The organism is Nocardia speluncae NBRC 108251 (assembly GCF_001613245.1).
GTDB lineage: Bacteria > Actinomycetota > Actinomycetes > Mycobacteriales > Mycobacteriaceae > Nocardia > Nocardia speluncae.
Genome location: NZ_BDBZ01000048.1, coordinates 1 through 57,671 on the forward strand (window position 1 = coordinate 1; position 57,671 = coordinate 57,671).

A 57,671-nucleotide genomic window follows, 5' to 3' on the forward strand; every position below is an offset into this window, starting at 1 on the left:
AGTCCGATTCCTCTCGTACCGAAGGTATTACGGAATCCGACGAGAAGAATTCGGGTCGCGGGGTTTCTTTTCACGATCCGCTTGACAGCGGCCCGGGTATCGAGCGTCCATAGGAGCGGCGCCCACGCCGAAACCCCGGGGGATTTCGGCCCCGATCCGGTGTGGTTGCCGTCCCGGCCGGGACATGACCCGTATTCACCCGAACCACATTGTTGGAGGGATCTGTCATGTCCACACATAAGAAAAACACCACCGCGCGCCCAGCATCGGGCACACCCGACCCGGCCCCTGACACCGCAGCTGCCGCACCGGACAACGGATCGGCCGCCGGTGTGCCCGTGCTGCGCAACGACACCGACACGGTGTTGTGGGCCGTGCTGGGCACCCACCCCGGTTCCACCACGGCCGCACTGGCCGACGTGGCCGGGGTCGGGCTGTCGACCGCCCGCCGCGTGCTGTTGAACTGGGAAACCGCCGGGGCTGCCCGTTCCCACAGTGACCCAGAATCGCCCCGCGCGGCCAAAACATGGACCACTGTCGAACCCGCTACCGCGCCCGAACCAGCGGACCCCGAACTGGCGGACCCCGAACCGGCGGACCCCGAACCGGCGGACTCCCAACCGGCCGCTCCCGAACCAGCGGCTCCCGAACCAGCGGCTCCCGAACCAGCGGCTCCCGAACCAGCGGCTCCCGAACCGGCCGTACCCGCCGAGATGGACACGACAAACGCCGATTCCTGCGCGCCCGATGACCCCGCACCCGCCGATCCCGGGCGGGCAGCCACGGCTGTAGCGGGTCCCACGGGCGACGTTGACACCGACCCGGTCCCGGCCAACCCGGACGGGGGCGATGATGCGGCAGCGGCGCAGCCGGAGTCGGCCCCTCGGCTGCGTTCGGGTGCGTTGCGGGGGCAGGTCGAGGATTTCCTGCGGGATAACCCGGGCAAGGATTTCAGCCCGCACCAGATCGGTAAGGCCCTCAACCGTTCCAGTGGCGCGGTCCACAACGCGCTGGTCACCCTCACCAAGGGCGGCACCGCTCACCAGACCAGCACGGCCCCCAAGCGATTCGCGCTCGCCTCCGCCTGACATGCGTGGCGGAGCCGGGTCCCCCGGAGCACCTATCTCCGGGGAACCCGTCACCGCACTCCAATTTATCTCGTCTGAAAGGGTTTCCCCGATCATGTACAACGTCTCTGTTCCCGCCGATGTCGCAGCGGCCCTGCACCGCGTGTTCGCCTGCTCCCCGCACGCGGCCGACAGCCTGGAATTGTGGCTGGCAGTCACGGCTGAGGCCGTCCGCCACCTCACCGCCCCGTCCGAATCGGCGGGCCCGGCCGCCTGGTTGCCGGTGTTCGTCTCCTACCGCCGGATGCGTACTGACGCCGTGTATCACACCGGGACCGCCGCTGTGCGGATCACCACGGGGCCGCTGGCCGGGATCACCTACACCGACCCCGACAGCGCCGCCCGCGCGGTCGCTACCGTGGCCCCGCTCCCGGCCACCGACAGCGCTATGGACGGGGAGGGGGACGATGCGGTCGAGGTGCTGAGCTTGGTGCCGACGTGGCGGTTGCCGATCACCGCTGACCCGGCCGCGCAAACACCGCCTGCGGTATCGCCGCTGATCTCCTAGCCCGCCTACACTCCGAAACGGCCGGTGGGCCGAGCATCTGCTCGGCCCACCGGCCGTTTCGTTGTCTGGATGGCGGTGTGCGGGTCTAGGTTGTGGCGTCGATCATCTGAGTGAGCCAGTTCGCCAGCAGCGCGGCAGCGGCGGTGTCGTGGCCGGTGGATACGGCCGTGTCGCCATCCTGATGGGCAGGATCACCCGTGCCCGTGCCCGTGGTGGCAGTGTAGGTCTGGGCGAGCGAGGGGAACTGGGTGCCGGTGAACGCTGAAGCGGTAGCGGCAAGCAGGTCGGCGGCGATCGGCGCCAGCCCCGACAGCGCCAGCACTGCGCCGACGGGATCCCCGGCGATCAGTATCTCGGCCGCGTTCCATGCGATCTCCTGGGCGCGGCCAATGGTGGTGGCGATGCGGGCGATATCGAGACCGGCGAGGACCCCGACGACCTCGGAGGCGATGGCTGCTATGCCGGTGGTGTCTAGTGGCGCGGCCAGTGCCAGCGCATGAGCCACGAGCCGCAGGTCGATACCGTCGGCCATCGCGACCAGCGGGGCGAACTGGTTGTTCAGGTCCCCGGCGACCCGGTGCAGCCTAGGAACATCACCTCTACCAAGCAGGGCGGGTAGTTCAGCGAGATCGGCGACAATGGCGGGCACGTTCGCGGCGAACATGGATAGCCCGTTCACCACGGTAACCACCTGTGCGAGAACTCGAGAGACGGTCAGCTCTCCCGTCGAGGGCCATGCCGTGGCTGGAGCTGTCGTAGTGGGGGCCTGTCCCGGAGGCGCGGTGAGGGCGCGTACGACGGCGTCGAGCGCGGGTGATTCTTGAGAGAAGGTCGAGCAGTAGCGGTCTTTCTCGGGGCACAGGGTGCGGATTCGGTCGGTGAGCTCACCGAAGTCTTGCGGGCGAGGGCCCGCGACCCCCGAGCCGGCAACGGGGCCGCCCAACTGGGGTGTGCTCGGGTCGCGATGAGGGTCGGAGACGAGCCCTACTGCCACCACCTGTGAGGCCGACAGCGGGCCGTGGTTGTTCCCGATTGCCGCGGCGAGGTCACCGACGACTGCGGCGCCTTCGGCATTACCGGCCAGGACTACTCGCGTCTGCGAGCACAATGTCGACAGCGCCGCGGCGAGAGCTTGCTCGCTGGTGGCCTCGGTGGTGCGGAGGAGAGTACGGACGCCGATGTCGCTGCGGTAGCGGGTGGTCAGCGATTCGGCGACCGTGGTGAGCACGCCCACCGGCGGTGCCTGATCAGTTGGCGGGGCTGTTTCGAACGTGCCTGGTACCAGCAGCGCGGTCCAGCGTGGGCAGTCCGCGGCGGCGGGCCCGGGTGGCGGGTCTGCGGTGGCGGCACCGGCCCCGCAGACCGTGGTGGCGGCGATGGCGGCACACAGTGCCGTGTGGGCGGCGCGGCGGCGGGCGCGGGCAGGTCGGTGGTGGGTCGGGTGGGGGCGCATGGGCGATCTCCTTGTCGGGTGGCGGGCGGCGGGGTTGGTGACGGTCGAGTCGGTTTCAGCCACGCGAGTTCGAAGGGCGAGTGGTGCACGGGTAGCGAGTTCCGTTGCGCTGGGTCAGGGCGCGGCGCGGGAGTCGGCGTGGGTGGGCGAGCCGCTGGCCGGGCGAGTGGCCGTGTAGTAGTCGGGCCACCGGTAGGGCGAGATCTGGACGGGCTGATCGAAGGTGGGTGCGTGGATCATTTCCCCGCCGCCGAGGTAGATGCCGACGTGGTGGACGTCGGCGGCGGTGCCATAGAAGAGGAGGTCACCGGGCGCGAGTTCACCCTCGGAGACGGTGGTACCGGTGTGGACTTGGTCGTAGGTGGTGCGGGGAAGGGAGATTCCGGCGGAGCGGTAGGCGGCTTGGGTGAGTCCGGAGCAGTCCCAGCCGCCGTTGACGTCGGGCCCGTTGCCGCCCCACACATACGGTTGGCCGAGCTGGGCGCAGGCGAACAAAATCACCTGCGCGGCAGCGTGGTTCGTGGCCAGCCGAGGGTCGCAGTCGCCGCCGTCGGGGGGCTCGGGGGCGCGGTAGCGGGCGGCTTGGTCGAGGACTTGGTCGACGTACCAGTCGGCGTGGTTGTAGGCAAAGATCGCCGCGCGCAGGTCGCCGGGTGCGCCGGAGTCGCACAGGTAGAACGCGGCGGCGTGGATCGCGTCGGAGGGGTTGTAGCGCGAGGGTGGGCTCGCGCCACCGGCGGGCAGCCGATGCCGGGCGATGACGGAGTCGAAGGTCGGTGCGAGGAACTGCATCGGCCCGCCGGCGCCGGAAACGTTCTCGCCCGAGGTCACTCCGGGCAGGGGTGAGCGGCCGTGGTCGGTTTCGATCTTGCCGATCGCGGCGAGCACCGACCAGTCCAGCCCCGAACAAATTTCGGCCGCAGCCTGATACAGCACCAGCATCTCCGCCGGGATATCCTGGCGAGCTTCTGGACTCGGGGCAGAACCGGTGCCGGTCGAGGTCGGCGGGGCAGTAGCAGACAGCGACTGGTCGAACACGGCGACCGTGGTGACCACGGCCGCGATCACGACCACGAAGAACACGACCGCCGCGCAGCCCGCGCCGAGTGCCTTGACCAGCATCGGTGCCTCACCAGAATTCGGAGCGCGGTGGTATCGGTGGTGGTGGGTCGAGGATGATCAGCCCGCCCGCCGGTGCCCAGGTCTGCCCGCTATGAGCATCGACGACGGCGGGTGGGGTGCATGCGGGCCACACGGTCGTGAGTTCGTGTAGCCGCAGGCGCTCGGCGTCGCTGTCCAGTGGTAGCCACACCTGGTCGGCGGGACTGGCTTCGGGGCTGGAGGAGAGGAGTTCAGCGGCAGCGGTGGCCACGGGAACGGCGTCGGGGTCGGGCAGCCGGTGCCAGGTACGTCGCAGGGCCTCACGGGCGTTTGCTTCCCGCAGCGTGGTCGGTACCCATAGCAGGACCGGGGTGGTGACTCCGGTGGTGCGGGCCAGTTCGCTGTAGCCGTGCAGTTTGGCCGCGACCCGGGTCAAGGTCGTGGAGGCGAGGTCGTATTCGAGGAAGAAATCGAGGGTTGCCGTGGGGTGGGTGTAGCGGCCGTAGGCGTCGGGTCGTGCGAGGTCGCCCCATAGGCGCTGGCAGCGGGTCTGTGACCACCACGCCTGTAGGCGGGCTTGTTGGCCGCGGTCGTCATGGGGTGCGTGGGCGGTGAGTGCGGTGAACCAGTCGCTGACGCCGAGGGTGTGGGTCAATTGCAGGCTGTGGGCGATGGCGAGGGTGCGCTGGTGGCTGTAGCCGAGCTCGCGCACGCTGATGCCGGCTTCGGCGGCGAGCACGGTCGCGCCGACTGGTGCCAGCACCCAGTGCATCGGTGCGCTGCCCCGGGTGCGTAGGGGCCGGAACCGTTCCAGGACGCCGTAGCGGTGCAGGCGGTTCAGGCGACGCAACGCGATGATGGCGCTGGGGAAGGCGAGCGCGGCGAGCTGATTGGTGGTCAGGACACGGTGCTCGTGCAGCATCCGCAGGATCCAGCGGTCGCGCTCGGTCAGCCGTGCCACCAGGGCGGTGGTGTCGACGGCCCTGGGCCGCGCGGGGCGGAGCTCGGGCCGCGGCTTGCGTTGATCTGCTTGCCGGTCGGGTCGGGAGAGCATGAGTGCAGCAACCTTTCTCGGAGGATTCGGGTCGCGTGGCTAGGGCTGGCGAGGGTCGCGCCGTGCGGGGTCCGGCCGCTGGCCACGGTCGAGGACCGGCCCGGGACCGGGCTCGGGGAGTGCCGGTGTGGTCAGGTGGGCGCGGGCTGCGGCGGCGATCTCCCGGGCACGCCCCGGGATCGGCGGGTCCAGCGGGCGGGTAGTGAGGGTGAACGGGCGGGCATTGCGGCCGTCGACCAGCAGACGGGCGGCGGCATGGAAAGCGTCGAGGTGGGACAGGTCGTGCTCGGACAACCAGGGCTCGGTATGGCGGGCGAGGTCGCGGGCGTCGTCGGGGCTGACGGCGAACACGATCTTGTTGCGGGCATTGGCCGAGATCCCGTCACGCAGCTCCCGCGACAACTGACTCAAGTTCTGATGCGCCAGCAGCAGCGACAGCCGAAGGCCGCGGGCTTCGGCGAGCATGTCCTCGATCGGCGTCGACAGGTTGAGGAAGTTCTGTGCCTCATCGAGCACCAGGGCGGCGTCGGGCCGGTCGGCGGAAGGGATACGGGCGCGGGCGGTGACGGCCTGCCAGGTGCGGGCCACGAGCAGGGACCCGACCAGGCGGCTGGTCTCCTCCCCGAGCGAGCCTTTCGGTAGTCTCGCCAGGCAGATCCCGCCCTCATCGAGGATGTCGGCGAACTCGACCGTGGACGGTCCACCCGCGATGGCCGCGCGGACGAACGGCCGCAACAGGAACGCGCGCAGCTTGTTCAACAAGGGGCCGGTGAGCTGGGCGCGGCCGGTGTCGGACAGTTGTTCGTAGCTATCCCAGAACCCACGCAGGACTGGGTCCTTGGTGGTGCGGGTGACACGGGCACGGAAGGCCGGCTCGATGAGCAGGCGGGGCAGATCGGCCAGGGTGGCGGTGCCGGGCTGGGCACACAGGGTCAGCAGGCTCGCCCGCATGATGTCGTCGCTGCGTGGCCCCCACCACTGGTGGAAGATCCGGTGGAACACGGTGACAAGGTTGTCGACCGCCAGATCCATACCCGCCCGCCCGATCCTCCCGATATCGAGGGGATTCACGCACGGTGGCGGAGCCGTCGAGTCGGCATCGAAGAGCACCACCCGCTCACCCAGGCGCGCCGGCAACCGCGACAACACATCGGTGACGAGGTCGCCCTTGGGGTCGACAACGATCACCCCGCGCCCGGCCTCGGCATCATCGAGGATCGTGCGCGCCAGCAGAGTCGATTTGCCGACACCGGTCGGCCCGAGGATATGCAGGTGGTGGCGAGCATCGGAGATCTTCACCGCAACCGGACGACGAGTGCCGGTATCAGCCAGGCCCAGCGGTTTCGTGTACTCCCCACCGACCGGAATCTCCGGGGCGGGAGACAGGGCGCGGGCTCCGGCGCGTTGCAGGCCCGGAAGCCCGGTCTCGGTGGGCAGATGCGCGATCGTCGCCAGCTCGGGCACCGACAACACATCCCCGCGTCCCAGCCGCCTCTGCTGGATCAGCGTCGCGACGCGGAGGCGGTGCCGCCGCCGGTAGTAGTTGTGATCGGTGCACGCCCCGAACACTGTGGCCAGGGCGTCGGCGCGCCCGCGCGCCGCCGCCCGCGCCTGCGCCCTCGGGTTCGTGTCGTCGGGCTCATCGGAGACCGGAATCGAGGCTGCGTAGCGGACAACGGTTTCCCAGTGCGCTCCCCGGGCCTTGGCTGCTGCTGCGCGGGCGGCAGCGGAGTACTCCATCACCATCTGTCGATCGCCGCCCGGCCTCTCACTTCCGGCTCCGGCCCGAGAGGCCCGAGTGGTGACCGGGCCGGGAGTCAGCAGGTTCAGCACCTCACGCATCAACCCGGCCAGCACGCTCGGCCGGGCACCGGTACTCGCGGCGGCATGCATCGCGCGAGCAACGCGGCGGCCGGTGACCGGGCGCGCGAGGATCTGCACACACGCGGCCTGGCCGGGGCCGAGATCGTCGGCGGCAGTGATCAGGTTGCGTACGAGATCGCCGTCGTAGTCGGTGCGCAGCGGCAGCCCTTCGCGGCGGCCCAACCGCAACTCGCCTCCGGCCACGACCCGAGTACTGCCTCCGATCGGGTTCGGCAGCGGGGGTCGGGCGGGCTGGTGGGTGTCGGTGTGCGCGCCGGGCCAGGCCGACGCGACCGCGCGTTCGACCAACCCCGGCGGGACCGCCCCGGGGACCCAGACCCGGATCGCGGCCCCCTCCTCCGGGGTCACGGTGTACTCGAACCCGAGATGCGGCTGCCCGAACAGCATCCGCGCCCAGGACGGGCGCAGTTGGCCGATCAGATGAGCCCAGAAGGCCAGCGCGCCTTTGGCGTCGACTTCAGGTGGAGTGAGCACGGTGATCTGGCGAGCACGCGCGCCTAGCCGGCGCCGCCGCCCCCGCCGCAGAACTCCCACCGCGGCGAGCGCGCCCAGAACGCTCAATACCGAAATGGTCCCGGCCGCCGATCCGAGCCCATGTTCGACCATCTCGGCCAGATCACGCAGTGTCGTGCCGGGCGCGAGCAGCGCCCGGCCCAGCCACCCCTGCTCAGGGCTCGCGATGGTGGCGCTCACGCCGCCGCCGATCCCGGCTCGGCATTACCGCTCGCTCCCGGGACCGGGGTAGTATTGGAGAGGAATCGTGGACGCGCCCTGCGGTTTTCGGCCGAGGTGGCAGCGGCGTCCGGTTTGCGCAGAACCACCACATCCTCATGCGCTATGAGGTGGATCGGCAGCCCGGCGGTCCTCTGCTTGACGACGAAATCCCTCTGGAAGAAGCTGCTGCGCGCGACGAGTTCACCGTCGGACAGCCGCCCCAGCAGCGCGACGCACCGTTCGACCGGGACGAGCCCGGCCAGCTCGCCGCAGGTGAACAAATGGGCGGGCAGGTTCACCAACTCCGCGTGCTGGCGCCACGGCCGCGCGGTGATCACGACATGCCCGCCCGGGGCGAGGTATTCGGCAGCACCGGCGAGGATTTTCGTGAATCCGGACAGCAGCCGGCCGATTCCGACGTTGGCGAGGTTGCCGCGGTCGAGCACCGCGCCGTAGCGGTGGTTCGATTTGACCACGGGGGCTTTGCCGTTGGCGCGGACGTGGCCGTGCAGGGAGTCACCGTAGGGCGGGGAGGTGATCACCAGATCCACCTGCCCCCGCGACTCCTGCGGGATCAGCGTGGTGAGTTTGCGGGCATCGCCGTGGTAGACCTCGCCGTCGAGATCGATGCCCGCCTCGCGTGCCAGACCGATGTTGGTGCACGCCAGCTGCGCCCATCGGGCTTCGTACTCCACACCCACCGCACGACGGCCCAGGTGCAGCGATTCGACGAGGGTGGTGCCGATCCCGCACATGGGGTCCAGGACGAGCCCGCCGGGGCGGGTGTAGGTTTCGACGGCGTGTTGCACGATCGCGGGGAACATCTTCGCCGGGTGCGCAGTGCTGTCGGGGTGATAACGGCCCCGCCGCTGCGCGGCGGGCGCGTTCTGAGCCGTCGCCCACACCGACACCGGCGCATCGACGGAGCTGGCGGGTGCGGTGGTGGCATCGGTGTAGGCGGGGGTGGTCGGTTCCGGAGTCATCGAGTAGCCCTTCACTGATCGAGTGGTCTGCGAGATGTCGAGCCGGGCGGGGGTCAGCCGTGTTCGGGCTGGAGGAAAACGAGCACGTCGGTATGGGCGACGGTGTGCCGCGGAATGCCGGACCCGTCCCCCTCGGCGGGCGCGGTGATGGTGTGGCCGGTGACCGGGGCGGCGATGATGTGCTGGAGGTAGAGCAGATCGGCGGCCTGGGCAGCGGCCACGACCGAGCCAACCGGATCGAGCAGGACTCCGCTGTTGCTGTGACGGCAGCGGCTGAACACCACCAGCAGCGCACCCATCGCCATCACCTCGGTCGCGAGCGCGGTGACGTGCTCGGCGGCCCTCGCCGAATCGATGTGGTCGGCCAGCAGGCTGGCGATAACGAGGTCGACCGGCTCACCGGTGCCGGTGGTGTGGTCGGGGGCGTCGGTGCTGTGCCGGTCCAGGTTTCGAATCGCTGCGAGCGCCGCTGCGGTGTCCGGCTCGAATATCCGGAGGGCGCCTCGGGTGGTGGGGGCGGGCCAGCCGATCAACATCACCCGCGAACCAGGGGAAGAAAACTCCCCGATCGCCCGGGACAACACCGGCCTGGGCCAGCGATCCTCTAGATCGAGGGGGCCTGTGCCGAGCGCCCACAAGGTCGAGGGAACCCGGACCCTGCCGGTCGTGGGCGAGGTGGCCGACCGGGGGCGGCGGGACTGGGGGGAATTCGCGGTCATCGCGTCTCCTGACGGTGAGAGAGAACTGTCTACTTATCTACTGCCGTCAAAGAGCCCCTATCGGGACACCGATCAACCAATTGAGAAAAACTATCGACAGGCGAGATCGTCGACCGTTCACCCTTTTCGGAAAGGCCGCAGAAAATATTTCTGAAAGAATTTTCGGCTGTTCGCCAGGACGGTTTCCGGTGACATCCGGAAGACACCCAAACCACCCCCAAACCACACCCGCTCATACACATGTGCTGGTAGAAGCGATGTATGCCGATGTGAAACGAGGAGGGTTCCGGCGGATGCCTGAGGTTCGCTGATCGGTCCCGGATAGGAGTCGGGTGTGGTCCGGGTGTTGTTTGGGGGTGGTTTGGATGTGGTTTCGGTGCGATTTGGATGTGGTCGTTCTGTGTCCTTGTGAGGTCGGAATTGATTTCCACCGAGCAGGAGTTGATCGTGACGAATTCAGGATTGATCGAATACCCGGGATCGGGCGGTCCGGGTCCTTCACCGCTGGCGGTGGTGCGGTCGAGTTTCGATCGGATTGCCGCACAGCCGGTGCCCGACGATCTGCGACTGGAGGTCACTGGGAGTCCGGTCGAGTCGTGGGGCGGGTTGCGGGAGCGGTTGCGGGACCCGGCCGTGCCGATCGCCGAGGTCGACGCGATCTGGGTGTGGCTGGTCGAGCGCTCCCGCGCGCACGGAGGCGACGCGACGCTGGTGTGCGCGTGCCTGGCCGAACCGATGCTGGCCAAGACAGCGAGCGTGTTCGCCCCGCCCCACAGCTCCCGCCGCCATGACATCGAGTCCGAGATCCTGGCCGGGTTCTTCGGCTACCTGAGTCGGGTCGAGCTGGCGCGGCCGTGGGTGTTGCTCCGGTTGCGGTGGGCCGCCTACCGCGCCGCCGCCGCGGCAGACCAGCAGGAGCCGGTCGTAGTGCCGCTCGCCGACCTCGGCCGTGACCTCGGCCCGGTCGGGGAGCAGGCGCGGGTGATGGTGTCGCAGCCCGGCCACCCCGAGACCGTCCTCGCCGCGGCCGTCGCCGCCGGGGTGATCAGCGAGTCAGCGGCGCAGTTGATCGCGGTCTCGCGGTGGGAACGCCGCTCGCTGACATCGCTGGCCGCCGAACGCGAACAGTCGGTGTGGGCCCTGCGCAAACGACGCCGCCGCGCCGAACACGCACTACTGGCCTGGCTCACCGAACACACCCACGACGACCCCGGACCCACCAGCATCTCGGAAACCCATGCGCCGCCACGCCGCATCGGGACCGCGCCGCAGCAAGATCGCCGGTCGCGGTTGACCTCGTCGGCACCCCGACGCTCCACCACCGGGCACGGGGAGGTGGCCGCATGAATCGGCTCCCCGACCTCGAGGCATCACCGGCTCGCCCCACAGAACACCCACACGTGCGGAAGTGGCTGACGGTCCTGGTAACCCTGTGCACGGCGGCGGTGCTACTGGTGATGGTGGCCGGGTCTGCATCGGCCGCACCGCCAGAGCCACAGGTGCTGGCGATCGCGTCGTCGCTGGATCAGGTGCTCGACAACATCCGCACCTGGTTGATCGGCATCCTCGCCGCGCTGGCAACGGTGTGTTTGACCGTGGCCGGCGCCCGCTATCTGATCGGCGCGGGTGATCCCGCCGAGACTGAGAAGGCCAAGACCGCCTTCCGTGCCGCGTGCCTGGGCTACGCGCTGGCGATGCTGGCACCGGTGATCGTCACCGTCCTCAAATCCATCGTCGGGGCCTGACAATGAACGCCCCATCCCAGAAACGACCTGCGCCGAGGCCATCACAAGCCCTGGACGCCGCGGCGGCTATCGCAGCCGCCGCGTTCGTGGCGGTACTGATCACCTTCGCCGGCACAGTCGATGCCGCCGCGCAGCCAGCGACACCGACCGTCCCGGTGACCCCTACTCCCAGCACGCCCGCACCGACCACTACCCCGCCGCGGACGAGGTGGGTGGAGCCACCCCCGTCCACGACCACCGTCCCGACAAGCCCGACCTCACCCGTGCCGGGCGATCCAGGCTCGCCGGGTTCGGAGCCCGATGCTGCCGAGTGCGGGGTCAGCAACATCTCCGGATGCGTGGACAACGCGATAGACGGGTTCTTCCAGCGGCTGGTCGAATCCGCGCTCAACCCGCTTCTGGATCTGCTCTCCCAAACCCTGCTGACGACTCCGGAACCGGGGGATCTCCCTCGGGTCGGTGAATTATGGGATTCGTCGTGGCAGGCAATGCTCGCGATCTACGGGCTGCTGGTGATGGCAGCCGGGATCTTGCTGATGGTCCGCGAAACCCTGCAAACCCGATACTCGATACAGGATCTCGCGCCGCGGATCGTGGCCGGGTTCCTCGCAGGGGCAACGAGCCTGCTCATCGCCTCTCAGGCGATCCACTTCGCCAACGCCCTCGCCACCGGCCTCGCCGGAGACGGCCTCAACCCCGGTTCCGCCGGCGCCGCGCTGCGGGAACTCGCCACCATCACCGCAGTCCGGGGCCTGGTGAGCCCGGCGGCGGGGCCCGGGATATTCATGCTGCTCCTCGAACTCGCGCTCGTGGTTCTGCTGGTGCTGCTGCTGATCACCTACGTGGTGCGGGTGGCGATCACCATCATCTTGGTCGTCGCCGCCCCGCTGGCGTTGATGTGCCACGTCCTACCGGGCCTGGATGCGGTGGCGCGGTGGTGGTGGCGCTCGTTCGCCGCGTGCCTGGCCATCCAGGTGGTGCAGTCCCTGGTGCTGATCACCTCGCTGCGGGTGTTCCTCACCCCTGGCGGCTGGGAGTTCTTCGGCCCCAACGCCGACGGACTGGTCAGCTTGATCATCGGGCTCGCGTTGATCGCCGTGCTGATCAAGGTCCCGTTCTGGCTCCTGTCGAGCATGCGCATCGGCCCCAGCGGCGGACGCAGCATGATCGGCTCGCTGGCCCGCGGCTTCATCGCCTACAAAACCTACGGCCTGCTCAAAGGCGGCTCGTCCGGTAGCGGGCGCGGCACTGCGGCCACTCCGGCCCGGCTGTCCCAGCCCCGGTTGTGGCAGGGACGGCCCGCTGCTCCGTCGGCGCCCCCGGACCCGTATGCGCGGGTGCGCTCGACACGCGACGGGCAACTCATGCTCCCCCTCGACGGTGTGCGTCGAGGGCAGCGGCAACCAAGCCCGGCCCCACCCGCCTCCACCACGACGGCTCCGCCCCGCCCGGCCCGCTCACCGCGTGGGCGGCAACTCGCGTTCGACTTCACCGAGCCCGACCCGTATCGGGGAATCCGACCCGGGCGCGGCGGCCAGTACCCGCTGCCGATCCCGGTACGCCGAGTACGGCCCTCACCACCAATACCGCCGCAACCTCCAGCGGCGCGAGCGGCTCCTCGGCGTCGACCCGAACAGCTCACCTTCGATTTCGCCGAACCGGCTCCGGTTGATCCTTACGCACGGGACCGTCCCGGGCGTGGCGGTCAGTACCCGCTGCCGTTCCCGGTGATCCGAGTCAAACCCGCGCCACCGCCACCTGTCACACCCCAACCACCCGCGCCGGTGCGTTCGACCGGACGGCAACTGCATCTGCCGATGCCCGACCTGCCCGTGCGCCGCCGCGCGCCGCGCGCTCCCCGAGGAGGAACACGTCGATGAGTAGCAGTATCGTCCGAATACCCGCTGACGTCGACCGCAGCGACCGCATCGTCGGACCATTCACCGCCCGCCAGATCGCTGTTCTCGCCACCACCACCCTGTTGATGTATTCGGCGTGGATCGCTACGCGGGCCGTCCTCGCACCTGCGGTGTTCCTGGTCGCCGTTACTCCGATCGCGGTCGTGGTCACCGTCGTCATCTCGACCCGCCGCGACGGGCTGTCGGCCGACCTGCTGCTGGTCGCCGCGATCCGGCACCGCCTCCTATCCCGCCACCTCGTGACCGGCACTGAGGCAACAGGGCTCGCGGCGCCGAGGTGGATCACCGACCGCGCCAAGCGGGCCCGGCCCCGTCCGCCGCGCCCGGCGGCGCTATCGACTCAGGGGCAGCGGCTACCGGAGACGGTGACCCCCGGCAGTACTGGCGTCGGGGTAGTCGATCTCGGATCCGATGGGCTGGTTGTCGTCGCGGTCGCGGGCACCCTGAACCTGTCGTTGCGGACCCCGGCCGAGCAGGACAGCCTCGTCGGGCAGCTCGCGGGCTGGCTGCACACCCTGCGCCAGCCCGTCCAGATCCTGATCCGCTCGGCCCGCCTCGACCTCACCACCCACCTCACCGGCCTGCACGCCGCCGCCCGCGACATGTCGCCGGAGCTCGCCGCCGCCGCGGCCGACCACGCCGCGCATCTGAGTGACCTCGCCGCGGGGGAGTACCTGGCCCGCCGCCAAGTGCTGCTCGTCTGGCGCGAACCACTCAACCAGCCCGCCACCACCTCGCCGCGGGCCAGCCTGCTCAGGCGAAACCGGTCCCGGCGTGCCGTGTCGGCCGCCGCGCGTCGCGGCGCGGAGTCGCGGCTGCTGCGTCGGCTCAACGAGGCCGCCGATGTCCTGTCTCCGCTGGGCGTGACCGTCACCGCCCTTGATGAACTCCAGGCCAGCGCGGTCCTGCGCAGTTGCTGCAATCCCGAGGGCCTCGTATCCGCTGCCATTGACGTCTCGGCTGCGGCAGCCGTCGTCACCGCCGCCGGATCGGGCGATGCCGGGGTGCCGGACCCGTTCGCCGGGCCGGAGGCGGTCGGGTTCGCGCCCGAGTCGTTGACGATCGGCACCCGGCACCTGGAGATCGGCGGGGACTGGGCCGCCACCCTCGCGGTCACCGGATATCCGAGGGAAGTTGCGGCCGGCTGGCTCGCGCCGCTGCTGACCCATCCCGGTCGGGTCGAGGTTGCTGTGCACATCGACCCTGTCGATCCTGTGACTGCCGCTACCCGGTTGCGTCGTCAGCTCGCGCGTCTGGAGTCTTCCCGCATGCATGATGCGGGCCGGGGCCGGCTGTCGGATCCGCAGGTCGATGTCGCGGTCGAGGACGCCGCCGAGCTGTCGGCGCGTGTGGCACGCGCTGAAGCACGGTTGTTCCGGGTGGGGATCTACCTCACTGTCCACGCCGACACCGAAGCCGAACTCGCCGACGAACTCGCCGCGGTCCGCGCGCTGGCGGCGAGCCTGCTCGTGGACACCTGCACGCTGGCCTACCGCGCCGCTCAAGCCTGGGTCACCACTTTGCCCCTGGGCCTGGACCTGATCCGGGTGCGGCGCACCTTCGACACCACAGCCCTCGCCGCGGCGTTCCCCTTCGACTCCCCACAACTACCCGCCCCCGACCCATCACAAGCCGAGCGGCCCCAGGGCGTGTTCTACGGCCGCGACGCCGCATCGGGGCTGCTTTTCGTGGACCGCTTCGCCCCCGAGGCCCACAACCACAACCTGGTCGTCCTGGGCCGCAGCGGCGCAGGCAAGTCGTATCTGGTCAAGACCGAGATCCTGCGTTCGCTCTATCGCGGGATCGAACAAATCGTCATCGACCCCGAAGACGAATACCGCCGCCTCGCCCACGCGGTCGGCGGCACCCACCTGCGCCTCGGCGCCGAAGGGCAGCGACTCAACCCCTTCGACCTGGAAATCCACACCCGCCCCGAAGGCAGCCGCAGCGCCCCCGCCGACGCTCTCACCCGCCGCAAACTGTTCCTGCACACCCTCATCACGGTCCTGCTCGGCGACCAGAACCCCGCCCAGCGAGCAGTCCTCGACATCGCCCTGACGGCCACCTACACCGACGCCGGAATCACCGACGACCCCGCCACCTGGGCCCACCCCGCCCCGACCCTGAGCGGCCTGCGCGAGCACCTGGCCCGCCTCGATACACCAGTGGCCGGCGAGATCGCCGATGGACTCGCGCCCTACGCCGGCGCCGGAGCCTATGCCGGGCTGCTCGACGGACCCACCACCACCAATCCCGAAGGCGGGCTGGTGGTGTTCTCACTGCGGGAGCTTCCCGAGGAACTCAAAACCATCGGCACTCTGCTTGTCCTCGACGTGACCTGGCGGCGGGTCTCCAACCCGGCCGACCGGCGGCCCCGCATGATCACCGTCGACGAAGCATGGCTGCTCATGCGCCAACCCGCCGGAGCCCAGTTCCTGTTCAAGGCGGCGAAGAGCTTCCGCAAACACTGGGCCGGGCTCACCATCGCCACCCAGGACAGCGCCGATGTCCTGTCCACCGAACTCGGACGCGCGATCGTCTCCAACGCCGCCACCCAGATCCTGCTCCGCCAAGCACCCCAAGCCATCAACGAGGTAGCCGCGGCGTTCCGGCTCTCCGAGGGCGAGCAACAGTTTCTGCTCTCCGCCGCCCGCGGCAGCGGACTGCTCGCGGTCGGCGGCACCGACCGCGCGGTATTCGCATCGCTGGCCTCACCGACCGAGAACGCTCTGATCACCACCGATCCCAGCGAACTCGCCATGAACGGCCATGAGACGGATTCCGACGTCGATCTCGGCGCGGCAGCGGTCCCGATGCCTCCGAGCCCTGGCATGAAGGCAACTGAGCAGCGAAAGGCCCCTCAGCGATGACCCCCGCACGCAAGTCGGCCGGCGACCCGGCCGCGTCGAAAGCAGCGGCGGGCGGGTCGATCCAGGCGGGCGGAGCGGTCGTTCCACGCCGGGCAAAACACCCGGACGATACCGTGCGCAAATTCGGAAACAGTGGAAATAGCCGCAGATCTAAAAGAAACTCAATGGCACCGCTTGACCCAGCGGCGATATCGAGCGTGAATATAGACCCGTCGCCGGAAAACGGAAATATTCAGAATTCGGCGGCGGACTACTGGCTCAGCACGGAGGAAGTGTCTCGGCGACTTAAAATCCCTGAGAAAACCCTCGCGAACTGGGCCTCACTCGGAAAAGGTCCTCGCTTTGCTCGAATGGGCAGATATCGGAGATACCGATTCAGTGACCTCCTCGCCTGGGAGGAAGCGCAGCTCGAACTCGGGGAAAGTGCGTGAACCCGACCGGATTCGGATCGTAGATAGACAGAATGGGAAAGGTGCTAGAGATATGCCTCGGCAAGCGTTGGCAATAGGAACATACGGCAATATCACCTGCACGAAACTGGGGCTACGGCAATTCCGGGCACGGGCCCGATACCGCGCCTACAGTGGAGAAACCGTCCGGGTCGAAGGATGGGGAACCAGCAAAACCGGCGCAGAGAACCGCCTCAAAGAAGTCGTTCAGGAACGGATCAAGTCGGAGGGGCGTCAGCGAAACGGTACCGTCACCCGGAACACGCTGATTCCTGAACTGGCAGACCTCTGGCTCGAGGAAATGGCACTCGACGAGACAACGCTCCCGCAAACCCTGCAATGGTATCGGGAAGAGATAGAACCCTCCGATGACCCGCGTGCCCGAAAAGACACCGTGAAGATCAAAACGGCGATGAGCGGCGTGCGGCTGTTCGAGGCCGACACCTCCTACCTGGACGCTCACCTGAAGATGATCCAGAAGAACGGGCACACCCGCAAAGCCCAATCCCACAAGATCATCCTGACCGGCATGATGAGCCTGGCCGTCCGTCACGGAGCGATTCGCGAGAACCCCATGCGCGAAGTCGGCAAAATCAAACGCAAGAAGACGAAACCCAAAGCGATGGACGAGACCACCCGCAACGGTCTACGCGCCCAGCTCGAAACCTGGCTCGCCGGTGAAGCGATCCCCGGCACGCCCGCCTACACAAGCGGCCCGGCACGCGATCCCGACATCCTCAACGCCGCCGACATACTCCTGGGAACCGGGGCGCGCCCGGGAGAATGCCTCGCGTTCCGTCGCTGCGACATCGACAGATCCGCGACCCCGTGGGAGATGACCATCAGCGGCACCATCGTCCGTGTGACCGGAGTCGGGCTGTACCGGCAGGAGTGGACCAAGACCGATGCCGGGTACCGCACCGTCGTGCTGCCGAGATTCACGATCGAGACCCTGCGGGCACTCGGTGCCGATGACTGGGATCCCGACGACGAAGCTCCACTCTTTCCGTCGCGGCGCGGCGGCTGGCGCGACCCTCATAATTTCGGCCGCACCTGGCGCGCAGCACGCGGCACGACCTACGCCTGGATCACCCCGAAGACCTACCGCAAGACGAATCTGACCGCTGTGGCCGAACAGTTCGGAGCCGAACAGGCCAAGCGGCAGGCCGGACACCGCAACAGTTCCACCACCGAACAGCACTACATCGACCAACCCGCGCTGGCCCCCGATTCCACCGCCGTTCTCAACCGGCTAGCACCAGCCGTCTCCGGCACCGCCCAGGACAACCCTGGGAACCAGGATTGGTAGGACACCCGCACGATGCCCCAACGCCCGGCATGCAGCGCGGCAGGGGCCCCACAGCGCCGCGGGGCCCAGGACACACGTCGCCAGGGACCGTGCAAACTTGACTGCCCCCGCACTAACCCCCCGCTTTGAACGGGAAACCATGGGAACCAACGGGAAGCGACGGGACGGACTGCCGACGCGTTTCCGCAGTTCACGGGGTGTTTCGGGAAGCGATGGGAACCACGAGGCGTTTGGAACCCCTGCGTGGGGGTCAGGGGTTCGAGTCCCCTTAGCTCCACCATAGGGTCACTACTAGAACCCGGGGCTGAATGAACGCCCTGGAGTAGGACCCCTACTCCTCCCTTCATTCGGGAGTTGCCTGATTCAGGAGCATCCCGGCTTGTCTTGTGCCGGGTTGCGCCGCATGTTCCTGCTTGTGCCCGTTGGGCGGCGTGTAGCTGTCCGAAGGGTTCGTGCAGGCGGTGGCCGTTGATCTGCTCGTCGTCGATGTAGAGCTGTTGGAAGATTGCCTGATTGAACAGGCGGCGCTGGTGTTCGTTGCAGCGGCGATACAGTTCTTGGGGGTTCTCCAGCAGTGTGAGCGCGGCGTCGATGAGTCGGGCGCTGGATGACAGGTCTTCGGTCGTTGTTGCCAGGCGTTCGGTCAGTCGTCGCCGTTGGTGGGCGATGTCGCGGAGTTTGGCTTTGATCTTGGGCTGCGGAAGGGTGGCGTCGGCTGCCAGGTCGATGAGGTTCTCTTCCTGGGCGTCGAGTGCCTGCAGTTCGGTGGTCAGTTGTTTCTGGAGGAGTCGGTCGGCGGTCTCTTGAGCGTTGATGGCTTCGGCGATCTGGTTGCGGATGCTGGTGATGAAGTCGCTGCGGAATCGGATCGTCGCGTAGTGCGCCTCGACGGCGTCTTCGACAAGGGCGACGTTGATGTGTGGCGCGTTGCAGGTGCCCTTCTGTTTGTTGCGGCAGAAGAAGTAGAGGTATTCGTTGCCGTGTCGGTTGGTTGTTCGCTGGATGATCATCCGCCCGACGGTCCCGGTCCGCTGGCAGCGTCCGCAGAACAGTGACCCTTTGAGGTAGTGGTGGTGGACGCGTCGGCGTTCGTGGGCGTTGGTCCGGGATTCGAGGATCTCTTGGACGTTGTCGAAGAGGTTCTCGTCGATCAGCGGCTCGTGTCGGCCCTGCATCTCCTCGCCCTTGTAGATGACGTAGCCGAGGTAGTAGCGGTCGCGCAGCATCGTCGAGAGCTTGTTTTTGGATACTCGTTGGGCGGGGTGGCGGTGGGTCGGTCGGGTGCGCAGTCCGCGGTCGTAGAGTTCCTCGGATAGTTCGTCGAGGGTGTAGTCGCCGGTGGCGTACAGCTGGAACGCGAGCTGGACGAGCGGTGCGCGTTCGGGGTCGACGCCGATGGTGCGGATCTCGCGGCCGTCGAATCGGTCGAAGATGTTGAGGTACCCGAGCCGGGCGCGGCCGAGTGTGCCGCCGTTGCGGGCTTTCTGGCCCATCTTGTAGGAGATGTCGGCGCCGGACTCGCGGGACTGGTACTCGTTGAAGGTGGCGAGGATGCCGTGCATGAGCTGGCCGACCGGCGAGTCGTCGATGGATTCAGTGGCGGAGACCAGGGTGACGTTTCGCTTGCGGAGGTCGGCCATGACGATGGCGTCGTCGAACCGGTTTCGGGCCATACGAGACAGTTTGTAGACGATGACGTAGTCGACGTCTTGATGGTTTCGAATTCGAGCGAGCAGTTTTTGGAACTCGACTCGTTTCGACATTTCGGTCGCACTCCGGCCAGGCTCGATGTATTCGTCGACGATGGTCAGGCCGAGTTGATTTGCCTTGTTCTGGCAGGCGACACGTTGAGCGGGAATCGATATGCCTTCCGGGTCGTAGTCTGTCTTGAACTGCCCCGGCGATGAGACACGTAGGTAGATGACAGCACGGTCGCCCGCCTTCAAAGGTGCTGGCAGTGATGGGAGTTCGGATGCCAAGTCGTCATCCGCATCGTTCCCCGGGCCTACGTACGCGCTCACCATGGAGATTCCTTATTCTCGACGTCACGGTATTTTCGCGATCGATATTATTATGATTCGACAGAGGGTGTTATATTCCTTGTGGTCCTTAATTCTGTGGTCGTTAATTCGAGATCTATCAAATTTGTGAATCGGGGGATTTCAGGCGGCCTTTTTGTTGGAGTTGAATTCTGTAGTTTCATCCAGGATTGATGAATTCTTCGGAGGTTGTGCCGCGTCTTCATTGCGTGACTCTTCTGCCGTGGTCAAGAGGCTGGACAGCAGGCGGGCAAGCTTGCGGGTATCGGGCGGGTCTCGGCGGGTGTCACGTACAGAAACGCGCTGCGCCCGTGGCTTCGCCTGGCTATCCCGATGTTCGACCCGACCGGCCGGATGCTTATCCGGGCGTGGCTCATCGGTTTCCGCAGGCACGGGCTCGACAGCGGCTTCGGTCGACGAGTCGATCGGGTCGTGCCCCGATGGCAGGTTCACTCCGATATGGGGGTCGGGTCGGTTCACGGTGGTCCTCCAGTGTCCAGATCTGTCCACCGGCACCAAGGCGGTGCCGAGGCGGCCTCTACGGGTAACTCCTCGTTTTCGGCCCCGGATTGGACACACCAACCCCCGTAAACCACTCCACCGACGGCCGGTGGAACGGCCGGATTCGACGTAGTGGCATGCCCGGAGGCCCTGCGTCGCGGCGATCGAAGCACACCTCGGCGCGGGTCCGCAGGGCTGTGTGATGGTTGCGGCCTTGAGCGGCAACCGTAGGCGTGGCCAGGCTCGAGGCGCTCGATATCAGCCCGGCGCCTCGCATCGGGCAATCGGCTTCTCCGGCTGGCTAGTTGTCTTCTCGCCCCGATTCCGGGGCTGGCGGCTTCACATGTTGATGGTCATGGCCCACATGGTGGGCCTGGCACCTACTGGTAGATGGAAGCTTTCAGTGGTCGCGAACCCCAGTCGCTGGTAGTAGGGGGTGTTGTCTTCCCGGGTGCATACGAGGTAGGCAGGGGTGGCGGGAGCCGATGTCAGGCGATCGGTGATCAGGCGTGTCGCGTAGCCGTGCCCTTGGTGTGCGGGTGAGGTTCCGATGTTGGCTAGGTACCAATGTTCGGGCTGGTGGGGGTGGTGTCGATCGAGGGTGCGCCGGACGGTGATCGCAGCGAATGTGCGGCTGGTGAGGGCGGGCAGAAGGTCGGGTGCGGCACGCAGGGTGGTGCTGACGGGTTGGTCCCATCGGGCGGGTGGGTCCCAGACGGCGACTGAGCGGATGACTCCGTCGGGGTCGGTGGCGACGCGAACTCCTCCGCCGGGGAGGTGGAAGTGGCGCAGGGAGGCGGTGAAGTACCTGGGCAGGGCGCGGTGGCGCTGCTGCGGGTTGGGCCAGATCGCGCTCATGAGCGGGTCGTCGCGGAAGGCGTCGGCGAGTACCTGGGCGCAGTCGGTGATGTCCGCGGTGGTGGCGGCACGGGTGGTGATCGGCACGGCGGACTCCTGATGGGTTGGCACACTGATGGGTATGAAGATGGGGCGGTGCCCGTTCACGGCGGGAATTCATGCGGTCGACGAACTTCACGAGGATCTCAGAACCAGTGAACCCGGTGTGCACGAGGCCGAGCTACCGGACGGGTCACCGGTGTGGGTGGTCACCGGATGGGACGCGGTGACCACACTACTGGCCGATCCCCGGATGTCGGCGGCCAAGGCCGACTCCACCACCGGCTTCCGAGGCCAGAACCTGCCCGCGGCATTGGAGGCGAACCTGCTCAATATCGATGGGGAGCAGCATCGACGTGTACGGAAACTGGCGGCCGAGGCGTTCGCGCCCGCACATCACGCCTCACAGGAACAGGTGGTGCGGGCTGCCGTGACGGAGTTGGTCGACGCATTGCCGGCGACTGGCGATATCGACTTGATGGGCGGGCTGTGCGAGCCGTTGCCGCCGCAGGTGATCGGCACCTTGCTCGGGTTGCCCGCCGACAAGCTCGATGCCTTCCGTGCAGCGGCCCGGCCTCTGTTCTTGATCGACACATCGACGCACGGCGCGGCGGTGCAGGGTGCGATGGGGACGATGTTGATGCTGGTGGCCGGGGTGATCGACGACAAGAGGCGCGATCCTGGCGATGATCTGCTCTCGCGCTGGCTCTCAGCCCGCGACGGGCAGGACCGTCTCAGTGAGGACGAGTTGATCAGTTTGGCGTTTGCCGTGATCATCGGCGGATTCGAGAACGTCACCTCGCTGACGTCTGCGGTGCTGGATGAACTGGTCCGGTACCGCTGCGAGGAGGCGCGCGAGTTACTGGGGTCACCGCCGGAGTTCGCCCGGCTGGTGCGCAAGGTGATGGGTGCCGTGGCGCCGGTGAACTATGCGCTGCGCCGGTTCCCGCTGACCGACATCGATGTCAACGGAATCCGAATCCCCCGAGGACACACCGTGATCTTGTCCCTGCGGTCGGCTCATCTCGACCCCGCCCGGCGGGAACGTCACGACCTGGTATTCGGACACGGTCGACATTTCTGTATCGGTGCCGCCTTGGCGGAGATGCAAGCCGTCCATGTCGCCCGCGCGGTCTTGGAGAAGTACCCGGTACTGAAACCGGTCAAGCCGCGCGAGCAGTATCTGTTGCGGCCGTCGTGGCTCACCTATGCCCTCGCGGAACTTTCCGTATCCACCGCGTGACCTGCGGTTCGAGCACCGTTGCGGCGCGCTGTTCTAAGATCGTTGAAAGATTCAACCAGGAAGGATCAGCGACCTCGGAGATCGACGCGATGCCGAAAAGCGGATGGACGCTCATCGAAACCTTGGAGCCGGGTCGGCTCACCGTCGTTGCGCGCGATCACGAAGCCCGAGATCGAACCTCCTTCGAGCGAGCCGTCACCGACCAGCTGGGAATCGGCAAAGCCCCAGGGCACGAGGCTGCACAATGGCTGGAAGCGCTGATCGCCGACATGCGGTCGCATCCCGAAGCGGCGGCCACGCATCGCGTCCTGCGCAACGGTCACACGGTCAGCGCCCGTCTCGTGCCGGTGATCGGGCCGGACAATGCGCTCCACGGCGCGCATGTGTGGTTGGGTCCCGATGGGACCCAACCACAGCAGCGGCCGGTGTCGGCCTTCGCGTTCACCTGGGACTCCCACCTGCGGCTCGCGGAATTTCCGGCGGCGCTGACCGGCGGGACGCCGCGCTCGCAACTCACGGCACCAGAAATCTTCCGCTTCGTCGAACCAGCAGACGGGCTTTCACTGATCAGGGCGCTGCTGTCGTCACAACCGGGTGACAGCTGGAGCGGTGCGGTCACCGTAACAGTCGGCAAGAACAACAGGCCGGGTCATGTCGTCATGGCCGCTGGCACGCCCCCACAGCCTCCAGCGAAGTGGCGTGGACTGCTGTTCGAAACCTCGACTCCGATGGCCGGGATGAGCTTGGAGGCAGCGGCACTGGCCGCGATACCGCGCATATCGCAGGTCCATATGGTGCTGGTCGACATCGCCAAGATGCGGTTGATCCGCTGGATCACCGATCCGCTACCCGACGTCCAGTGGAAAGGGCAGGTCGACCAACGCGACACCCCACACCCTGACGACGTGAAACGCATCTTCGCCGCCGCCGCCGACGTGTTCACCGGCAAAGCCGAATCCGCTGAAGTGCACGATGTGCGGTTGAGGCGCCGCGGGGGTGGATGGGTTGTCGTTGACGGCTCCGGTGCCATAGTCGGAACCTCTGACGCGGGTCCCGCGCTTGCCGTGCTGCAACTGCGGGTGACAGGGCACTCCGACGAACCCGACCCGGTGGCCCCCACAGATGCAGGGCATCCCGGGCTTGACGATCCAGAACAGCCGGACCCGCTCCCGAGCTGACGGAATGTGAACACCTACCACCTCGGATAGGCGTTTGTTATGATGGCGAAGTTCTGATTCCCGGTACCAGTCTCTGACGGACGCCGGATGAGCGCTCGAGTCCTGCGGACCGAGCGTGGTCTCATCCAGGCAACCAGGGAGGGTACCGATGAAAAGCTCGCCCATTGATCAACGGCAGTCAGCCACAATGGCCGACGAGATCATCGAGTTGCCGACGAGGGTGAACCGGCTGTTCAGCACGTTCCACCCTCGCACGGAACCCGAGCAAGACCCGGCAGATGTCGCTCGCAGTGTCAGCGCCATCGTCGGCGAGACCATACTTGCCGAGGAAATCATCGCGCTGCGGACCGGCAGCACGAGCGGTGGAGTCGACCCCACGGTGCTGCAGGCCATTGCCCAGCACTTCCACGTCCTGCCGGTGTATCTCACCGGTACCTCTGACGAGGCTCGCCCCGTCGACCGCCAGTTGCGGTTGCTATCGGCGGCACGCGATGCCGGCGTCAGGCATATGGCGTTGCGCGGCAACGACATCGATATCACCGCTTTGACTCGCGAGCTGTCCAGGCTCGCGCCTCCAGACCACAGCGCAGCCTGACCAGAGGGACCGGGCCGTGCTTTACCGACACAACGCCGAATGCGAAGGAGATCGCCGCACACGCGACGCCACCGGGAGGGATGAATAGCAATGAACGACACGGCAGTACATGTCCAGGAGACCGCACGGATCGTGCCGGTGCCATGGCCGTGGGATCCGAACGAGTACGTGAAGCGGGTCGCGGAGTATCGGCAACGGCCGATCACGGTGTGCCCCATCGACGCGAATGCGTTGTCGGGAGCCGGGTGCGGGACCGGTAGCGGGTTGTGGATCGCTCGGGAGTACGACGACATCATCATGGTCGGGGCCGAAACCGAATGGCACGCTGGACACATCATCGCCCACGAGATCGGGCACATGCTCCTGGGACATGGCTCGTCCACTCCGGAGCCCGACGGTGATGTACTGCCGTTGCAGACATTGATGCCCTTACTGGATCCGGCGTCGATCCGCAGCGTTCTCTGGCGCCGGGACTATGGGACCGCCCGCGAACAGGCTGCCGAATCATTCGCCGGGTTGGTGATGGTCGAGGCGACCTTGCCGCGGCGACGACCCTCGCCGTTCCGATCCACCTTCTTCCTCGGGCGGCACCGATGACCTCGCCGATTCCCGGCCTACTGGCCTGGCCCGTGCTGTTCGCTGTCACCGCGATCACCGCCGGACGGTGGTGGCTGCTGGGCGACAAGGTCGTCGATCGGCTGATCAACCGGGCTCTGCTGGCAGCGATTGCGGGACTACTGATGCGGGAAGCGTGGGCCGAAGACCTGGCCGCGCGCCTCGTGTGGTTCGTCGGTGATGCCGAGATGGTGCAGCTGTGCCGCCAAGCTTCGTTCGGGGCAATCCTGGTATCGGTCTCCTATATCTATGGCATTGCGAAATTGTGGGACGGAGCGGACCCTGCAGATACCTGGCGTCGACAGCGCGTTTATGACCTCGTCGCCCTCTCGGCGTCCGCGGTGATCCTGATCGCCGGCACCCCCGCGCGCCGTGCCGATCAGCTGATCGACGAGGCATTGGGCTGGCCGGCGGTGATCGCGTGGGTGGCGTTCTATCTGCCGCTCGGAATCACCGCATGGGTAATCGCCCGCATCAGCTTCCGCGAGTTGCGCAGCGACGCGTTCCTGCGCGAGCGTGTGCTGTACCTGGGTGTACTTGTTCTCGCCGCCGGACTCGGGCTCAGTTCGCTCGCAATTCCATTCCAGACCGGGTTCGCCGTCGTGCAGAACCAACCGTCTGCGGACCCGGATATGAGCAGCAAAGGCTGGACCTTTTTCTTGGCCAATGTTGTCGCGTCTGCTGCAGTAGCAGTGCCGTTGGTGAGCACAATCCTCATAAGAACCGGACACGACCGGACCAGCCGCTATTGCCGCCGCCTGCAGCCCGTGTGGCGCGACCTGACCGCCAGTGTCCCCGAGATCGTGCTCGCCCCACCAGGAGATGGCGGCGGGGTGGAACCGGCGCTGCGGCTTCACCGGATGATCGTCGAGATCCGCGACGCTCTCCTGCACCTCAAGCCTTACACCACAGCCAGATACCCGGCCGGCCCTGACCGTGAGGGCATGCTGTCCTATGCAGTGGCAATTCTCGCGGCGATCGACCAGAAGAACGCCGGGCGAGCACCGCAGGACGAGCCCAGCCCCGGGCTCCAACCGGTTCGGCTCGGTCCGCGAGACTTGACCACCGACCTGAACGAACTGCTGGACCTGGCCGGTGTGTGGCCGACAGCCCGACATATCGCCTCGATCGAAACGCCCTTGAGCACTCGGTGCGCGACACCTTCGACCAGTAGGAGCACGATGTGATGGCGATGAGTCCGCCCCGGACCGGCAGGGACGAGGCGGCAGTATTGCCGCATCCGAGGTGGAGGCTGCCTGTCGTCGGTGACCTGTTCACCATGAACGTGGCCAAACCCACCCAGACATCGCGGCGGGATGCCCGAAGGCTGGGGCCGATCTTCGAGCGGCGCATCACCAATTGGCCGATGATCGTGGTCTCCGGCGCCGACCTCATCGCGGAAATCAACGACGAACACCACTGGACCAAGCACCTCGGAGTGCCCCTGCGCAAGCTGCGCCGAGTCGCCCGGGACGGACTGTTCACCGCCCGCAACGACGAACCGGCCTGGTCGGCAGCACACAACATCCTCGCGCCAGCCTTCACCCAAACAGCAATGCGTTCCTACCACCAGACGATGGCCGCCACCATCGGTGAATTGCTCGACACCTGGGGCGACACGCACCACATCGCCGACATCGCGGAGGAAATGAACCGGCTCACCCTGGAAATCATCGCCCGCACCGGGTTCGGCTACTCGTTCGATTCGTTCTCCTACACCCCCGGCCAAGCGCACCCCTTCGTCGAAGCCATGCTGCGCGGCCTGACTTACATCAACCGCAACGCCAACCTCCCCCCGCTGTTGCAGAACACCCTGGGACGGCGCGCCGCCGGGCAGCATCGCCGCGACATCGCCTTTATGCACCGAACCGTCGACGACGTGATCGCCGCACGCCGGACCAGTGGCACCGTCGGCCAGCACGACGATTTGCTCGACCGCATGCTCACCACCACCGACCCTGACACCGGCGAGCATCTCGATGCCACCAATATCCGCAACCAGATCCTGACGTTCCTGGTCGCTGGCCACGAGACCAGCGCGGGCGCACTGGCCTTCGCGCTCTACGAGCTGGCGAAGAATCCCGAGGTCGCGGCACGAGCGCGCGCCGAGGTCGACGACCATTTCCCGGGGCGCGACCGGCCGATAACCAGCTACGAGGACGTCGCGAAGCTGCGGTATCTGCGGCGGGTGGTCGATGAAACGTTGCGGTTGTGGCCGGTCGCGCCCGGTTATTTCCGCGAGGCGCGCCATGAGGTCACGATCGGTGACGGCAAATACCGCTTCCAGCAAGGCGATTGGGTATTCGTGCTCACCTGGTATGCGCACCGCGACCCGGAAACCTGGGGTCCGGACGCAGAACGTTTCGACCCGGACCGATGGGCCCCTCAGCGGCAGCGTGAGCTGGACCGCCGTCGCGTATACAGGCCGTTCGGGGTCGGGCACCGCGCCTGCATCGGCCGCCAATTCGCCAATCACGAAGTCCTGCTCACTCTCGCCCACGTCCTCCACCAGTACGAGATCCACATCGACGGTGACTACACCCTCGACGTCGCAGAGCAGATCACCCTCAAACCAGCCGGACTGCGGGTACGAGTCGACCGCCGCACGGATCTGACGACGCATTAACCGGCCGACCCTGCGATCAAGCGTGCCCGCCGTCCAGGCCACCTGTCTCAGCAAGTAGATATCGCCGGATTCAGTTTCGAGTCCGGGAGGCCGTCGATGTCGGGTGTCGGGTCGACGGGCCCTCCTTTCGTGCACCGTTGGGAGAGGCCGACCGATGGTCGGTCACATGTTCTGAGTGCAGAGCGGGTGGGACGGCGACGCCGGCTGCGTCGAGCTCGCCGAACATGGTGAACATTCGGTCGAGCACGTCCTGCTGGTGCTGGTCCAGCTTGGCGAGAGCAGCGTGTACTTGATTTCGCAGCTTGGCCCCGGTCGCCAGGGTTTCGCGCGCGTCTTGGACGATCCGCTGCAGGTGGGCGAAGAACCCGCCCCGGTCGACGTATTCGAGCAACCGGTCGGCACGCCCACGACGGGCCTTGCCCGCAATCGCGTGACGTTTGTTGTCGATCACCGCCTGCCGCAACGGAATGGACATGTACGTTGCCAGGTCGGCGGCACACAGGAGGATGCCGTCGCGGATTGCCACACCATCCACCGTGGCCGGCATCGACGCGCTCACGAGCACTCCGAGACCGGCGTGATCACGATCAACATCACGGACAAGCTTAGGAATCCACGCCGAGCTGAAGTGCTTGGTTCTCTTGCACTCCCACAAAATAGATCCCCAGCTTCGGCCGTCGACACGCACGATCTGGAGGACATCACCGCCCTTCTGACCGTTCCGAATCACCGAAATCTCATCTTCGGGGTAGCGGCGCTGCAGTTCCTCAGCGAATGCGTGCTGGTAGGCGACTCCCGTCGGCTGTGGTGGTGGCCCCGGCGAAATCTTGCTCTCAGCCAGAGCAAGCTGGTCCAGCGCCCGCTTCTCCCGGTTCTGGTACTCCAGAATCACCGGACGATACTTCCGTTCGGCCTCCTGCTGCGCCCGTTTGCGTTCACTGCGAGCGATCTGATCTCGCATCCGCGACTGCTCGGCCTGCATCTGCTCGAGTTGTTCCTGAGCCTCGGCCAGAGCGACCGTCGCGGCCTGAGCCCGCTGCTTCTCCGTTGCCGCGGTTTCGCTACTTCGCTGCGCTTGGTTCCGCAGCCGATTGACCTCGTTTCGCATCCCGGCGCGGACCCGTGTCAGGACGTCGTTCTCCATGGCTTTCTCTCGGGCAGCGAAATCCTGTTCCAGTTCGAGGCGCACTCTGGCGACCTGCGGTGCTGCGAGCTGTTCGATAAAGGCAGAGCCGAGCTCTGCGCCGCACCGTGGACAGATTGCTGCCGGCTGGAAGCAACCAAGACACTCGAACGGGCCCAAGTCCGGCCCCTGGTGGTAGGCGAGTTCAGCGGCCTCGACGATCACCTGCCGCCGCACATCCCACGCCACGTCCATCTCGAGCTCCTCCCCGCTCGTGCTCGCGCTGCACCTCGTGGTAGCCGAGCCCGTCCACCAGGATGGCAGCTCCGGATCGACCGCTGAGCGGTTATCGACGCGGTTGTGAGGCGGTGAACAGGGTGACGTCTCCGATGTCGGTCAGGTGATACTCGCCGAAGGCCGCGTCGAGTGCTGCGGCGAGGTCCGCCCGGGTGTCGTGGCGGTTGTTGAAGGCGCCGACGCGCCGGTAGGTGGTGGTGAGAAGCCGGCCGAACCCGGTGTGCGGTGTGTGGTCTCCGAGGATGGTGGAGCCGAACAGCGTGCCGTCATCCGCGAGCACCCGGGCAAGGTGGCTGAACGCAATACCCTTCGCGGTGAAATCGCCAGGGACACAGTGTAAAACGAAGTTGATGCCGATCGAGTCGTAACCCGCTCCGGCCGGGGCGGGCACTGGCTCGAGAACACTGGCGACGGTTTCGTGCACGGTGTGTCCTGCCTTGCGCAGTCGACGGGCGGCGTAGGCGAGGGAGGTTCGGTTCAGATCCGTCAGCGTGATCTCGGCGTCGTCGGGGAATCGGGTGTGGGCTGGATACCAGCCTGAACCGGGTCCGACTTCGAGGTGGCGGCGGCCGGCGTGGCGGTGATATGGGGCGAGCATGGTGTCCGCGGGGCACCGCCACCCGAATCGGTTGCTCAGCCGGATCACCCAGATGTCGTAGATGGCCAGAAACGGCAGGCAGTACGGTGCCGCCGCCCTGCGGACTGCATCGCCGGACACCGGCGACCCGGTGTCATTGTGGGAACCGCCCATCACCACCCCGTATTGTCTGCTCGTTGTCAGTCCCGGGACACAGCTTTGCACACGCCTACCCCGGTGCCCAGGGTGTTGTGGATTTCGCCAGAACCGCAGCCATTTCGGGCCTATCAGGGTGAGGCCCGGCGTTCAGTTCGGAGCGACCGCGCGAGATGTGGTCGCAGCGTCCTGGTTGCGTTTCTGGAAGCGCTGTTCGAATGCTTGCTGCAGGGCATCGTCGAGATCTTCCGCCCGTCCGATGAGCCAGCGCCGGTACAGCTTTTCCGTGGCGTCGGGGTCATCTGGGGAAACCGGCGCGGCGAGAGATTCGCCGAAGGCGATCTCGACGAGCGGATGGACTTGGGTGCCACGGTTGGCTTCGAGGACGCTCGTGACGAACGGGCCGACAATGCCGCTGATGGCATCATCGAGCTTGCCGATCGCGTTCGGCAGCTCGGCGATGGGGGCGGTTCGGAGAAACCGTTGGGCATCCAGTAGTGGCAGGAGCTGTTCGAGGCTGAGGCTGATGCTGGATGCGCCTGGCTCGAACGCGGGAGTGTCGGACTCGACCGGCACCGGTGGCCGACGGTCGTAGTAGGCGGCCCGCGCTGAGCCCTCCTGCCATCCGAGGCCGGTGTCGAACTTGGCGAAGGTACTCGGCCGCACATTGGCCGACAGCTCGCAACGGTCGGCCCGCTGCTGGGCAGGGACCGCTGGTCCGCCGCGCTGGTGCACCTCCGGCATCGTCAGATTGCCCAGCTGCTGACGCCGCTCGCGCACCATCCGGGCGAAGAACTCGTCGTGGGCTCCCATGAGCAGAACTGTACCCGTAAAGTTCGGAAAAGTCGCCATCAGGAGCCAAATCCCTCGGCATCCAGAGAAAAGTTACTGTTTTATTCTTGAAAAGTTCGAGATACGTGCATAGTTTGGGTGGTGTATCTCACGACTTGGTGGGAGGAGGGGCCGCCCCGGGGTCGTGACCGACGCAGAGAGCGAGGTAAGTCATGACTACATCGATGAACAGCCGTTCGGATGCTGCGGTGTCCGGCGCGGCGGTGGTGGCGGCAGCGCGTGCTGCCGGAGGGGGCCGTAGCTCCTCCGTGGGGATCTGGGTGATCTGGATGCGCGGCAGGCGAGTGGTGAGTTGCGAGGCGGTGTTCCGGCTCGACCAGGACATTCCAGCGTGCCGACCGGACGGGGTCGACGCTGCGGTGGTGGTTGTCGTCGCGCCGTCGCGGTTGGCCGACCCGGTGATCGGCCGTGCTGAGGTCATTGTCGACTACCTCGACGGGCAAGGCGTCGATGTTCGTGTGGTACACGCCTGCGCCTTGCATCCAGGGGCGTTGTGGACCTCGTTGCGCGGTCCTGCGGTCGGTGGGGTCATCGGGGCGACCGGACCGGTGGTGCACTCGTCTCGGAGGCATCGGTGGCTACCTGGATTCGGAGCCTGTGCAGGGCATCGTCTAGCGATGGCCGCGCTTGTCCCGTTGGCGGCGGCGGTGTTCGCAGCACCGGTTGCGCATGCGGGTCCAGTGGGTCAGCCGGGAGTGATCTCGGACCCCCGGCCAGGACAAGCGGGCGTCGTAGGCCCCGTGGTTCCGGAACCGCGGACCAGGACCATTCCTGTCGGGCCGGACCGGTCGACTCCCGATGAGAAGACCGATACCCCGGCGCCCGCTCAGATGCCGGCCCCGATCTCACCGGCACCCCAGGTCCTGCCCGAGCCGGAGGCCGTTCCCGAGCCCCGGATAGTTCCTGAACCCCACGTGTGGTCGGAGCCCCCGTCGGTGTCCCGGCCCGAAATGGGCTATGAGCCGCAGGTGGCGATCGAGCCGCAGGTGGCTGTGGAACCCGCGCAGCCAGTGGTCGAGGTATACCCGCAGCCGGGCACCAGCGACGGTTACGCCGAGGTGCAGGCGTCGGTGGTGGGCGAGGATTCGCTGCATTTCGGTGGGGTGAGTGTGCCGCGGCCAGAGGGGATGTCATCCGAGGTCGCGCAACGGGAACGCGACTGGAACGACATCGTGGTCGCCGAGGCCGCCGAGGTCTTGGATCAGGCTGGGCTGGCGGACCCTGATGTGGATGCTGCGCTAGGTGTCGGCACTGAGCCTGTGCCGCTCCCGGTGGTGGTCGCGGAGGTCGAGGCCGCGGTACCCCAGCCGATCGTCGAAGAGGTGACGGCGGTGGTGGTCAGCGAACCTGTCGCCGACGTGGTCGAGACGGTCGAGTCCCAGGCCGCGCAGGTGCTCAACGACGTGCTGGCGCAATGGCCGCCGGCGCTCGGCTGACCAAGCGGGGTGCATCGGTGATGAGAAGAATCGACCCCCAGGACGAGTCGAACGATGACCGGCAGATCGTGCTCGACGGGCCGCCGCCGACCGAAATAGCCGAATGGCTGGCCTCCGCCGGTGCACCCGATACCGCGGAAGATCGACGCTGGCTGACTTCCGAGTACCGCACCGGCGGGCCGGGTAGGGCGCGAGCCGTCCTGGGCGGCGTGGTGATGCTCGCTGTGGTCGCTGCCACCGTGGTGGTGGCAACCATGCTCATCTCCGGCATCGACGGCGTAGACCACGGTGTTGACGTGCCGATGTCTCTCACCGTCGCGCTTTCGCTTTCTCCCGGTGGCCTCGAACACGCACTCACCGTCACCGGGAGCACCGCCGCTTGTGGTCCCGAAACCATCGAGGCCACCGAAGCCGTAGCCGGGCCTCGCCCCCTACGGCCGGCCACCGGCGCAGCGGCAATTGCTGCGTTCGAGGCCGCCTACTACCACGCCCGCGACGGCGTACTCGCTCGCGAAGTCGTCGCGGCCGACGCCGCGATATCGGATGCCGCCACCATCCAGGCCGGCATCGACTCGGCGCCGCTGGGCACCACCTACTGTGCCCGGATCCGCCGGTTGAACCCCGGCTTGTACGCGGTCGAGATCACCGACACCCCGCCCGGTGCGGCACCACGGGTGTGGCGGCAACGGATCTCCACCACACAACTCGACCGGCACTCGGTGATCACCGCGATCGTGTCCGAGTAGCCGGGCCCCATCCCTGTACCCCATCGTCGACCCAACGTGACGATTGGATCGGCGACCAACAACCAAAGGGGGCGGTGACCGTGCTGATCGCACTCACCGGACTGAATCCTCACACCGGAGTGACTACTACCGCGGTCGCCCTCGCCAACGCATGGCCGGGCACGAAACCCGCTGTCGTGGTGGAGGCGGATCCTGCCGGGGGACGACTCGCGCGACTCGCCGACGCCGACCCGCACCGCGGACTGGCCAGCCTTGCCGCTGCCACCACCCAGTCACCAGGAGATTCTCCGGTTTCGACACAGTTGTGGGAGCACGTCCAGACGCTGGGTTCGGGTGTGCCGTTCCTCGCCGCACCTCCAAGTGCCGATGCCATGGCAGCGACGCTGACGGCCCCGGTGAGCATGCCCGCCGCCGCAGTCCCAAGGCTGGCAGATCTGGTGGTCATCGCCGACTGCGGTCTCGCCGATCCGGCCTCGCCCGCCACTCCGATCGCCGCTGGCGCCGACGTTCTGATCGTCGTGGTCCGTGGCGACCTCGCCGACCCCGTCCGCGCCGGCCGGCGCGTCCGCGAGGTCACCGCCGGCTGTCGGCGCTGCGCGGTGCTGCTGGTCGGCTCGGATCGCACGGGCGAGTTCGCCGAGCCTCTCGGAGTCCCGGTGCTCGGCAGGCTTCCACTCGACCGCCTCGGTGCCGAAGCGCTGCTGACCGGCGCCCGATACTCCCGCCGAGGACGCAACGGGCTCGCAGCGGCTGCCCGCGTCGTTGCCGCCGCACTGCACACACAACTGACCCCAGCACACTCGAATCCGCTTCTAGGCCGGCAACCGTCACCGTGGCCCCGGTTACCGGGCCGGTGGCGTCACGGTCTCGGGGTCTGCATCCGGGCGGATTCGCCCCGGGTGTATCGAGCCCGCCAGCCAGTTCCCGATCGAATCCCGGGCCAGGACGCCGCCCCGGCCGTATCCCCAGTAGACGACCTCGGTCTCGAGGTCACCGAGACCGGCCAGCCCCCTACGGAGACAGTGCCCGTTGCGCGTGATGCTACCCCCGTCGCCACCACGGCAAACGAATCGGCACCGGGTGGGCCGACCCTGGCAGTCGAGGTGTTCGGGCCGCTACGTGTCTGCTGGCACCGCGACGACGGCGTTGTCGACATCACCACCCACTTGCAGCCCCGGAGCCGCGAACTGCTGGCCCTGCTGACCCTGCACCCAGAAGGGATTTCCCGCGAGGCCCTGATCGCCGATCTGTGGGGGGAACGATGCCCCCGCCGACCGGTCAACGCACTCAACACCGCGATCAGCCGACTCACCGCCTCCATCAGAGACGCGACCGACGGCACGGTGCCCCGGATTCTGGCCGGCGACCACATCCGCTATCAGCTCGACCACACCATCATCGCCACCGACTACCAGCAGTTCGCTCGCGCGGTACGTCAACGCCGCCACGCGGGCAACGGCACGGAGCGCGGTGAAGCGTGCCGCCACATCATCGACACCTCCTGCCGAGGGATCCTGGCCGCAGATCTCACAGCGGACTGGGTAGCACCGATCCGGGAATCCGCCCGCCGCGACACCATCACCGCGGTCGGCGCCCTGGCCGCCACCGTGGTCGAGCAGGACCCACGCCGCGCCCTGGACCTCCTCGAAACCGCCCTCGACCACGACCCGCTCAACGAACTCCTGTGGCGCGACATCCTTCGCCTGCACGCCCGCCTCGGCGAACACACAGCCATCGAACGCACACTCGGCCTCCTGGCACACAAACTCTCCAAAATAGGAGAAGAACCCACCGCAGAAACACGAGACCTTGCAGAAAGGCTCCAAAAACAAGCCCGGCACTGAAACCGGAGTCTTCTATCCGAGATGCGTAATGGCCGAGAAAACGCCTCGGCGAACACTCGAGATGAGATAGGCGGAAACGCTGGGTCTAAGGTAAAAGCTCGTCTGATGAGGCGGAGGCGAGGATGGGGAAGTCTCTCGCCTGACTCGAGTGCGGAATCCGCGCGGGACAAAGGCTAACATCCGCCTCGGGAATTCGAGGCGACACCCGCCGCCAAGTATTGACGGTACGCAATAATAGCCAGAAGGTGTGCGTGCTTCTCGGCGTTCGTCGGGTAAGGTATTAGCCCAGTAGGGTTTGCGGATATCTGATCGCTATTTGTGGAATTCAATTGAGAATGGGATTCCGTACGGCAATTTCACGGCACAACGGGTGGATGTTCGCAATTTCTTCGGGTTGTCGGAGATCGCCGCCACGGGGGGTGCAGCTCGCGTTATCGCGGCCTGGCTGATCGTGGAGATCGTTAGGTGGGTCGTTAGGTGGGTCCATTGGCGGGTCGCTAGGTGGGTCAGTCAAATCAACCCACCCCGATGCCGCAAACTACCAGCTAGAAGCCACTATCCGACCCAACTGGCTCCCCAGGATTACCCGCAGGGAACAGAAAGAACACGTTGGGGCGGGCGTGGCCCGCTGGCGTCGCTGCCATCGTTCGGCTGGCCCTGCTGATATGACTCCGCTATTCAACTATCGATATCCGTCCTCATTCGATGCATTCCAATCGGTTTCAAATCAATAGTTTCCTCATGTACGGTCTGCTGCCGGCCTGGCCGCGTTAACGCATTCCATTCTGTGCTTGCCATGCAATTGTTGCCCTGATCTGCGGAAATTGGTTGAGAAAAGGTTGAAAACGGGGTTGAATTCCCGGGATGAGTCGAGATAGCGTCGACCCACACCCCGGGGAAACGAATTGTCAACCAATCCGAAATGACCACCGCGCCACCGCTGTGCCAGGATCCGCCGTGAGCGGCGCAACAAAATTCGTGCAGTGCGAAGGAGAAACGAGATGACTTCCCCCACCGGCCCGGCCCCCGCACCGGCCAACCGCCTCGGCAATGGCGAACTGCGCCGCATGGTCGCCAAAATCCTCACCGACAACCCCGGCACCGAATACACACCCCGCGAAGTCGCGAAACTCACCGGCCGTTCATCCGGTGCGATCGGAAACGCGATGAAAACCCTCACCGCCGCCGGACACGCCGACCAGACCAGCGCCAAACCGCTGCGCTACCGCGCCAACACGAACACCAGCAGCGCCGCGACCGGAGCCCCCACCCCGGCACCCGCCACCGGCACGCCCGCCGCAACCCCGGCCAAGCGGCCCGCCGCCCGTCGGGCGCGTAAGGCCCCCGCCGCGCCATCGGGCACCCCGAGCCCGGCCCGCACCGGTTCGGCCGTGACACGGCCGAACGGGCAGCAATACCACCTGCGGACCCTGGCGGGCCGCGCCGATGTGGACGTGCTGCGCACCATGCGCGACCACGAGGTCCCGGTCCTGCTGTACGGCCCGCCCGGCACCGGCAAAACCTCGCTGATCGAGGCCGCCTACGGCGACCTTCTGACGGTCCAGGGCGACTGCGACACCACCGTCGCCGATTTTGTCGGGGAATACACGCAAAACCCCGACGGGACCTTCGCGTTCGTGCACGGGCCGCTGGTCCGCGCCATGCGCGAGGGCCGGGTGCTGTTCATCGATGACGCCACCCTCATCCCGCCGACCGTGCTGTCATGCGTGTACCCGGCCATGGACGGCCGCCGCGAGATCGTGATCAAAGCCAACAGCGGCGAAATCGTGACCGTCGCGCCGGGGTTCTTCGTGGTGGCCGGGCACAACCCCGGCGTTCACGGCGCGATCCTGTCCGACGCCCTCGCCAGCCGGTTCGCGTTCCAGGTACAGGTCGGCTCCGACTACGACCTCGCCAAACAGCTCGGGGTGGACCCGAAAGCAGTCCGCGCCGCGCGGAACCTGGCCACCCGACAGGACAAAGGCGAGATCGGGTGGGCACCCCAGCTGCGCGAACTGCTGGCGTTCCAGAAAATCGCCACCGCCACCGACACGAACACCGCCGCCGCGAACCTGATCGGGGCCGCACCCGAAGACGACCGCGCCATCGTCGCCGACGTGGTGCGCACCGTGTTCGGCACCCGGCTGGAACCCCTGGCCCTCGGCCCCCGCATCTAACCCACCCCGGCCCGCCCGAACACGCCCGGAAGGAACCCCCGCGATGACCGGCCACCTGATCGCCGACCCCACCACCACACCCACACCACCGCCCGCCACCGCCGGATGGGATGCCCTGTCTGCCGCCCTAACCGATGAAGCCCCACCGATCGCAGACCGCGACGACCTGGTCGTCACCATTGCCCCCGGCGCGGCGCACGGGCACCCGGCGGTGTTCATGCCCCACAGCGCCGCCATCGAAATCGACGGCACCCGCCTCGGCATCGACCCGGCCACCGCGCGGCCGGACCGCAACAGCGACCGCGCCCGCTACGCCGCCGTGTGGGGCGCGTTCGTCCACGAATGCGCCCACGCCCAACATTCGGTGTGGGAAGCGCCGCCGGTGGCGAATCCGGCCGTGGTCGAGGCCGCCCTGCTGTTGGAGGAATCCCGCATCGAGGCCGCCCAGATCCGTCGCCGCCCCGATGACCGGCACTGGCTGCGCGCCAGCGCGACCGAGATCGTGATCGGCGACAACGGCGGCACCGATGCCGCCGCCCAGATCCCGCCCACCGATTATGCCGCCGCCCACAACGCCGCCCTCCTGCTGGGGCGCGTGGATGGCGGCATCCTCACCGCGTCGGAATGCGCGCCCGCCGCCGGGGTCATCGAGTCCATCCTCGGCAGCGACAAGCTCGAGAAGTTGCGCGCGATCTGGCAGCAGGCCCACACCGTGGCCGACGACGACACCAACACCATGCTCGAACTCGGGCAACGGTGGCTCGATATCGTCGGCCCCGACCCGCACGCCGACCCGGATCCGAACTCGGTCCTGTCCGCCGCGATCGGTGACACCGTCACCAACATCAGCAACGCCGTTGCCGCGCAACCGGTCCCGGTCGACCCTGCCGAAGCGGCGGCCACCGCGCAACGAGAGGCCCAGCGTGCCGCACGGCGCGCGGCGGCGCGGGCGCAGAAGGTGTTCGGCAACGGCAACGGGACCGGCACCAGTGCCAGCACCCGCGCCACCCGCACGCCGCACCCGGACGAACGCGCCGCCGCCCGGGTGCTGGCCCGCGCCCTCAACAACGCCGCACAGCGCGAACGCGCCACGATCAAAACCACCTCCGCGTTGCCGCCCGGCCGGTTGCGGATGCGCGGCGCACTGGCCCGCGAAGCCCAACGCGCCGCCGGGGCGCTGCCCACGGCCGAACCGTTCACCCGGACTACCCGCAAAACCGTGCCGATCCCGCCGTTGCGGGTCGGTATCGCCTGCGACGTGTCCGGTTCCATGAGCGACTACGCCGACCCGGTCGCCTCGGCCGCATGGATCATCGCCCGCGCGGCCGAGCTGGCCACCATGCCCGCCGCTACCGCCACGGTCACCTTCGGCGCATCGGTGGCACCGATCACCTACCCGGGCACCGCGCCCGCCCGGGTCACCCAATTCAGCTGCCCCGATTTCCTGCACGCCATCGACAACGCCATCGAGGCCCTCGACGGTGCCCTCGAGCTGTCGCGCCCGGAAAACACCCGCCTGCTGGTGATCATCTCCGACGGCTACTACGACGGCAGCAACCGCGACCGCGCCCAGAAACTCCTCGATCGGCTCCGCGCCACCGGCTGTGCCGTGCTGTGGCTGGCACCCGACACCGGCACGGCACCCGACCCCCTCAACGGCGCGAACCTGCACCTGATCACCGACCCCGCTACCACCGCCCACGCCATCGGCCGCGCGGCCACCGCCGCCGTACGCACTGCCTGACTCCCGTAGCGGCAGCCAATCAGCCACCAGCGGGATCCAACTGCCCGCGCCGAACCCACCACCGAACGAAGGGGCAAGAACATGGACACCCACGGCACCACGCCAACAGCAGCGGAAGCACCCGATCCGCAGTCACCCACCGAATCCGACAGCGAAACCTTGATCGGCTCGACCACCCGGCCGATCTGGTTCCACGGCGTACAGCTACCGGCCGGAACCCTGGTCCGCATCGTCCGATTCCGCCGCGACGGCACCGCCGAGATCATGCGCACCGACGTGTTCGGCCTGTCCAAGCGTGTCGCAACGGATGCCCTCGACTGCCCATAGCGCACCGACCGAGACGAAATCGGCACACTACCAACCTCTTTAGGAGTTCGGCCATGATGAACAGCGACACCACCCCGACGGTCAACCAGGCACCGGTCAGCGCGGCGAACACCACCGGCGATCAGGTCAGCCGATTCGGGGCCGAGTGCCCGATCCGGGTCGGTGACGAGGTGACCGGTCGTGACAACCCGACATGGCGCGGCCGGGTCCGCTCCATTTACCTCAACGACGAGGTCGCGGAATGCGCGATCGAAACAGCCGACGGCAGGCGGGGCTTCGCGCCACCGTGGGCCTTGGTGCCTGCCGATACGGAACCGTCCCGCGAATGGCGAGACCGGATGCAGACCTTCAAGAAGGCCCAACGTGACCAAGCGATGGAGGCGCTGCGCCGAAAGCGGCACGAGGCCGCTGAACACGCCGAAGACCTCGCCGGGCGGCTGAACACCATCGCCACCGCACTCCGAGATGGCGACACCCCCGACCCCGGCGAACCCGTGGAAAACCTCGCCCATACCTTCGCCTTCGCGCTGCATGAAGTGACTGAACTCGATGACAGGGTCGTCGCCGCCGGGCTGTCGGCCACCGACGAGCCTCAGCGACACAGCGCCGCCGAACCGGCCGGTTCCGACGAACTGCTCGCATGGTTCCGCGTCCTGCAACAGCGCATCCGCGACGAGATCGACTGCTACAGCACCCGCGAAGACGGCACCGAGGACTCGTCTGCCTGCGCCGACCACCACGACCGGCTCGAAGCCCTGTATGCCGAGGCCAACGACACCATGGCCGCGCTCGATAGCCACCTGGACACCGGCGGGCCGCTACCCGCCGCATGGGCACACATGCCCACGCCCCACCCCCACTGATCCCACTCCGGCGGCCCCGCCACCCACCGCGTCCAAATCACCTGCGGCCACCGAAAATGCCCCGAGGAGCCACGTCATGAACTGGAACGAATCTGCGACGAGCAGCGCATCGGCCACCGGTCCTGCCCCAAGCCACCAGCACACCGACGCATTACGCGCCCAGCTGGAAGCCGCGTACGACCTGCCCTTCGGGCGTGCACGGGAACAGCGCATCACCGACCTTGTCCTCGCGATCATCACCGCCGAGATCGGCCGTCGCAATCCCTCGATCAGCACCGTGCTGCTCGACTGGGCACCCTACGGCGGGCTCGGCGTCGCCGGATTCCGCGACCACGACGGCAACAACATTCGCGACCACGAACTCGACCTCGACATCAGTTTCTACGCCAGCGATATCCGCGCCGCCGACAGCAACAATGCACTGACCCAGCCACCACACGAGCAGGGGCTATTCCGTCTCGACCTGCACGACACCATTCCCGCCGCCGATGAACGAGAAGAAGGAAACAACCGCGATGATCACACCCCGCGTCGGTGACCGCGTTCGTATCACCGGGCTCATGCCCGACGATCCCGCGCCGCTGGAAATCGGAACAATCGGAACGGTGACACGGATCCCCAGTTCATGCCCCGGCCAGATCTTTGTCGACTGGGACAACGGGAGATCACTGATCCTGCTCGAATCCGACCCGTTCGAGATCCTTCCGACGCACTCGCCGCCACAACCTGGCGATCGAGGGGCCGCTTTACCCGGCCCGGCTGCCGCCGACACCAGGAGCAGCAGACGCGGGCCATATTGACCCGCGCGGAATGCAGCACCGCTGATGCCCTGGGGCCGCCATACCAGCGGCCCCAGGGCATCGTCAGCGCCCTGTTCAGCTGTCTGCGTTCGGGTGTCCCACCACGCGCCTGGCGACCGGCTGGCCCAAATCAACTGGGGCACCCACCCCGCCGCCGGGTATGACACCGGCGAACCTGTCATCGAAGGGCCCGACTGGCGATCACCAATAGTCCGCGCCACGTCGCCACGGCGGCACGGGTACCGTCCAGCTCCCGGACTTGTCCTTTTCCCTTTCTCGCCGGAGTTCGTCGCGCTCGCGGCGAACCTGTTCGGTGATGTCGTAGATCACATCGAGGTCCGCGGTCGTGCCGCCCATCACCTCGATACCGACCATGCCGTCTTCGACCTCGTAGTCGAAGTAGACGATCTCCTCGGCAGCGTGCCGGGGGCACCCGGGGACGGTGACGATAACCTCGTCATCGAAGATCCGGACGCGCACCCGGACCTCACCGCCACCACATGGTGAGTACCCCCAGCCCAGGCGACGGGAACGGTCCGAGCCGAGCAGGCACCCGCGATTGTGGACGGCTTCAGCCGTCATGGACAGCACGGCAGCCGAGTCCAGGGCGGAATCGAGCAGGTCGCTCAGCCGCTCCCCGGTGATTCGATCCAGCCCTCGCAGCTTGACATCCACTCCGTAGTAGGCGGCGGCAACGGTCCTCCACTCGACACAGCGGATCTCGGCGTCGGCACGCACGCGCTTCAGGTCGTCGAGTACCTGCGAGACCTTCGTGCGGAATTCCTCGTTCAACTCGCTTTGGCTCAGTGTGTCTCGCTGCCAGTAGGGCACGACCACGGTCGTCGGCGTCAACTTGGCGGACTGAAGTGCGTGGACCTTCGGCAACAGCACATCAGCTGCGGCGAGGACATCCTCGCAGGTGGGATCCGCCAGGCCGTCAGGCCCCAGCTGTTCGGCATCGGCACGGCGCCAATACTTCCCGGTCCCGTCGACGCTGATCTTCAACGGACGCAGCCGTGAGTTCCTCTCGGCCTGCTCGCGTGCCTGCGCGGCCTGCTTTTCGCCGCGTCGGAGAGCTTCGGCATATTGCACGCCGTCCTCGGCTGCGATCCTGCGAGCGCGACGGCGCCGCCGCGCACTGCTGTTCTTCGGCATGTTCTCGTCCATTCCCGGCAGAGGCGCCCACGCCACCCTGCCTGCAACGAACAAGCATGCGAACAGGGGAAGTGTGAACGCGGGCCCCGGGAAGGACCTTGGCCATCAACGTCACCGAACCGGCGTGGGCGAGGCAACTCAGGCGAGAACGAGGAGCGCGTGCGCGGCCTGTCACTCCGCAGGAGAGCTTATCCTCTCGCGTGCTCGTCGAGAACCAACTTCGCCGAGACCACCATCCACGAGCAGGGGCCCGGCGTCTGCCGGGCCCCAAGCTGGCCGCCCTGTGAGGGTCCGGCCGGATTCATAGGTTCACTTGCTGTTGTCGATGCTGCTGGCGAGCGAGTCGAGAACGTCCTGGACGCCGGGGCCGTAACCGGTTTGGTGTACTCCCGAGGTGTAGAACTCGGCCGCGTCGCTGCCTTGGCGGACAAGGTCGGCCATGTCGGACAGGGCAGCGCTGGTCGCGGGGTCGGTGCGGGCGGTGAGGTCGGCGACCAGACCGGTGAGCTGGCTGGCTCCGTCTCCGACGAGCGCCGAGGCCGCGGTGGCGGCGAGGTCGGCGGCTACCGGGACGAGTCCGGTCAGTTCGAGGCCGGCGCCGACGGGATCGCCGAGGGCGAGTTTGTCGACGGCGCGCCAGGCGACTTCTTGGGCGAGACCGATGTCGGTGGCGACGCGGCCGAGGTCGACTCGGCCGATGATGCCGACGACTTGGGCGGCTACGGCGGTCCAGCCGCTGGGGTCGGCGGCTGCGGCCATCGAGAGTGCACGTGCGACGAGGCGTAGGTCGACCTGGTCGGCGATGCGAACCAGCGGGCTGAACAGGTTGTTGAGTTCGCCGCTGATGCGGTGGGTGCCGCCGATGTCTCCGGCCAGCACGGTGGGCGGCAGGCGCAGCACGTTGTCGCCGATAGCGGGCAAGTTCGCGGCGAACTCGGCGAGACCGCCGAGCACGAGGATGACCTGCCGTGTCACCGAGGAGGGATCGAGCACACCGGTCGAAGACGAAGTGGTGGTGGTGTCGTCGAGGAGGGAGGAGTTGCCGGTGAACGCGCGGCCGACAGCGGCAAGTCCGGGCGATTCTTCCGGCGAGGTGGCGCAGTAGAGGTCGCCGGCGGCGCAGACGGTGCGTACTCGGTTGGCGAGGCTGCCGAAGTTGTCGCGGGGGCCGGCGATCCCTTGCCCGTCGACCGGTTGTCCGAGCTGCGGTGTGCTCGGGTCACGGTTCGGGTCGGACAACAAACCAACGGCGAGCACTCGCGAGGCCGGAATCGGATCTTGGCTGCGGCCGATGGTGGAGGTGACGTCGCCGACGACATCGGCACCCTGTGAGTACCCGGCCATGACGACCTGAGTGGTCGGACACAGCCCCGCCAGCAGCCCGGACAGAGCTTGTACTCCACCGGATTCCGACTGCTGGTACGGGGCGGGGGCAGCGGCATAGGCCAGGGACCGTACGTCGATGTCGTTGCCGTAGCGGGCGCGCAGCCCGTCACCGATCGGTGCCAGCATGCCCACCGATCGGGTGGGGTCAGCGCCCGGATTGGTTTCGCCGGTGCCGGGCACCAGGACCGCCGTCCATCGGGGGCATGCCGCGCTGCCAGGTTCTGCGGTGGCAACTCCGGTCGCGACGGTGGTGACGGCGGTGGCGCCGACAACCACCACAGCCGCAGCCGCTACCGCACGCGCGGCGAACCGAGGGGCTGTTGCACGGTTGCGGCGGGCGGGCGCACGCCACGGTGTGAGTCGGAGATTGAACATATGGGGCTCCCAGGGACGTCGTATTCGGTCGTGCGGGTGAGTTCTCTCGCCGCACTGGGAACTCCGGGATTTCAGGGGTCTTTTGGACACAACGGGTCAGCAAAGCCATCGAGAGGAACGGACGGGGCGAACGGAAGACGCCCTTCAGCGGGTCTGACGGTGGGTATGCGACTCAAAGGGGTGTTCGGATGCGTTGCCCGGCGAATCAGGATGGTCAGGGTCGGCGCGCAGAACCCACCGAATCTGCGCCAGGCGGTTGTCGTTCGCGCGCCACAGGAGACGGGGCGATGGGGATCGGGGACGCGCGTTCGCGACGGCTGGGCGGGCATCGACGGGCGTACGTCCTGGAAATGGCGAGAGCGGGAGTAGGGCGGTTGCCCTTTGACAGGGTGGCCGCTCTACTCCCGCCGGGTCCGGGTGGTTCGGTTCAGGACTGGGAGGACGGTGCGAGTGCGAACTTCTTGGGGCGCGTGGTGGTCATCTCCGCGACCCCGGAGTCGGTGAGCCGTACGAGGGCATTGTGGACTGCGCCCGAGGACCGACCACCGAGCGCCTTGCCGATCTGGTGCGGGGTGAACTCCTGGCCCGGGTGGTCACGCAGGTGATCCTCGACCAGCCCCCGCAGTGCACCGGGAGCGAGTTTGTCCGGATGCGGCGACCCTTCGCCGGTATGACCGGCTGGTCCCGCATCATCGGTGTCGGTGTCGGTGGCCGGTTCGTCCGAAGTTGTGGCGTTGTCAACGATTTCGTCGATGTTCGGCGGGGGCGGGGTGGAGTCATCGAGATGCGAGGCGTCGGTCTCCGGTGTGCGGGGCTGAGTTTCAGCATCGTCAGGGGCTTCGCCGTCGCCGGAGGTGTCGGTGTCGGGTTCGGTGGTGGGCGCGATGCTCCAGCGGGCGGCGGCGTGGGGGTTGGTCTCGTCGGTGTGGCGGGAGATGCTGCCGTCGGCGGCCCACATGTTGAGGAGCTTGCGGGTCTTCGACTGACTGATTCCTGCGGCGGTCGCCAGTTCGGCGGCGGGTTTGGGGTCAGCGCTGATGACCGCCCACAGGGCGTCTTCGACGGCGGTGCGGGCAGATTCTGTCGTGGTGGACATGACATTCTCCTGGGAAATGGTGGCTGGTGGTGTGTTTCGTCATGTCCCGGCCGGGACGGCACCCCGGGAATTCGGATTCGTGGGGCGCCGGTCTCCATGGACGCTCGATACGGGGTGAATTGTCAAGCGGAATCGGGAACGAAGCGGTCATATCGGCGGTATGTCACTGAAATGGCCGTGACTGTCTGCATGGGAATTGATTCCGTTTCGGTGTGGTCTTGACAAACCCGGGTCTATCGAGCGTCGATGGTCGTGGAAACCCGTGGTTCGGCAATCCTGCCGATGAATGGGTGACCACCCCGGCCGGGTCGCCAATCACGATTCCCTCGATCGAACTCCGGAGAAGCCGCATGCCCACTGACCACGACAATCGCGAAACCAGCTGAGTCGCAGCATCTTCTCAAGTCGGGCTCGGGAACGACCGTTCCTGGCGAAGCTGACTGGCCCCGGCGTGGGCAGCGCAGATCATGTGCGCGATGTCGGCGGAGGGGCCCTCGTGAAATCACTCGCTACGCACAACTTTTCGGAACAGTTTGGAGACTTCTCATGGATAACACCGTTCTCACTGCAAGATTGGACGAGTCCTACACCGTCATCGGCACCAGTGAATGCGTCCACCGCATCCGGGAAGTTACTTTCCAGGTGACTTGTGTGGATGATTGCATCCATAGCGAGGGCAGAATCTGCACCGAGTGTGCGCCGTCGTGGCAGCTGGATTATGAATTCGACGAGCCGTTCCCGTTCGAGCGTGTGGCCCGGGTGACCGTCCGCGATCTGCTCGACGCGGGACACGTGCGTGTCGGCGATCGATTGGCCAGTCCCGACAGCGAGGTCACGGCGGTGATCACGGGCTGCGGTGGCTTGATGCTGCCCGACGGCCGCATCTTCACCAATCCTTCCGCCGCTGCCAACGCCGTCGGTGGTAACCGAAACGAGTAGCCCGCAGACGTGACCCGCGCGGCTCGCTTCCCTCGCGTGGGCCGCGCGGGTCACGTGCGTCGCGGCATGCATATGCGCCCGGCGCGAGCGGTGGATATCGCCCCTTCTGTGCCGCGATGCTCGGTGCTCTGCATGGCGGTTGGGTGTGCCGGGCCTATATGCCGTTGCCGCAGCATCCAGTGGTTGGCCCTCGTCCGGATGAACGTCTTCGCGGGCACCGTTTTCAGGTTCTGGGATTGTCGGGATGTTCGTGATCCCAGGGAAGGGGTTCGGCGAACAGGTGCTGGGATTTCCACAGGGGGGGGCGCATTCGGCGCAGATGGTGTCTTGGTGCTGGCATCGGCGGGGGTCGGCGATGGGGATCTCGACTTCGTCGATGTGGTGCACGAGTTCGGTGCCGCCGGGCGGGATGTGGGCGAAGTCCGCCAGCGCGGTGACGGTGGCCGGTAGAGTCATGGGGAAGCCTCCTGTCGAGATGTGACGGCTCGCTCTCGGACCGATCGGTCTAGAGCTGCGGTGCCGGACCGGCAGCGGGCGGCGCGAGGTCGGCGGGGCGAGTGGCCTTGTAGTAGTCATCGCCGCGCCAGCGGTATTCCGAGATTTGAACAGGCTCGTTGAAGGTCGGCGCGTGCAGCATCTTCCCGGCGCCCAGGTAGATGCTGACGTGGTGCACGTCGGCGTCGGTGCCGTAGAAGAGGAGATCACCGGGCAGGAGTTGGTCCTCGGGGATAGAGGGCCCGGTGTGGACTTGGTCGTAGGTGGTGCGTGGGATGGCGATGCCGGCGCGGGCGTAGGCGGCTTGGGTGAGGCCGGAGCAATCCCAGCCGCCGGAGACCTCGGGGCCGTTGCCGCCCCAGACGTAGGGTTGCCCGAGTTGCTGGCAGGCGAACGAGATCGCTGTCGCGGCAGCGGGACTCGCGGCCCGTAGGTCGGCGCAGTCACCGCTGCCGGGCGGTGGTGCGGTGGCGTGCGTGGAGTAGCGGTCGGCCTGGGCGAGAACGTCGCGGACGTACCAGTCGGCGTGGTTATAGGCGAAGATCGCCGCGTAGAGATCGCCCGGCGCGCCGGAATCACACAGGTAATGGGCGGCTGCGTGGACGGCGTCGTGCGGGTTGTATCGCGACGGAGGTGTCGCCCCGCCAGCGGGCAGCGGATGCCGGGCGACGACGGAGTCGAAGGTGGGGGCCAGGAACTGCATCGGTCCACCGGCTCCGGCGAAGTTCTCCCCGGCGGCGACGCCGGGCAAAGTGGAGCGGCCGTGGTCGGTTTCGATCTTGCCGATCGCGGCGAGTACCGACCAATCCAAGCCCGGACACGAGCCGGCGCCTTGCTGATACAGCACCAGCATCTCCGGCGGGATATCGGTCAGGGCCTCGGTACTCGGCGCAGTGGCCGCGCCCGGTGCCGGAGCCGGGGTGGGAGCATGGTCGTAGACGGCGACGGTGGCGACGACCGCGGCGATCACGACCGTGCAGAACACGACCGCGGCCGAACCGACACCGAGTGCTTTGGCGAACATCACGAACCTCCGGTCTCGCAGGGCGGCATCGGTGACGGCGGGTCGAGGACCGCCGGCCCACTGGTCGTGGTCGGCGCGGAGTACTGCGGGATGCTCGCCGGGGGCGGGGTGAGATGCGGCCACGAGGCGGGGAGCTGGTGCAGCGCCAGTCGTTCGCCGCCGTGACCATCGAGGGACAGCCAGACACGGTCGGCGGGGCTCGGATGTTCTGCGGTGGGATCGAGAAGATCGGCAGCGGCGGTTGCGACCGGCACCGCGCCGGGGTCGGGCAGCGTTTGCCACGTCTCGAGGAGGGCACGGCGGGCGGTGGTTTCGCGTCCGGTGGTCGGCACCCACAGCAGAACGGGAGTGACGATGCCCGTGGAGCGGGCGAGTTCGGCGTAGCCGGCGAGCTTGCCGGCCACCGAGGAGAGGGTGATGGTGCCGAGGTCGAATTCGAGGAAGAAGTCCAGGGTCGCCCCGGTGTGGGTGTAGCGGCCGTAGGCGTCGGGGCGGACGAGATCACCCCAGAGCCCTCGGCTGCGGCCTTCCGACCACCACGCCAGCACCCGCCCGTGGCCGGGAGTTGTGACGAGGGCGGTGAACCATTGGTTGACGCCGACGGTGTGTGCGAGGTGCAGGCTGTGGGCGATAGCGAGGGCGCGCTCGTGGCGGTAACGCAGCTCACGGACCTCGATACCGGCTTCGGCGGCGACCACCGCGGCGCCGGCGGGAGCCAGGACCCAGTGCCCCGGGGCGGTGCCTCGCGCACGGAGGGGCCGGAACCGGTCGACGACCCGATACCTGTGCAACAGGGTGAGGCGGCGACGGGCTTTGATGATGGTGGGGAAGGCCAACTCGGCGAGCTGGGTGGTAGTCAGGACGCGATGCTCGAGCAGCATCCGCAGAATCCACCGATCCCTGCCGGTGAGCCGCACAGCCAGACCGGCGTGGCCGATCGCCGACGGTGCCCGGGTTGGTCGGGGTGCTCGCAGATCCCTCTGCCTATCCGGGTGATTGATCATCGCAGCAACCTCCGAGAGTTGAATTACCTTGCTAGACAGGTGAATCCGTGTGGACTCACTGGGTCAGGACAGGCGGGGATCGCCGCCACCGACCGGTGGAGCAGCAGATTTTGTGAGATCCGGCCCCGGTTCGTCGGTGTCGGGTTCTGCCGGCTCCGTGGTTGGAAGCGGTGCGGCGAGGCGAGCACGGGCAGCGGCGCGTATCTCGCGGGCGCGCCCCGGCACGGCTGGTGGCAGGGGTTGGGTGGTGAGGGTGAACGGTGGCGCCTGCTGGCCGCGGACCAAGACCCGGGCGGCGGCGTGGAAGGCGTCGAGGTGGGTCAGGTCGTGCTCGGACAACCAGGGAGTCGTGTGGCGAGCCAGGTCTCGGGCATCTTCGGGGGACGCGGTGAAGATGACCTTGTTGCGTGCATTGGCCGACACCGCCGCCCGCATGTCTGTCGGCAGCTGTCCGAGGTTTTGGTGCGCGATGACCAGAGACAGGCGCAGGCCGCGGGCCTCGGCGAGCATGTCCTCGAGTGGGGTGGCGAGGTTGAGGAAGTTGTGGGCTTCGTCGAGGGCCAGGGTGGCGTCGGGGCGCTGGTCGGGGTGGGTGCCGACGCGGGCGGTGGTGGCCTGCCAGGTGCGCGCTACGAGCAGCGATCCCATCAGGCGGCTGGTGTTCTCGCCGAGAGAGCCTTTGGGTATCCGGGCCAGGCAGATGCCGCCGTGGTCGAGCACGTCACCGAGATCGACGGTGGAGGGTCCGGCGGCGAGTGCGTCGCGTACGAATTGCCGGAACAGAAAGTGCCGCAACTTGTTCAACAACGGTCCGATGACCTGGTTGCGTGCGGAGTCGGTCAATTCCTCATACGAGGACCAGAATCCACGCAGGACGGGGTCGGTGGTGGCGCGGGTGACCCGGGTGCGGAACGCGGGCTCGGTCAACAAGCGCGGTAGATCGGTGAGGGTGGCGACGCCGGGTTGGCGGCACAGGGTGAGCAGGCTTGCTCGCAGGACGTCGTCCGTGCGCGGGCCCCACCATTGGGCGAAGGTGCGGTGGAAGATGGTGGCCAGGTTGTCGACCGCGCGGTCGGTCCCCGCTCGGTCGGCGGGGGTGTCGAGCGGGTTGAGGCAAGGCGGGCGGCTGCGGGAGTCGGCGTCGAACAAGACGACTCGGTCGGCGCAACGCCGGGGCAACCGGGCGAGGATGTCGGTGATGAGGTCGCCTTTGGGATCGACGACGACCACGCCGCGGTCCTGATCAGCCTCCTCGAGGATCAGCCGCCCCAGCAGTGTTGACTTCCCGACGCCGGTTGGGCCCAGGACGTGCAGGTGGTGGCGGGCGTCGGCGACGCGCACCGCCACCGAGCGTCCACCGGGACTGTCGGCAACGCCCAGGGGTTTCGAATACGGTCCCGCCGCAGGGATTTCCGGGGTCGGTGCGATGGCGCGGGCTCCGGCCCGCTGCACACCAGGAATGGCCGGATCATGCGGAAGATGGGCGAGTGCGGCCAGCTCCGGCACCGACAACAGATCACCGCGGCCCAGCCGCCGCTGCGAGAGCGCCGAGCCGAGCCGCCGCGTGCGGCGGTGCCGGTAGTAGTTGTGATCGGTGCAGGACCCGAACACCACCGCCAGCGCATCCGCCCGACCCCGCGCAACGGCCCGCGCCGCGACCCGGTCACCGGTATCGGGCACCGACACGGCATAGCGGATGACGGTCTCCCAGTGCGCACCACGGGCTTTACCGGCGGCGGCCCGCTGCTCGGTCGTCTCGCGCATCGCGGCCTGCCGATCACTCGACTGGGCCGCCGCCGCGGCACGGACGCGGCCAGCGCGGCGGACCGGGCCCGGGGTGAGCAGATCGAGCACCTCCCGCAGCAGCGGGATAGGCCATGCCGCACCGGTCCCGGTTCGGGTGCCGCGCCGCACGCGGCGGCCGGTGACCGGTCGCGCCAGTACCTGCACGCAGGCGGCCTGCCCGGGGCCCAGATCATCGGCGGCGGAGATGAGATCACGAACCAGGTCCGCGCCGCCGTAGTCGGTGCGGATCGGCAGTGCTTCCCGGCGCCCGAGCCGCAGCTCACCTCCGGACAGCAGCCGACGATCCTCAAGCCCAGGAGGTGTGAGCGGCGGGGAGACCGTATGGGCGGTGCGGGTGTGCGCGCCCGGCCACGCGGAGGCCACCGCCCGCTCGACCAACCCTGGCGGAATCCGGCCGGGTACCCAGAGCCGAATCGCCACCCCGTGCTCGGGGGTGATGCTGTACTCGAACCCCAGATGCGGTTGCCCGAACAGCATCCGCCGCCAGGACGGGCGCAGCTGCCCGGTCAGATGCGCCCACAGTGCCTCCGCCCCCTTCGGATCGACCTTGGGAGGCGTGAGGACGGTGACCTGGCGGGCGTCGGTGGCCAGCCGGTGCCGGCGCAGTCGCTCGGCAACCCTCGCCGCGGCGAGCACGCCCACCATCAGCCCCACAGCGATCACCGCCGCCGGACCGGTCACCACCCGTAAAGCGGTGTCGGCGAGTTCGCGCATCGCTGCGGCGGGGTCGAGCAGCAGCTCGCCCACGATGCCGTGGTCCGCCGCAAACAGCATGAGGGACATGGCCTATGCCGCCTGCACATCGACGTAGACGTCCCCGTCGCCGTCCTCATCCGCCAGTCCGGTGTCGACATCGGCGTTGTCGTCGGTGACAATCGGAGTGAACGGGGCGGGTTCGGTGATGTCGAGACCTGACTCCTCGGCATCTGCGGTGTCGGCGAGTTCGCTGGGATCGGTGGTGACCAGCGCGTGCTCCTCGACGGAGGCCATCGAGGCGAACACGGCTCTGTCAGTGCCGTCGAGAGCGATCAGCCCTTGCCCGCGGGCCGCCGACAACAAGAACTGTCGTTCTCCGTCCGAGAGCTTGAACGCGGTCGCGACCTCGTCGATCGCCTGCGGCGCTTGATGCAGCAGGATCTGGGTGGCCGCATTGGACACGATCGCCTTACCGAGTTCGGTGCCCAGCACATCCGCACAGTCCTGGGTGGCGACCGTGAGGCCGGCCCAGTACTTGCGGAACGACTTCGCGGCCCGGAACAAGAACTCCGCACCGGCGGTCTGGCGCATGATCAGCCACGCCTCGTCCACGGTCACCATCCGCGGCCGACGATTCGCCGGGTTGGCGACTCGCCGCCAGGTGGCATCCAACACGAGCAGCGTCCCGATCGTCTTCAACTCATCGGGCAGCTCCCGCAACGAGTAGGCGACCATCGCCGCATCCGGGCTGACCGTCGTCGGCCCATCGAGCAGGCCCGCGAACGCGCCCTCGCCGACGAACGGAGCCAACGACGCGGCAAGGTCATCAGCCACGGCCGAACCGAGCGCGGCCAACTGCTCACACAGGACACCCAGGGTCGGGGCGGGCCTGGTCCACGTCGCGGGGTCCTCGGTGATCCCCGCACTCGCGTAGGTGGCGGTCACAGCGGTGTCGAGCGTGGCACGCTGCGCAGCCGTCTGGTCACCGAGCAGGACCCGGATCACGGTGTGACAGAATAGTTTCCGTCGATTCAGTGCATCCGACGGTGCGGTGCGGCGGCCGTCGGGGCGGGTATGGACCTCCAAATCGAAGGGATTGAGCCGGATCCCGGGGGCGCCGAGGTGGATATAGGTGCCGCCGACCGCCTCGGTCAACGCGCGATACTCGTCTTCGGGGTCGATGATCACCTGTTCGATCCCGCGATACAGCGACCGCAGAATATCGGTCTTGACCAGGTAACTCTTACCGGCGCCGGAACGGCCGAGCACGACGGCGTTATGGTTGTGCGCCTCGGGACCGAACCGGTCGACGAACACCAGCCCGGATGCGGCGTCTCGCCCGTAGAGCACCCCTTCTGGCGATGCCGCGCGGGCCGGATCACCAACAGGCAGTTGCGGACTGGAGAACGGGAACGCCGCCGCAAGGGCATTGGTGTCGAAGGTGCGGCGCACCTTCACCAGATCCAGACCCAGCGGAAGCGTGGAAACCCAGCCCTGGGTGGTGCGGTAGGACAGATGGCAGGTGTCGACGAGCAGACTGGCTGCCAGGGCGCGGACGGCGGCGACCTCGTCGGCCAGCTCGGCTTCCGAGCGGGCGTGCACGGTCAGATACAGGCCGATTCGGAACAGTCGAGCTTCGGCGCGTGCCACCCGGGAGGACAGTTCTGCGGCATCCTCGGCCGCGACCTCCACCAGGGGATCGGTGCGGCGGCCGTAGCTGGCATCGTGAAATCGGGTCGACTCCAGCCGGGCGAGCTGGCGCCGCAGCCGGGAGGCGGCGGTGACCGGGTCGACCGGATCGATATGCAGGGCAACGTCGAGGCGGCCGGGGTGCGACAGCAGCGGAGCCAGCCAGCCGGCGGTGACCTCACGCGGATACCCGGTGACGGCGAGCGTCGCCACCCATCCTGTCCCTACTTCGAGGTGCCGTGTCCCGATCGCCAGCGAATCCGGCCCGAATCCAGCTGCGGCACCGGCGATCTGGCGACGTCGGCGACGCAGGGATCCTCGCCGATGCGGGTGTGCGTCGATATCGTCGGCCAGTTCGATATCGGTGGAGGTCTCGGTGTCCGGGCCGTCGGTGGTGATGACGGTGTGGGGGCCGGCGATGTCTGCGGAGGAGGGAACGAGACTGCCGGGGTTGCAGGCGCCGGTTACCACGGCGGTGGCCTGCGCGTCATCGAGCGGTGTCACGGTGACACCCATCGGGGCGAGGAGGTCGGCGGCCTCATGCACCCGCCGCAGTAGCCGGGCCTCCGCGGCGCGCCGTGCCGCGGCCGACAATTCCCGTCGAGCACGCCGACGCCCCGCGACCAGCCAGCCCAGCATCGCCGCCGGCGTCGGTCCACCCAGCCTGTCGCTCGTCGCCGGGAGGTCGAGGGGTTCACGCCAGACCAGCAGTACTTGCCGGTGCATCAGGTCCTCCCCGGCCGCGAGTCCGGCCAGGTGGTCGGCGTGACCGTGCGCGGCAGCGGCCAGCTCCGGTGACATCTCACCGACCGAACGCCACAGACTCTGCAGCTGGCCGGTCAGATCCAGGCGCGTCGACCGCAACAGGATCTGCACCGGTTGGCGCAGCGTGTGCAGCCAGCCCCCGAGCTGTGAGACCAGGGCATCCTGCTCCTCGGGAGTGCGCAGGGCGAGGTTGACCGTCCCGGCCGCTGCGACCACAGCCAGCCCGTCCGGGCCCAGATCGACCACCCCGACCCCGTTGGCGCTGGTGACCGCCTCGGGTAGCTGTAATGCTTTGGCCGACAAAGGCTGCGGCACCAGCGGCTTCTTCCCTCGACCCGCAGCGCGGGTGAGCCACCGTGGTGCCGTAGCGATCCCTTCGGGCGCGGCTACCAGGCGAGAAGGCCGCAGACGTTGCCGTACGGCGGCCAGCAGCAACCGGTCGCCCGACAGGCCGTCGCGGGTGGTCAAGATCAGCACCGCGACCGCGGTGCCCAGCGGGACGGCTCCGGCCAAGAACGCTGCGGGGGCGATCACTTCACGAGTTGCGGTCCACGCGAGATACAGCAGTAGCGCGGTGACCGCGAGGACTGCGAGCTGGCGGGCGGTGAATGGGCCGATCAACCGGTCTTGCCGGTCGACATCGGCAGGAATACGAACGGGCGTGCTCATCTGGGGTTTCCTCCTCGGGGAGTGCGGCGTGCGCGCCGGCGGACAGGGAGATCGGGCAGCGGCAGATGCAGCTGACGACCTGCCGGTGTCGAGGGACGTGGCGGCGGAACCGGTGGCGGCGTGCTCGCTCGCTCGGCGGGCCGGACCCGGGTCACCGGGAACGGCAGCCGGTACTGGCCGCTGCGCAGCGGCCGGTTGCCCTCATACGGATCGGGCGGATCGAACTCGAACGCCAACTGCGTGCCCTGCCGAGGACGCGGCGGCGGCGACGCCGACGCCGGTGCCGGCGCTGCGGGAGGCCCGGCAGGGGCGGGTGTCCGTCGGACCCGGGCAACAGGGATCGGCAGCGGGTACTGGCCGCGGTGATTGGCGCGAATCCCGCTGTAGGGGTCTGGCGGGGTGAAATCGAACGCGAGCTGGCGGCCTCGCGATCTCGGGCGGGTCGTCGGCCCAGGGGCGGTGCCGGGTGAGGCCGGAGCCGATGTGGTGGTGGCCGACTGCGACGGTGGTGTTGCAGGACCCTGCGTTCGCCGGACCCGGTGGACTCCTTCGAGGGGCAACATCAGCTGGCCGTCCCGCGTCGACCGTGTCCGCGCATACGGGTCGGCGCTGCCCACTGCAGCGGCGGCACCTCGGCGGCCGTTGCCCACCCTGTTGGCAGTGGCTGCGTTGCCCTGTGGGGTGGGGCGTCGAATCGCCGTGGCGGCAGCCTTCTCGCCGCTCTTGAGTAGGCCGAAGGTCTTGTAGGCGACGTATCCGCGGACCAGGGATCCGACCATGCTGCGGCCGTGGCCGATTCGCATGGTCGACATCAGCCAGAACGGGATCTTGATCAACACGCCCATCAGGGCGAGCCCGATGATCAGGCTCACGACGCCGTCCATGTTGGGCCCGAAGAATCCCCATCCTCCCGGGGTGAGGAAAACCCGCAGGGTGGTGACCAACACCAGCGACTGGACCACCTGAATCGCCAGACACGCGGCGAAGGAGCGCCACCACCAGCGAGCGATCGAGTCCAGACCAGGCAGCGCATGACACATCAAAGCCAGTGGTGCCGCTACGATCAGGATGATGGTGATCGCGACGCGCACGACGTAGGTGATGAGCAGTACCACCAGCATCACGACAAGCGCAGTTCGCAGCAGAACCAGGAAGATTCCGTTCCCGGTGACCGACCCGGTCAGTTCCTTCAGCGCGGTGGTGGCAGAGTCGGACTCGACCCCGCTACCGGCGAATGCCTCGGCCAGCGCGTTCGCGAACACGATCGCCTGGGTCGCCAGCAGCATGCTCATGGCACCGGCAATGAACCCGACCACGATCCGTGGCAGCAGTTCTTGCAGTGACCAGCGGGTCTGCAATGTTTCGCGGACCATCAGCAGGATGCCAGCGGCCACCACCAGCAGCCCGTACATGGCCAGCATCAGATGCCACGACGAGTCCCACAACTCACCGACCCGCGGCAAGTCACCGGGCTCCGGGGTGGTCAACAGTGTTTGCGACAGTAGCTCGAGCAGCGGATTGAGCGCCGAATCCACCAGGCGGGCAAAGAAACCGTCGATAGCATTCGCGACACAACCGGAGATATTGCGAATTCCGCAGTCGGAATCACCTGTATCCGACGGCTCAACCGGTACTTGACTGGAGTCGCCCGGCCAGGAGCCGCGCGGAGTAGGCGACGGAGTCGCGGGTGTGCTCGGACCTTGCGATGTGGGCGGAGGCGTGGGCGTCGGCGCGGTCGGTGCCGGTTGCTGGGGTGTCGTCGCCACCGGCGGCGGTGGCGGTGGGGCGGTGGGCTCGGCGGCGGCAGTCGCACCGATGCCAACCCCGACCACCAGCATCGCGACCACGGCCGCCACCACCCGCAACGGCCAGCCTGTTCGGGGGTTCGGTGGTGAGGTGCCGATTGGGAAGGCCGCGGTCATGGTCAGGCACCCACGATCGACTTGAGAACGGCGACGATCACCGGCGCGAGCATCGCCAGGCCGTAACCCAGGCATGCAGCGCGCAGCGCGGTCTTGGACTTCTCGACCTCGCTGGGGTCGCCGGAGGCCAGCACATAGCGGGCGCCGCCGATGGTCAGGAACACCGTCGCCAGCCCGGCAAGGATGCCGACCAGCCAGTTCCGGATATTGTCGAGTACCTGGTCGAACGACTCAGCGATGGCGAGTACCGAAACGGGTTCTGCCGCAGCGGTACCCGCGGTCGCTATGGCGGTCAGCGCCACCGCCGCGAATACCGCGATCGGGGCAAGGGCCCGCCGGATGGTGCCGGGCTGGGCCGTCCGGTGTGACGAGGTCGCAGAACGAACTTCAGGGAAACCGATCATGCGCATCGGCGATTCACCTCCACCTGGGTTGCCGGTTGTGCGGGGGCAGCCGATGTCCGCCCGCACTGGCTACTCCGCGTTTGCGAGCCACATTTGGACCTGGGAGTGTCCGGAAAATCGCCAGATCGGCCAGCGCGGGTAGTCGGCTGCGAGGTGGTGAAGGCGGTCTCCGCCGCGGGAGTACCTGTTGAACCCGACCGCCGCGGTGCGTGCTCGCCAGTGATCTCGCCGTGCCGTGTGGTGTTGTGCAGGCCGACAGCGAGGATCGCCGAGCCGAGCGGGCTGAGGGCGTACTGCCACGGCGGCACACCACGACGCCCCACACCGGGGCGGGTACGACGGCAACGGGTGAGCACCCCGCGACGGGTCAGCGCCGTCAGCCTTTTCCGTGCGGTGTCGACGCTGGGGAACAACAGGTCGGCGACCTGGTCGGCACTCAGACCCTGCTCAGCATCGAGCAGCCGCAGCACTTCCAGGTCCCGCTCGGTGAGTCGCTGTCGCTGCGCGGCCACTTCTGAGCCCTGGTCGTCGGCCGAACAGGACAGGAGTTGCAGGGCGCGGTGCTCGACGGTGCTGGTGCGTGCCGGATCGGTGGCTGCCGTGCGCGCGACCAGCCAGTCGAGGAGATCGTGTTCGCCTCGCTGGCGGGTCTTGCGCAACGCCCAGTGCGACAACCCCGTCGAATCGCTTGCCAGAGAGGTCACCGACCGCCCCTCCAGCCGGGTGGCGGCGATCAACTCGGCGACCTCGGCGGTAATCACGTTCTCCGCGACCGCCTCGGCGAGAATCTGTTCGGGATGCCCCGCCGGGGCCCACATCACCTGCACCGGTTCGTCCGCTCTGGTGTCGATGTCGGCTCCAGTGCCGACATCCGCACCGGGCACGGGGGCAGCGGCCTCCCGCCGCACCCAAGCCCGGCCACCACGGAACAGCGCCCACCGCAGTCGGAACCACAGAAACGGGCGCTCGACATCTATGCGCGGCAATTCGGCGAAGAACTCGGCCAACAGATCGGCCTCGATGTCAGCGCGGTCCTCGCGCCGGCGAGGTCCGAACACGCTGGCCATCCCCGCCAACATCGGTGCCGCCATCCCGGCACACGCCAAGGCTGCATCCGAACCGTGGGTTCGAGACCGGCCGATCAGCCACACCCAGACCGCATCCACGGTCTCGATCGGCAGCGCCGGGTCCGACAGCACCTGCCGCAACTGGCCCCAGGTATCGACCTGCCTGCCGAGTCCCGATACCTGATTCCTCACGACAGGTAGCGGGTGATCGGCTATCCGGTCGAGCGCCGACCGCACGACCGCCAGCGGCGAAGCTTCCGCATGATCCGGCCTCTCCGCAGAAATACTGTAATTCGCATTCATTGCCATTCCCCTTGCTCGAAGCGTTGATAAATCCGACTCGGCAAGGACACAGAACGGCCGCCACCAAAAAGCCTCCGAATAACCTCCAAACGACCTCGAGATGACCTCCGGCCGATCACCGATCAGCCGGATTCGACCACACGGAACCGGTACGGGAGCTTGAGCGCGGTGCCGGGAAACTGCTATCTACCAGGGGTTGTGTACGTTTGGTGGCGTTCCGGTGGCGCTGTACACCGCGCGAGAAGCTTTCGGGTGGACCGTCGAAAAATTGGCGTCAGATGTGGCGCTCTACAACTGTGGATATCGAAGATCGATCAGTCGATTTGCATAGTTTTCGGGACGGTTCGATGTCCAAAAACGGCGAATTCGTGAGGAGTTGACCAGTGCACACATCCCATGCACTGG

Annotated in this window: 47 protein-coding genes; 24 read left to right on the forward strand and 23 right to left on the reverse strand. The window is 67.4% G+C overall.

The annotated features are described in order from the left end of the window. The first annotated feature begins 227 nt into the window (after positions 1-227). Positions 228-1,088 (forward strand): hypothetical protein, encoded by an 861-nt coding sequence (locus NS6_RS32115; protein WP_068049950.1) that lies wholly within the window; start codon positions 228-230, stop codon positions 1,086-1,088. A gap of 94 nt (positions 1,089-1,182) precedes the next feature. Continuing rightward, positions 1,183-1,635: a hypothetical protein gene (locus tag NS6_RS32120; RefSeq protein ID WP_068049952.1), complete on the forward strand. Its 453-nt coding sequence runs from the start codon at positions 1,183-1,185 to the stop codon at positions 1,633-1,635. Between the two features lie 85 nt (positions 1,636-1,720). Here NS6_RS32120 and NS6_RS32125 read toward each other — a convergent pair whose 3' ends face one another. The 6 genes from NS6_RS32125 to NS6_RS32150 form a co-directional block, all read right to left on the reverse strand. Next, positions 1,721-3,088: a cutinase family protein gene (locus tag NS6_RS32125; RefSeq protein WP_068049954.1), complete on the reverse strand. Its 1,368-nt coding sequence runs from the start codon at positions 3,086-3,088 to the stop codon at positions 1,721-1,723. Between the two features lie 114 nt (positions 3,089-3,202). After that, positions 3,203-4,210, reverse strand: a complete 1,008-nt coding sequence (locus NS6_RS32130) for a C40 family peptidase (RefSeq protein WP_068049957.1) — start codon at positions 4,208-4,210, stop codon at positions 3,203-3,205. 7 nt (positions 4,211-4,217) lie between these two features. Then, positions 4,218-5,243, reverse strand: a complete 1,026-nt coding sequence (locus NS6_RS32135) for a replication-relaxation family protein (protein WP_068049959.1) — start codon at positions 5,241-5,243, stop codon at positions 4,218-4,220. A gap of 39 nt (positions 5,244-5,282) precedes the next feature. Continuing rightward, the gene (locus NS6_RS32140) at positions 5,283-7,820 is read right to left on the reverse strand and encodes a type IV secretory system conjugative DNA transfer family protein (protein WP_084471645.1); all 2,538 of its coding nucleotides are present in this window, start codon (positions 7,818-7,820) and stop codon (positions 5,283-5,285) included. Further along, on the reverse strand, positions 7,817-8,824 hold the full coding sequence (locus tag NS6_RS32145; RefSeq protein ID WP_084471647.1) for a TRM11 family SAM-dependent methyltransferase: 1,008 nt from the start codon (positions 8,822-8,824) through the stop codon (positions 7,817-7,819). The genes NS6_RS32140 and NS6_RS32145 overlap by 4 nt, the downstream gene beginning before the upstream one ends. 53 nt (positions 8,825-8,877) lie before the next feature. Then, positions 8,878-9,543 carry a hypothetical protein gene (locus NS6_RS32150; RefSeq protein ID WP_157113063.1) on the reverse strand — a complete coding sequence of 222 codons (666 nt, stop codon included), beginning with the start codon at positions 9,541-9,543 and terminating at the stop codon, positions 8,878-8,880. Positions 9,544-9,990: 447 nt separating this feature from the next. On the opposite strand from NS6_RS32150, the gene NS6_RS32155 reads away from it, so the two are divergent. From NS6_RS32155 to NS6_RS32175, 6 genes are all read left to right on the forward strand, one after another. Continuing rightward, positions 9,991-10,890: a hypothetical protein gene (locus NS6_RS32155; RefSeq protein ID WP_157113064.1), complete on the forward strand. Its 900-nt coding sequence runs from the start codon at positions 9,991-9,993 to the stop codon at positions 10,888-10,890. Beyond that, on the forward strand, positions 10,887-11,288 hold the full coding sequence (locus tag NS6_RS32160) for a pilin (RefSeq protein ID WP_068049966.1): 402 nt from the start codon (positions 10,887-10,889) through the stop codon (positions 11,286-11,288). Before NS6_RS32155 ends, NS6_RS32160 begins: the two co-directional genes overlap by 4 nt. Positions 11,289-11,290: 2 nt before the next feature. Further along, positions 11,291-13,168, forward strand: a complete 1,878-nt coding sequence (locus NS6_RS32165; RefSeq protein WP_157113065.1) for a TrbL/VirB6 family protein — start codon at positions 11,291-11,293, stop codon at positions 13,166-13,168. Then, on the forward strand, positions 13,165-16,077 hold the full coding sequence (locus tag NS6_RS32170) for a PrgI family protein (protein ID WP_068049970.1): 2,913 nt from the start codon (positions 13,165-13,167) through the stop codon (positions 16,075-16,077). Before NS6_RS32165 ends, NS6_RS32170 begins: the two co-directional genes overlap by 4 nt. A gap of 164 nt (positions 16,078-16,241) precedes the next feature. After that, positions 16,242-16,508 carry a helix-turn-helix domain-containing protein gene (locus NS6_RS34430; RefSeq protein ID WP_084471649.1) on the forward strand — a complete coding sequence of 89 codons (267 nt, stop codon included), beginning with the start codon at positions 16,242-16,244 and terminating at the stop codon, positions 16,506-16,508. A 52-nt stretch (positions 16,509-16,560) separates the two neighbouring features. Then, positions 16,561-17,835 carry a tyrosine-type recombinase/integrase gene (locus NS6_RS32175; RefSeq protein WP_068049972.1) on the forward strand — a complete coding sequence of 425 codons (1,275 nt, stop codon included), beginning with the start codon at positions 16,561-16,563 and terminating at the stop codon, positions 17,833-17,835. Here the strand turns inward: NS6_RS32175 and NS6_RS34435 are convergent. The 3 genes from NS6_RS34435 to NS6_RS32200 form a co-directional block, all read right to left on the reverse strand. Beyond that, positions 17,727-19,859: a recombinase family protein gene (locus NS6_RS34435; protein WP_084471651.1), complete on the reverse strand. Its 2,133-nt coding sequence runs from the start codon at positions 19,857-19,859 to the stop codon at positions 17,727-17,729. The two genes, NS6_RS32175 and NS6_RS34435, sit on opposite strands and share 109 nt — an antisense overlap. 138 nt (positions 19,860-19,997) lie before the next feature. After that, positions 19,998-20,354: a hypothetical protein gene (locus NS6_RS32195; RefSeq protein WP_068049976.1), complete on the reverse strand. Its 357-nt coding sequence runs from the start codon at positions 20,352-20,354 to the stop codon at positions 19,998-20,000. 360 nt (positions 20,355-20,714) lie between these two features. Further along, entirely contained in the window at positions 20,715-21,320 is a 606-nt protein-coding gene (locus NS6_RS32200; protein WP_232110912.1) for a GNAT family N-acetyltransferase, read from the reverse strand. Positions 21,321-21,354: 34 nt separating this feature from the next. Between NS6_RS32200 and NS6_RS32205 the strand changes: the two genes are divergently transcribed. The 6 genes from NS6_RS32205 (at position 21,355) to NS6_RS32230 (ending at position 27,529) form a co-directional block, all read left to right on the forward strand. Further along, a complete protein-coding gene (locus NS6_RS32205) occupies positions 21,355-22,515 on the forward strand; it encodes a cytochrome P450 family protein (RefSeq protein ID WP_138456824.1) in 1,161 nt (386 codons plus the stop codon). An 89-nt stretch (positions 22,516-22,604) separates the two neighbouring features. Continuing rightward, complete coding sequence (locus NS6_RS32210) at positions 22,605-23,693, forward strand: GAF domain-containing protein (protein ID WP_043735737.1); 1,089 nt, start codon at positions 22,605-22,607, stop codon at positions 23,691-23,693. Positions 23,694-23,841: 148 nt separating this feature from the next. Then, positions 23,842-24,288 carry a hypothetical protein gene (locus NS6_RS32215; protein ID WP_138456826.1) on the forward strand — a complete coding sequence of 149 codons (447 nt, stop codon included), beginning with the start codon at positions 23,842-23,844 and terminating at the stop codon, positions 24,286-24,288. A gap of 90 nt (positions 24,289-24,378) precedes the next feature. Next, entirely contained in the window at positions 24,379-24,885 is a 507-nt protein-coding gene (locus NS6_RS32220) for a hypothetical protein (protein ID WP_043735740.1), read from the forward strand. Then, a complete protein-coding gene (locus NS6_RS32225; protein ID WP_043735742.1) occupies positions 24,882-26,090 on the forward strand; it encodes an MAB_1171c family putative transporter in 1,209 nt (402 codons plus the stop codon). The genes NS6_RS32220 and NS6_RS32225 overlap by 4 nt, the downstream gene beginning before the upstream one ends. A 5-nt stretch (positions 26,091-26,095) precedes the next feature. Next, entirely contained in the window at positions 26,096-27,529 is a 1,434-nt protein-coding gene (locus tag NS6_RS32230) for a cytochrome P450 (protein WP_086007582.1), read from the forward strand. Positions 27,530-27,599: 70 nt separating this feature from the next. Here the strand turns inward: NS6_RS32230 and NS6_RS32235 are convergent, their stop codons facing one another. From NS6_RS32235 to NS6_RS32250, 4 genes are all read right to left on the reverse strand, one after another. Then, positions 27,600-28,907: a DUF2130 domain-containing protein gene (locus tag NS6_RS32235; protein ID WP_054814853.1), complete on the reverse strand. Its 1,308-nt coding sequence runs from the start codon at positions 28,905-28,907 to the stop codon at positions 27,600-27,602. A 91-nt stretch (positions 28,908-28,998) separates the two neighbouring features. After that, positions 28,999-29,667, reverse strand: a complete 669-nt coding sequence (locus NS6_RS32240; protein ID WP_043735756.1) for a class I SAM-dependent methyltransferase — start codon at positions 29,665-29,667, stop codon at positions 28,999-29,001. A 165-nt stretch (positions 29,668-29,832) separates the two neighbouring features. Then, positions 29,833-30,495 carry a hypothetical protein gene (locus NS6_RS32245; protein ID WP_043735744.1) on the reverse strand — a complete coding sequence of 221 codons (663 nt, stop codon included), beginning with the start codon at positions 30,493-30,495 and terminating at the stop codon, positions 29,833-29,835. Positions 30,496-30,622: 127 nt separating this feature from the next. Further along, entirely contained in the window at positions 30,623-30,955 is a 333-nt protein-coding gene (locus tag NS6_RS32250; protein ID WP_043735745.1) for a hypothetical protein, read from the reverse strand. A gap of 514 nt (positions 30,956-31,469) precedes the next feature. Here NS6_RS32250 and NS6_RS32255 point away from each other — a divergent pair. From NS6_RS32255 to NS6_RS36530, 9 genes are all read left to right on the forward strand, one after another. Then, positions 31,470-31,970, forward strand: a complete 501-nt coding sequence (locus tag NS6_RS32255) for a hypothetical protein (RefSeq protein ID WP_138456828.1) — start codon at positions 31,470-31,472, stop codon at positions 31,968-31,970. Positions 31,971-31,990: 20 nt separating this feature from the next. After that, positions 31,991-32,716 carry a DUF8176 domain-containing protein gene (locus NS6_RS32260; RefSeq protein ID WP_138456829.1) on the forward strand — a complete coding sequence of 242 codons (726 nt, stop codon included), beginning with the start codon at positions 31,991-31,993 and terminating at the stop codon, positions 32,714-32,716. Between the two features lie 74 nt (positions 32,717-32,790). Continuing rightward, positions 32,791-34,560: a BTAD domain-containing putative transcriptional regulator gene (locus tag NS6_RS32265; RefSeq protein ID WP_054814851.1), complete on the forward strand. Its 1,770-nt coding sequence runs from the start codon at positions 32,791-32,793 to the stop codon at positions 34,558-34,560. A gap of 1,001 nt (positions 34,561-35,561) precedes the next feature. Further along, the gene (locus NS6_RS32270) at positions 35,562-36,737 is read left to right on the forward strand and encodes an AAA family ATPase (RefSeq protein WP_043735057.1); all 1,176 of its coding nucleotides are present in this window, start codon (positions 35,562-35,564) and stop codon (positions 36,735-36,737) included. 43 nt (positions 36,738-36,780) lie between these two features. Next, the gene (locus tag NS6_RS32275) at positions 36,781-38,481 is read left to right on the forward strand and encodes a VWA domain-containing protein (protein WP_054814850.1); all 1,701 of its coding nucleotides are present in this window, start codon (positions 36,781-36,783) and stop codon (positions 38,479-38,481) included. Positions 38,482-38,562: 81 nt separating this feature from the next. After that, positions 38,563-38,808 (forward strand): hypothetical protein, encoded by a 246-nt coding sequence (locus tag NS6_RS32280; protein WP_043736129.1) that lies wholly within the window; start codon positions 38,563-38,565, stop codon positions 38,806-38,808. Positions 38,809-38,861: 53 nt separating this feature from the next. Next, positions 38,862-39,671 carry a hypothetical protein gene (locus NS6_RS32285; protein WP_043736128.1) on the forward strand — a complete coding sequence of 270 codons (810 nt, stop codon included), beginning with the start codon at positions 38,862-38,864 and terminating at the stop codon, positions 39,669-39,671. A gap of 76 nt (positions 39,672-39,747) precedes the next feature. Continuing rightward, positions 39,748-40,209 carry a hypothetical protein gene (locus tag NS6_RS32290; protein WP_043736127.1) on the forward strand — a complete coding sequence of 154 codons (462 nt, stop codon included), beginning with the start codon at positions 39,748-39,750 and terminating at the stop codon, positions 40,207-40,209. Between the two features lie 22 nt (positions 40,210-40,231). Then, positions 40,232-40,471 (forward strand): DUF4314 domain-containing protein, encoded by a 240-nt coding sequence (locus NS6_RS36530; protein ID WP_218017685.1) that lies wholly within the window; start codon positions 40,232-40,234, stop codon positions 40,469-40,471. A gap of 201 nt (positions 40,472-40,672) precedes the next feature. Here NS6_RS36530 and NS6_RS32300 read toward each other — a convergent pair whose 3' ends face one another. The 3 genes from NS6_RS32300 to NS6_RS32310 all read right to left on the reverse strand — a co-directional run bounded on the left by NS6_RS32300 (position 40,673) and on the right by NS6_RS32310 (position 44,483). Then, positions 40,673-41,626, reverse strand: coding sequence for a hypothetical protein (locus tag NS6_RS32300; RefSeq protein WP_138456831.1), 954 nt, complete (start codon positions 41,624-41,626; stop codon positions 40,673-40,675). A 309-nt stretch (positions 41,627-41,935) separates the two neighbouring features. Next, entirely contained in the window at positions 41,936-43,387 is a 1,452-nt protein-coding gene (locus NS6_RS32305; RefSeq protein WP_068049982.1) for a cutinase family protein, read from the reverse strand. A gap of 427 nt (positions 43,388-43,814) precedes the next feature. Further along, entirely contained in the window at positions 43,815-44,483 is a 669-nt protein-coding gene (locus NS6_RS32310) for a hypothetical protein (RefSeq protein ID WP_051047221.1), read from the reverse strand. A 573-nt stretch (positions 44,484-45,056) separates the two neighbouring features. On the opposite strand from NS6_RS32310, the gene NS6_RS32315 reads away from it, so the two are divergent. Beyond that, the gene (locus NS6_RS32315; protein ID WP_067510752.1) at positions 45,057-45,422 is read left to right on the forward strand and encodes a hypothetical protein; all 366 of its coding nucleotides are present in this window, start codon (positions 45,057-45,059) and stop codon (positions 45,420-45,422) included. A gap of 505 nt (positions 45,423-45,927) precedes the next feature. Here the strand turns inward: NS6_RS32315 and NS6_RS32320 are convergent. From NS6_RS32320 to NS6_RS32350, 7 genes are all read right to left on the reverse strand, one after another. Next, a complete protein-coding gene (locus tag NS6_RS32320; RefSeq protein WP_051047220.1) occupies positions 45,928-46,941 on the reverse strand; it encodes a C40 family peptidase in 1,014 nt (337 codons plus the stop codon). Beyond that, on the reverse strand, positions 46,941-47,822 hold the full coding sequence (locus NS6_RS32325; RefSeq protein ID WP_197986985.1) for a replication-relaxation family protein: 882 nt from the start codon (positions 47,820-47,822) through the stop codon (positions 46,941-46,943). The genes NS6_RS32320 and NS6_RS32325 overlap by 1 nt, the downstream gene beginning before the upstream one ends. Before the next feature lie 186 nt (positions 47,823-48,008). Continuing rightward, entirely contained in the window at positions 48,009-50,534 is a 2,526-nt protein-coding gene (locus NS6_RS32330) for a type IV secretory system conjugative DNA transfer family protein (RefSeq protein ID WP_043736122.1), read from the reverse strand. Positions 50,535-50,537: 3 nt separating this feature from the next. Beyond that, positions 50,538-53,570: a PrgI family protein gene (locus NS6_RS34440; protein WP_082393304.1), complete on the reverse strand. Its 3,033-nt coding sequence runs from the start codon at positions 53,568-53,570 to the stop codon at positions 50,538-50,540. Beyond that, positions 53,567-55,492, reverse strand: a complete 1,926-nt coding sequence (locus NS6_RS32340) for a TrbL/VirB6 family protein (RefSeq protein WP_198161768.1) — start codon at positions 55,490-55,492, stop codon at positions 53,567-53,569. Before NS6_RS32340 ends, NS6_RS34440 begins: the two co-directional genes overlap by 4 nt. A 2-nt stretch (positions 55,493-55,494) precedes the next feature. After that, entirely contained in the window at positions 55,495-55,902 is a 408-nt protein-coding gene (locus NS6_RS32345; protein WP_228792423.1) for a pilin, read from the reverse strand. After that, positions 55,893-57,266: a replication-relaxation family protein gene (locus NS6_RS32350; protein WP_054814849.1), complete on the reverse strand. Its 1,374-nt coding sequence runs from the start codon at positions 57,264-57,266 to the stop codon at positions 55,893-55,895. The genes NS6_RS32345 and NS6_RS32350 overlap by 10 nt, the downstream gene beginning before the upstream one ends. Between the last annotated feature and the right edge of the window lie 405 nt (positions 57,267-57,671).

What these genes read in the sequence shown, in the direction of transcription:
- NS6_RS32115 (WP_068049950.1), top strand. Translation starts at nt 228, where the DNA reads ATGTCCACACATAAGAAAAACACCACCGCGCGCCCAGCATCGGGCACA.
- NS6_RS32120 (WP_068049952.1), top strand. Translation starts at nt 1,183, where the DNA reads ATGTACAACGTCTCTGTTCCCGCCGATGTCGCAGCGGCCCTGCACCGC.
- NS6_RS32125 (WP_068049954.1), bottom strand. Translation starts at nt 3,088, where the DNA reads ATGCGCCCCCACCCGACCCACCACCGACCTGCCCGCGCCCGCCGCCGC.
- NS6_RS32130 (WP_068049957.1), bottom strand. Translation starts at nt 4,210, where the DNA reads ATGCTGGTCAAGGCACTCGGCGCGGGCTGCGCGGCGGTCGTGTTCTTC.
- NS6_RS32135 (WP_068049959.1), bottom strand. Translation starts at nt 5,243, where the DNA reads ATGCTCTCCCGACCCGACCGGCAAGCAGATCAACGCAAGCCGCGGCCC.
- NS6_RS32145 (WP_084471647.1), bottom strand. Translation starts at nt 8,824, where the DNA reads ATGACTCCGGAACCGACCACCCCCGCCTACACCGATGCCACCACCGCA.
- NS6_RS32150 (WP_157113063.1), bottom strand. Translation starts at nt 9,543, where the DNA reads ATGACCGCGAATTCCCCCCAGTCCCGCCGCCCCCGGTCGGCCACCTCG.
- NS6_RS32160 (WP_068049966.1), top strand. Translation starts at nt 10,887, where the DNA reads ATGAATCGGCTCCCCGACCTCGAGGCATCACCGGCTCGCCCCACAGAA.
- NS6_RS32165 (WP_157113065.1), top strand. Translation starts at nt 11,291, where the DNA reads ATGAACGCCCCATCCCAGAAACGACCTGCGCCGAGGCCATCACAAGCC.
- NS6_RS32170 (WP_068049970.1), top strand. Translation starts at nt 13,165, where the DNA reads ATGAGTAGCAGTATCGTCCGAATACCCGCTGACGTCGACCGCAGCGAC.
- NS6_RS34430 (WP_084471649.1), top strand. Translation starts at nt 16,242, where the DNA reads ATGGCACCGCTTGACCCAGCGGCGATATCGAGCGTGAATATAGACCCG.
- NS6_RS32175 (WP_068049972.1), top strand. Translation starts at nt 16,561, where the DNA reads ATGCCTCGGCAAGCGTTGGCAATAGGAACATACGGCAATATCACCTGC.
- NS6_RS34435 (WP_084471651.1), bottom strand. Translation starts at nt 19,859, where the DNA reads ATGGTGAGCGCGTACGTAGGCCCGGGGAACGATGCGGATGACGACTTG.
- NS6_RS32205 (WP_138456824.1), top strand. Translation starts at nt 21,355, where the DNA reads ATGAAGATGGGGCGGTGCCCGTTCACGGCGGGAATTCATGCGGTCGAC.
- NS6_RS32210 (WP_043735737.1), top strand. Translation starts at nt 22,605, where the DNA reads ATGCCGAAAAGCGGATGGACGCTCATCGAAACCTTGGAGCCGGGTCGG.
- NS6_RS32215 (WP_138456826.1), top strand. Translation starts at nt 23,842, where the DNA reads ATGAAAAGCTCGCCCATTGATCAACGGCAGTCAGCCACAATGGCCGAC.
- NS6_RS32220 (WP_043735740.1), top strand. Translation starts at nt 24,379, where the DNA reads ATGAACGACACGGCAGTACATGTCCAGGAGACCGCACGGATCGTGCCG.
- NS6_RS32225 (WP_043735742.1), top strand. Translation starts at nt 24,882, where the DNA reads ATGACCTCGCCGATTCCCGGCCTACTGGCCTGGCCCGTGCTGTTCGCT.
- NS6_RS32230 (WP_086007582.1), top strand. Translation starts at nt 26,096, where the DNA reads ATGAGTCCGCCCCGGACCGGCAGGGACGAGGCGGCAGTATTGCCGCAT.
- NS6_RS32235 (WP_054814853.1), bottom strand. Translation starts at nt 28,907, where the DNA reads ATGGACGTGGCGTGGGATGTGCGGCGGCAGGTGATCGTCGAGGCCGCT.
- NS6_RS32245 (WP_043735744.1), bottom strand. Translation starts at nt 30,495, where the DNA reads ATGGGAGCCCACGACGAGTTCTTCGCCCGGATGGTGCGCGAGCGGCGT.
- NS6_RS32250 (WP_043735745.1), bottom strand. Translation starts at nt 30,955, where the DNA reads ATGACCTCAGCACGGCCGATCACCGGGTCGGCCAACCGCGACGGCGCG.
- NS6_RS32260 (WP_138456829.1), top strand. Translation starts at nt 31,991, where the DNA reads ATGAGAAGAATCGACCCCCAGGACGAGTCGAACGATGACCGGCAGATC.
- NS6_RS32270 (WP_043735057.1), top strand. Translation starts at nt 35,562, where the DNA reads ATGACTTCCCCCACCGGCCCGGCCCCCGCACCGGCCAACCGCCTCGGC.
- NS6_RS32275 (WP_054814850.1), top strand. Translation starts at nt 36,781, where the DNA reads ATGACCGGCCACCTGATCGCCGACCCCACCACCACACCCACACCACCG.
- NS6_RS32280 (WP_043736129.1), top strand. Translation starts at nt 38,563, where the DNA reads ATGGACACCCACGGCACCACGCCAACAGCAGCGGAAGCACCCGATCCG.
- NS6_RS32285 (WP_043736128.1), top strand. Translation starts at nt 38,862, where the DNA reads ATGATGAACAGCGACACCACCCCGACGGTCAACCAGGCACCGGTCAGC.
- NS6_RS32290 (WP_043736127.1), top strand. Translation starts at nt 39,748, where the DNA reads ATGAACTGGAACGAATCTGCGACGAGCAGCGCATCGGCCACCGGTCCT.
- NS6_RS36530 (WP_218017685.1), top strand. Translation starts at nt 40,232, where the DNA reads ATGCCCGACGATCCCGCGCCGCTGGAAATCGGAACAATCGGAACGGTG.
- NS6_RS32300 (WP_138456831.1), bottom strand. Translation starts at nt 41,626, where the DNA reads ATGCCGAAGAACAGCAGTGCGCGGCGGCGCCGTCGCGCTCGCAGGATC.
- NS6_RS32305 (WP_068049982.1), bottom strand. Translation starts at nt 43,387, where the DNA reads ATGTTCAATCTCCGACTCACACCGTGGCGTGCGCCCGCCCGCCGCAAC.
- NS6_RS32310 (WP_051047221.1), bottom strand. Translation starts at nt 44,483, where the DNA reads ATGTCCACCACGACAGAATCTGCCCGCACCGCCGTCGAAGACGCCCTG.
- NS6_RS32320 (WP_051047220.1), bottom strand. Translation starts at nt 46,941, where the DNA reads ATGTTCGCCAAAGCACTCGGTGTCGGTTCGGCCGCGGTCGTGTTCTGC.
- NS6_RS32325 (WP_197986985.1), bottom strand. Translation starts at nt 47,822, where the DNA reads ATGCTGCTCGAGCATCGCGTCCTGACTACCACCCAGCTCGCCGAGTTG.
- NS6_RS32330 (WP_043736122.1), bottom strand. Translation starts at nt 50,534, where the DNA reads ATGTCCCTCATGCTGTTTGCGGCGGACCACGGCATCGTGGGCGAGCTG.
- NS6_RS34440 (WP_082393304.1), bottom strand. Translation starts at nt 53,570, where the DNA reads ATGAGCACGCCCGTTCGTATTCCTGCCGATGTCGACCGGCAAGACCGG.
- NS6_RS32340 (WP_198161768.1), bottom strand. Translation starts at nt 55,492, where the DNA reads ATGACCGCGGCCTTCCCAATCGGCACCTCACCACCGAACCCCCGAACA.
- NS6_RS32345 (WP_228792423.1), bottom strand. Translation starts at nt 55,902, where the DNA reads ATGCGCATGATCGGTTTCCCTGAAGTTCGTTCTGCGACCTCGTCACAC.
- NS6_RS32350 (WP_054814849.1), bottom strand. Translation starts at nt 57,266, where the DNA reads ATGAATGCGAATTACAGTATTTCTGCGGAGAGGCCGGATCATGCGGAA.